Annotated in this window: 52 protein-coding genes, 2 tRNA genes and 4 pseudogenes (1 of these 58 only partly in view); 32 read left to right on the plus strand and 26 right to left on the minus strand. The window is 70.0% G+C overall.

The window, feature by feature from the left end; all coding sequences use genetic code 11:
• Positions 1-446 precede the first annotated feature (446 nt).
• The 9 genes from JIAGA_RS32965 to JIAGA_RS28635 all read left to right on the plus strand — a co-directional run bounded on the left by JIAGA_RS32965 (position 447) and on the right by JIAGA_RS28635 (position 13476).
• On the plus strand, positions 447-4211 hold the full coding sequence (locus JIAGA_RS32965) for a GH116 family glycosyl hydrolase (RefSeq protein WP_051425902.1): 3765 nt from the start codon (positions 447-449) through the stop codon (positions 4209-4211).
• The gene (locus JIAGA_RS28625) at positions 4208-5347 is read left to right on the plus strand and encodes a GTP-binding protein (RefSeq protein ID WP_035812316.1); all 1140 of its coding nucleotides are present in this window, start codon (positions 4208-4210) and stop codon (positions 5345-5347) included. The genes JIAGA_RS32965 and JIAGA_RS28625 overlap by 4 nt, the downstream gene beginning before the upstream one ends.
• A gap of 82 nt (positions 5348-5429) precedes the next feature.
• Positions 5430-6980: a sugar ABC transporter ATP-binding protein gene (locus JIAGA_RS0109265; protein ID WP_245597140.1), complete on the plus strand. Its 1551-nt coding sequence runs from the start codon at positions 5430-5432 to the stop codon at positions 6978-6980.
• Positions 6977-8011: an ABC transporter permease gene (locus JIAGA_RS0109270; protein WP_026875445.1), complete on the plus strand. Its 1035-nt coding sequence runs from the start codon at positions 6977-6979 to the stop codon at positions 8009-8011. Before JIAGA_RS0109265 ends, JIAGA_RS0109270 begins: the two co-directional genes overlap by 4 nt.
• 20 nt (positions 8012-8031) lie before the next feature.
• Positions 8032-9051, plus strand: a complete 1020-nt coding sequence (locus JIAGA_RS0109275) for a substrate-binding domain-containing protein (protein WP_026875446.1) — start codon at positions 8032-8034, stop codon at positions 9049-9051.
• An 87-nt stretch (positions 9052-9138) separates the two neighbouring features.
• A complete protein-coding gene (locus tag JIAGA_RS28630; protein ID WP_084469587.1) occupies positions 9139-12339 on the plus strand; it encodes a DUF2961 domain-containing protein in 3201 nt (1066 codons plus the stop codon).
• 104 nt (positions 12340-12443) lie between these two features.
• Positions 12444-12515: transfer RNA gene (locus JIAGA_RS0109285), tRNA-Gln, on the plus strand.
• A 90-nt stretch (positions 12516-12605) separates the two neighbouring features.
• Positions 12606-12678 (plus strand) — tRNA-Glu (locus JIAGA_RS0109290).
• A 297-nt stretch (positions 12679-12975) separates the two neighbouring features.
• Positions 12976-13476, plus strand: a complete 501-nt coding sequence (locus tag JIAGA_RS28635; protein WP_169738844.1) for a hypothetical protein — start codon at positions 12976-12978, stop codon at positions 13474-13476.
• 5 nt (positions 13477-13481) lie between these two features.
• On the opposite strand, the gene JIAGA_RS0109300 is transcribed toward JIAGA_RS28635, so the two are convergent.
• Positions 13482-13919, minus strand: a complete 438-nt coding sequence (locus JIAGA_RS0109300; protein WP_026875448.1) for an AAA family ATPase — start codon at positions 13917-13919, stop codon at positions 13482-13484.
• Between the two features lie 144 nt (positions 13920-14063).
• On the opposite strand from JIAGA_RS0109300, the gene JIAGA_RS0109305 reads away from it, so the two are divergent.
• Positions 14064-14312, plus strand: coding sequence for a hypothetical protein (locus JIAGA_RS0109305; RefSeq protein ID WP_026875449.1), 249 nt, complete (start codon positions 14064-14066; stop codon positions 14310-14312).
• A gap of 428 nt (positions 14313-14740) precedes the next feature.
• On the opposite strand, the gene JIAGA_RS0109310 is transcribed toward JIAGA_RS0109305, so the two are convergent.
• Together JIAGA_RS0109310 and JIAGA_RS35585 are read right to left on the minus strand one after the other, a co-directional pair.
• The gene (locus JIAGA_RS0109310; RefSeq protein ID WP_026875450.1) at positions 14741-16564 is read right to left on the minus strand and encodes an RHS repeat-associated core domain-containing protein; all 1824 of its coding nucleotides are present in this window, start codon (positions 16562-16564) and stop codon (positions 14741-14743) included.
• The gene (locus JIAGA_RS35585; RefSeq protein ID WP_035812317.1) at positions 16561-17163 is read right to left on the minus strand and encodes an RHS repeat protein; all 603 of its coding nucleotides are present in this window, start codon (positions 17161-17163) and stop codon (positions 16561-16563) included. The genes JIAGA_RS0109310 and JIAGA_RS35585 overlap by 4 nt, the downstream gene beginning before the upstream one ends.
• Positions 17164-17257: 94 nt before the next feature.
• Here JIAGA_RS35585 and JIAGA_RS35590 point away from each other — a divergent pair, with 94 nt between their 5' ends.
• A complete protein-coding gene (locus JIAGA_RS35590; protein WP_245597141.1) occupies positions 17258-17464 on the plus strand; it encodes a hypothetical protein in 207 nt (68 codons plus the stop codon).
• Positions 17465-17493: 29 nt separating this feature from the next.
• Here JIAGA_RS35590 and JIAGA_RS36095 read toward each other — a convergent pair.
• From JIAGA_RS36095 to JIAGA_RS34455, 3 genes and pseudogenes are all read right to left on the minus strand, one after another.
• Positions 17494-17646: pseudogene (locus JIAGA_RS36095) on the minus strand (phenazine biosynthesis protein PhzF); the annotation flags it as partial.
• Between the two features lie 69 nt (positions 17647-17715).
• Positions 17716-18012 (minus strand): DUF1330 domain-containing protein, encoded by a 297-nt coding sequence (locus JIAGA_RS0109320; RefSeq protein WP_026875451.1) that lies wholly within the window; start codon positions 18010-18012, stop codon positions 17716-17718.
• A 33-nt stretch (positions 18013-18045) separates the two neighbouring features.
• Positions 18046-18216 carry a hypothetical protein gene (locus tag JIAGA_RS34455; RefSeq protein ID WP_157552933.1) on the minus strand — a complete coding sequence of 57 codons (171 nt, stop codon included), beginning with the start codon at positions 18214-18216 and terminating at the stop codon, positions 18046-18048.
• A gap of 139 nt (positions 18217-18355) precedes the next feature.
• On the opposite strand from JIAGA_RS34455, the gene JIAGA_RS0109330 reads away from it, so the two are divergent.
• On the plus strand, positions 18356-18652 hold the full coding sequence (locus tag JIAGA_RS0109330; RefSeq protein ID WP_026875452.1) for a winged helix-turn-helix transcriptional regulator: 297 nt from the start codon (positions 18356-18358) through the stop codon (positions 18650-18652).
• 350 nt (positions 18653-19002) lie between these two features.
• On the opposite strand, the pseudogene JIAGA_RS28655 reads toward JIAGA_RS0109330, so the two are convergent.
• Positions 19003-19503: pseudogene (locus JIAGA_RS28655) on the minus strand (arsenic resistance protein); the annotation flags it as partial.
• Between the two features lies 1 nt (position 19504).
• On the opposite strand from JIAGA_RS28655, the gene JIAGA_RS28660 reads away from it, so the two are divergent.
• Positions 19505-19825, plus strand: a complete 321-nt coding sequence (locus JIAGA_RS28660; RefSeq protein ID WP_051425905.1) for a hypothetical protein — start codon at positions 19505-19507, stop codon at positions 19823-19825.
• Between the two features lie 24 nt (positions 19826-19849).
• Here the strand turns inward: JIAGA_RS28660 and JIAGA_RS0109345 are convergent, their stop codons facing one another.
• A complete protein-coding gene (locus JIAGA_RS0109345; protein WP_026875453.1) occupies positions 19850-20689 on the minus strand; it encodes an MmyB family transcriptional regulator in 840 nt (279 codons plus the stop codon).
• Positions 20690-20930: 241 nt separating this feature from the next.
• Between JIAGA_RS0109345 and JIAGA_RS0109350 the strand changes: the two genes are divergently transcribed.
• Both JIAGA_RS0109350 and JIAGA_RS0109355 read left to right on the plus strand, forming a co-directional pair.
• Positions 20931-21119, plus strand: coding sequence for a hypothetical protein (locus JIAGA_RS0109350; protein ID WP_026875454.1), 189 nt, complete (start codon positions 20931-20933; stop codon positions 21117-21119).
• A 203-nt stretch (positions 21120-21322) separates the two neighbouring features.
• Positions 21323-22915, plus strand: coding sequence for a phospholipid carrier-dependent glycosyltransferase (locus JIAGA_RS0109355; RefSeq protein WP_169738845.1), 1593 nt, complete (start codon positions 21323-21325; stop codon positions 22913-22915).
• Positions 22916-24197: 1282 nt separating this feature from the next.
• On the opposite strand, the gene JIAGA_RS28665 is transcribed toward JIAGA_RS0109355, so the two are convergent.
• From JIAGA_RS28665 to JIAGA_RS0109395, 7 genes and pseudogenes are all read right to left on the minus strand, one after another.
• Positions 24198-25844 carry a DUF2142 domain-containing protein gene (locus JIAGA_RS28665; RefSeq protein WP_051425908.1) on the minus strand — a complete coding sequence of 549 codons (1647 nt, stop codon included), beginning with the start codon at positions 25842-25844 and terminating at the stop codon, positions 24198-24200.
• 2 nt (positions 25845-25846) lie between these two features.
• Entirely contained in the window at positions 25847-26755 is a 909-nt protein-coding gene (locus JIAGA_RS28670) for a lysylphosphatidylglycerol synthase domain-containing protein (RefSeq protein WP_035812320.1), read from the minus strand.
• Positions 26752-27912 carry a glycosyltransferase gene (locus tag JIAGA_RS28675; RefSeq protein WP_051425909.1) on the minus strand — a complete coding sequence of 387 codons (1161 nt, stop codon included), beginning with the start codon at positions 27910-27912 and terminating at the stop codon, positions 26752-26754. The genes JIAGA_RS28670 and JIAGA_RS28675 overlap by 4 nt, the downstream gene beginning before the upstream one ends.
• Positions 27909-28958 (minus strand): glycosyltransferase family 2 protein, encoded by a 1050-nt coding sequence (locus JIAGA_RS28680; RefSeq protein ID WP_084469589.1) that lies wholly within the window; start codon positions 28956-28958, stop codon positions 27909-27911. The genes JIAGA_RS28675 and JIAGA_RS28680 overlap by 4 nt, the downstream gene beginning before the upstream one ends.
• A 301-nt stretch (positions 28959-29259) precedes the next feature.
• On the minus strand, positions 29260-29781 hold the full coding sequence (locus tag JIAGA_RS34460; RefSeq protein WP_169738846.1) for a tetratricopeptide repeat protein: 522 nt from the start codon (positions 29779-29781) through the stop codon (positions 29260-29262).
• Positions 29782-30151: 370 nt separating this feature from the next.
• Positions 30152-30349: pseudogene (locus JIAGA_RS36345) on the minus strand (FCD domain-containing protein); the annotation flags it as partial.
• Positions 30350-30473: 124 nt separating this feature from the next.
• Positions 30474-31736, minus strand: a complete 1263-nt coding sequence (locus JIAGA_RS0109395; RefSeq protein WP_026875459.1) for an APC family permease — start codon at positions 31734-31736, stop codon at positions 30474-30476.
• 106 nt (positions 31737-31842) lie between these two features.
• Here JIAGA_RS0109395 and JIAGA_RS0109400 point away from each other — a divergent pair, with 106 nt between their 5' ends.
• The 7 genes from JIAGA_RS0109400 to JIAGA_RS28700 all read left to right on the plus strand — a co-directional run bounded on the left by JIAGA_RS0109400 (position 31843) and on the right by JIAGA_RS28700 (position 36831).
• Positions 31843-32607, plus strand: a complete 765-nt coding sequence (locus JIAGA_RS0109400; RefSeq protein WP_026875460.1) for a class I SAM-dependent methyltransferase — start codon at positions 31843-31845, stop codon at positions 32605-32607.
• An 83-nt stretch (positions 32608-32690) separates the two neighbouring features.
• Entirely contained in the window at positions 32691-33116 is a 426-nt protein-coding gene (locus JIAGA_RS36100) for a hypothetical protein (RefSeq protein ID WP_342673658.1), read from the plus strand.
• Positions 33073-33954 (plus strand): manganese catalase, encoded by an 882-nt coding sequence (locus JIAGA_RS0109405; RefSeq protein WP_026875461.1) that lies wholly within the window; start codon positions 33073-33075, stop codon positions 33952-33954. Before JIAGA_RS36100 ends, JIAGA_RS0109405 begins: the two co-directional genes overlap by 44 nt.
• A gap of 98 nt (positions 33955-34052) precedes the next feature.
• Positions 34053-34547 carry a DUF2243 domain-containing protein gene (locus JIAGA_RS28685; RefSeq protein ID WP_084469590.1) on the plus strand — a complete coding sequence of 165 codons (495 nt, stop codon included), beginning with the start codon at positions 34053-34055 and terminating at the stop codon, positions 34545-34547.
• Between the two features lie 5 nt (positions 34548-34552).
• Positions 34553-35425 carry a cytochrome c oxidase assembly protein gene (locus JIAGA_RS28690; protein ID WP_084469591.1) on the plus strand — a complete coding sequence of 291 codons (873 nt, stop codon included), beginning with the start codon at positions 34553-34555 and terminating at the stop codon, positions 35423-35425.
• 74 nt (positions 35426-35499) lie between these two features.
• Complete coding sequence (locus JIAGA_RS33760; RefSeq protein ID WP_169738847.1) at positions 35500-36156, plus strand: DUF4142 domain-containing protein; 657 nt, start codon at positions 35500-35502, stop codon at positions 36154-36156.
• A 219-nt stretch (positions 36157-36375) separates the two neighbouring features.
• A complete protein-coding gene (locus JIAGA_RS28700) occupies positions 36376-36831 on the plus strand; it encodes a class F sortase (protein ID WP_051425910.1) in 456 nt (151 codons plus the stop codon).
• Positions 36832-36897: 66 nt separating this feature from the next.
• On the opposite strand, the gene JIAGA_RS0109430 is transcribed toward JIAGA_RS28700, so the two are convergent.
• Positions 36898-37326 (minus strand): DUF4383 domain-containing protein, encoded by a 429-nt coding sequence (locus JIAGA_RS0109430; RefSeq protein WP_026875462.1) that lies wholly within the window; start codon positions 37324-37326, stop codon positions 36898-36900.
• A gap of 553 nt (positions 37327-37879) precedes the next feature.
• Here JIAGA_RS0109430 and JIAGA_RS0109435 point away from each other — a divergent pair.
• The 5 genes from JIAGA_RS0109435 to JIAGA_RS0109455 all read left to right on the plus strand — a co-directional run bounded on the left by JIAGA_RS0109435 (position 37880) and on the right by JIAGA_RS0109455 (position 42476).
• On the plus strand, positions 37880-38104 hold the full coding sequence (locus tag JIAGA_RS0109435; protein WP_026875463.1) for a hypothetical protein: 225 nt from the start codon (positions 37880-37882) through the stop codon (positions 38102-38104).
• A gap of 6 nt (positions 38105-38110) precedes the next feature.
• A complete protein-coding gene (gene ctaC, locus JIAGA_RS0109440; protein WP_026875464.1) occupies positions 38111-38959 on the plus strand; it encodes an aa3-type cytochrome oxidase subunit II in 849 nt (282 codons plus the stop codon).
• An 80-nt stretch (positions 38960-39039) separates the two neighbouring features.
• Complete coding sequence (ctaD, locus tag JIAGA_RS0109445) at positions 39040-40674, plus strand: aa3-type cytochrome oxidase subunit I (RefSeq protein ID WP_157553636.1); 1635 nt, start codon at positions 39040-39042, stop codon at positions 40672-40674.
• A gap of 129 nt (positions 40675-40803) precedes the next feature.
• Entirely contained in the window at positions 40804-41481 is a 678-nt protein-coding gene (locus JIAGA_RS0109450) for a HEAT repeat domain-containing protein (protein WP_026875466.1), read from the plus strand.
• Entirely contained in the window at positions 41475-42476 is a 1002-nt protein-coding gene (locus tag JIAGA_RS0109455; RefSeq protein WP_026875467.1) for a HEAT repeat domain-containing protein, read from the plus strand. Before JIAGA_RS0109450 ends, JIAGA_RS0109455 begins: the two co-directional genes overlap by 7 nt.
• 52 nt (positions 42477-42528) lie before the next feature.
• On the opposite strand, the gene JIAGA_RS28705 is transcribed toward JIAGA_RS0109455, so the two are convergent.
• The gene (locus JIAGA_RS28705; protein WP_169738848.1) at positions 42529-43689 is read right to left on the minus strand and encodes an ice-binding family protein; all 1161 of its coding nucleotides are present in this window, start codon (positions 43687-43689) and stop codon (positions 42529-42531) included.
• Between the two features lie 324 nt (positions 43690-44013).
• Positions 44014-44619: a TetR/AcrR family transcriptional regulator C-terminal domain-containing protein gene (locus JIAGA_RS28710; protein WP_211239586.1), complete on the minus strand. Its 606-nt coding sequence runs from the start codon at positions 44617-44619 to the stop codon at positions 44014-44016.
• Here JIAGA_RS28710 and JIAGA_RS35595 point away from each other — a divergent pair.
• Positions 44506-44835 carry a zinc-binding dehydrogenase gene (locus JIAGA_RS35595; RefSeq protein ID WP_245597259.1) on the plus strand — a complete coding sequence of 110 codons (330 nt, stop codon included), beginning with the start codon at positions 44506-44508 and terminating at the stop codon, positions 44833-44835. The two genes, JIAGA_RS28710 and JIAGA_RS35595, sit on opposite strands and share 114 nt — an antisense overlap.
• Positions 44836-44857: 22 nt before the next feature.
• Here JIAGA_RS35595 and JIAGA_RS0109475 read toward each other — a convergent pair whose 3' ends face one another.
• From JIAGA_RS0109475 to JIAGA_RS28725, 3 genes are all read right to left on the minus strand, one after another.
• Positions 44858-45949: a fatty acid desaturase family protein gene (locus JIAGA_RS0109475; RefSeq protein WP_084469596.1), complete on the minus strand. Its 1092-nt coding sequence runs from the start codon at positions 45947-45949 to the stop codon at positions 44858-44860.
• On the minus strand, positions 45946-46500 hold the full coding sequence (locus JIAGA_RS28720) for a DUF5994 family protein (RefSeq protein ID WP_051425912.1): 555 nt from the start codon (positions 46498-46500) through the stop codon (positions 45946-45948). Before JIAGA_RS28720 ends, JIAGA_RS0109475 begins: the two co-directional genes overlap by 4 nt.
• A gap of 133 nt (positions 46501-46633) precedes the next feature.
• A complete protein-coding gene (locus JIAGA_RS28725; RefSeq protein WP_051425913.1) occupies positions 46634-47800 on the minus strand; it encodes a glycosyltransferase family 4 protein in 1167 nt (388 codons plus the stop codon).
• A 371-nt stretch (positions 47801-48171) separates the two neighbouring features.
• Between JIAGA_RS28725 and JIAGA_RS34930 the strand changes: the two genes are divergently transcribed.
• A complete protein-coding gene (locus JIAGA_RS34930; protein WP_035812328.1) occupies positions 48172-48330 on the plus strand; it encodes a hypothetical protein in 159 nt (52 codons plus the stop codon).
• Positions 48331-48368: 38 nt separating this feature from the next.
• Here JIAGA_RS34930 and JIAGA_RS0109495 read toward each other — a convergent pair whose 3' ends face one another.
• Positions 48369-48881 (minus strand): beta/alpha barrel domain-containing protein, encoded by a 513-nt coding sequence (locus tag JIAGA_RS0109495; protein WP_026875470.1) that lies wholly within the window; start codon positions 48879-48881, stop codon positions 48369-48371.
• Positions 48878-51340, minus strand: coding sequence for a molybdopterin-dependent oxidoreductase (locus tag JIAGA_RS0109500; protein WP_026875471.1), 2463 nt, complete (start codon positions 51338-51340; stop codon positions 48878-48880). Before JIAGA_RS0109500 ends, JIAGA_RS0109495 begins: the two co-directional genes overlap by 4 nt.
• A 152-nt stretch (positions 51341-51492) precedes the next feature.
• Between JIAGA_RS0109500 and JIAGA_RS36105 the strand changes: the two are divergent.
• A pseudogene (locus JIAGA_RS36105) lies at positions 51493-51881 on the plus strand (four-helix bundle copper-binding protein).
• A gap of 31 nt (positions 51882-51912) precedes the next feature.
• Here JIAGA_RS36105 and JIAGA_RS0109510 read toward each other — a convergent pair.
• Positions 51913-52728 carry an LLM class flavin-dependent oxidoreductase gene (locus JIAGA_RS0109510; protein WP_026875472.1) on the minus strand — a complete coding sequence of 272 codons (816 nt, stop codon included), beginning with the start codon at positions 52726-52728 and terminating at the stop codon, positions 51913-51915.
• A 125-nt stretch (positions 52729-52853) separates the two neighbouring features.
• Between JIAGA_RS0109510 and JIAGA_RS0109515 the strand changes: the two genes are divergently transcribed.
• Together JIAGA_RS0109515 and JIAGA_RS0109520 are read left to right on the plus strand one after the other, a co-directional pair.
• A complete protein-coding gene (locus JIAGA_RS0109515) occupies positions 52854-54065 on the plus strand; it encodes an NAD(P)/FAD-dependent oxidoreductase (protein ID WP_026875473.1) in 1212 nt (403 codons plus the stop codon).
• Positions 54062-54961: an RNA polymerase sigma-70 factor gene (locus tag JIAGA_RS0109520; protein ID WP_026875474.1), complete on the plus strand. Its 900-nt coding sequence runs from the start codon at positions 54062-54064 to the stop codon at positions 54959-54961. The genes JIAGA_RS0109515 and JIAGA_RS0109520 overlap by 4 nt, the downstream gene beginning before the upstream one ends.
• Before the next feature lie 7 nt (positions 54962-54968).
• Here the strand turns inward: JIAGA_RS0109520 and JIAGA_RS0109525 are convergent, their stop codons facing one another.
• Complete coding sequence (locus JIAGA_RS0109525; protein ID WP_211239588.1) at positions 54969-55673, minus strand: response regulator; 705 nt, start codon at positions 55671-55673, stop codon at positions 54969-54971.
• A protein-coding gene (locus JIAGA_RS28740; protein ID WP_211239589.1) for a sensor histidine kinase crosses the window boundary here: on the minus strand, positions 55670-56387 show its 3' portion. The gene runs 470 nt beyond the window's last position; 718 of the gene's 1188 nt are visible here — the last part of the coding sequence; its start codon lies off the right edge, out of view — the gene reads right to left on this strand; the stop codon is at positions 55670-55672. Before JIAGA_RS28740 ends, JIAGA_RS0109525 begins: the two co-directional genes overlap by 4 nt.

The raw sequence follows: 56387 nt of genomic DNA on the forward strand, positions 1-56387 counted from the left end.
CCGGCCCGCCGCGCCGCCGTCCCGCCGCGCTGCCGTCCCGCCGCGCTGCCGGGTCTGCCCGGCGCTGCCCTCGGGTCCCGCGCCGCCCGCAATAGTGTGGGACGACCTCGATAGCCGCAGCCGTGCCTGTGGGCCGATTGTGTCCCCGCAGCGCGGTTCCCGCCATTGACGTCGTTCCGCGCTATCGAGGTCCAGCCGGCCGGCGGCGGTTCCCAGGAGGCGGTGGCGCCGGTGCCGAGGTTGCGCCGTCCGGCCATCCAAGCCGGCCCACACCAGGCGTTCTACCGCCCCACGCGGCAAGCATCCCTGGTGGAGCGGGAGGACCCATGCCGAACGTGATCATTTCGGGGTCACTGAGCGGAAACCGGGCATTGACAGGTTCGTCACATTGCACCTAGTGTCAGCAATCGATTTCTCACCGTCCGCACACACCCCCGGAGGACGCGATGGGCATCGACCTCACTCCAACCCACGATCCGGCTGCGGAGTGTTGCGGCGGCGCGTCGTGCGATCCCGGCGGGCTGAGCCGGCGGGCGTTCATCGCGCTCTCCGCCGTCGGTGCGGCCACCGGCGGTGCGGCCCTCGGGCTCTGGCCGGCCGGTGCCGGCCGGGCGGCCGCCGCCATGCCGCACACGCGCTCCGTCCCCACCGCCGGCCTGGACCGGCGCTGGCTGGACAGCATCGGCGCCCGCGGCGCCGCCACCGAGTACACCGGCGCGGCGCTGCGGCGCATCGGGATGCCGGTCGGCGGTGCCTGCGCCGGCCAGGTCTACCTCGCCGGCGACGGCCGCCCGTGGCTGTGGGACGTGTTCAACGCCGACAGCTTCCGCTACGGCGGCGACGACTGGCAGGGCCTGCACTATGCCGACCCGATCGACCTGGACCCCTTCGTCACCACCGGTTTCGCCGTCCGCTGGACCAGCGACGACGACGGCGCGACCCGGACCCGCTCCTTGGACAGCGACGGCTTCGCCGACGTGCGGTTCCGCGGCCGGTACCCGATCGGCCACGTCGAGCTGCGCGACGACGCGGTCCCGCTGGAAGTGGACCTGGACGCGTTCTCGCCGTTCGTGCCCACGAACGTGGCCGACTCGTCGCTCCCGGCCACGGTCTTCGAGTACACGCTGCGCAACCGCTCGGAGCGTCCCATCGAGGCGCAGATCCTGGGTCTGGCCGAGAACCCGGTCTGCGTCGACAGCCGGCGCACCCAGCCGATCCTGCTGAAGACCGGACCCACCGACGCCCACCGCGACGCCGCCGGCCTCGTCCACACGGCCGCCACCTACGACGGCCCCGAGCCGGACCGCCCGGACATCGTCTTCGAGGACTGGGAGCGCGACACCTACGCGCCGTGGACGGCGAGCGGCACCGCGTTCGGGCCCGGCCCGGTCGCCGTCGGCGAGCTGCCCGGTTACATGCTGCGCGGCGGCAGCCTCGGTGTCAGCGGCGAGCACCTCGTCACCTCCCACCACTTCCGCGACGGCGGCGACGTGTTCGAGGCCGACACCCACACCGGCCGGCTGACCAGCCCGGAGTTCACCATCGAGCGGGCCGGCATCGTGGTCCGAGTCGGCGGCGGCGCCCACGCCGGCGCGACCTGCCTCAATGTCGTCGTCGACGGTGCCGTGGTCGCCACCGCGACCGGCGCGAACGAGGAACGGCTGCGCACCTACTGGCTGGATGTCGCAGCGCACCAGGGCAGCACCGCCACCATCGAGATCGTCGACACCGTCACCGGCGCGTGGGGGCACGTCAACGTCGACCGCATCGTGTTCACCGACCGTCCCGCGCCGCGGCCGGACGTCATCATCGAGGACTGGGAACGCACCACGTACGCCCCCTGGACGGCCTCCGGGACCGCGTTCGGGTCCGGCCCGGTCACCGAGGCGGAGGCACCGGCCTACTTCCGCCGCGAGGGAGCGTTGAACGTCACCGGGCAGCGCTTCGTCACCTCGCACAACTGGCGCGACGGCGGGCCGCCTGCCGACGACCACCAGGGCCGCCTCACCAGCCCGCCGTTCACCATCGACCGGCGCTACCTGGCGGCCAACATCGCCGGCGGCAACCGGGTGGACGCCGGTCTGAACGTCGTCGTCGACGGCGAGGTGGTCGCGCGCCTCACCGGCCACAACTCCGAGGTCATGCGCCAGAAGTCCATCGACGTCAGCGCCCATCAGGGCCGCACCGCCGTCATCGAGCTGGTCGACGAGGGCGTCGGCGGCTGGGCGCACGTCAACTGTGACCGCATCTGGCTCTCCGACGTGCCCATTGACGAGCGGCCGCTGGAGGAGCTTCCCGACGCGGGCACGTTCGGGCTGGCGGTCTTCGACCGGCCGGATGCCACCGTCCGGCCGTCCATCGCCGACTGGTCCACGCCCGAGGCCTGGTTCGACTCCGCCGACGGCCCGCTGGAGGTCGACGGCGGCAGCGGTGCCATCGCCGGCACCGTGAGCACCACGGTCAGCCTGCGACCCGGCGAGGCCACGACCGTCCGGTTCGGGCTGGCCTGGCACTTCCCGAAGATCGGCAGCCGCTTCGGCTACATCCAGGGCGCGGTGAACCTGCGCCGGCACTACGGCGAGGTGTACGCCGATGCCGGCGCCGTCGTCGCCGACCTGGCAGAGCGCGGTGGCGAACTCGCCGCCGCCACCCACACCTTCGCCACCACCTGGTACGACGACGCCACTCTGCCGGTGTGGTTCCTGGAACGCACCCTGATCCCGGCGTCCACCGTCGCCACCGGCACCTGCCTGCGCTTCCACGACGGCCGGTTCTACGGCTGGGAGGGCATCTACTGCTGCGACGGCACCTGCACCCACGTGTGGAACTACGCGCAGTCGATCGGGCGGCTGTTCCCGGAGCTGGAGCGCGACGCGCGGGAGCGGGTCGACTTCGGCATCGCCTTCCACGATGACACCGGTGCCATCGACTACCGCGGCGAGGCGCACCGGCGGGTGGCGCACGACGGCCAGTGCGGCAACATCCTGCGCACATACCGCGAGCACCAGATGTCCGCCGACGGCGCGTTCCTCGCCCGCATCTGGCCGCAGGTGAAGGCGGCGACGGAGTACCTGATCAGGCACGACGGCCTCGGCGACGGTGGCACTGCGGACGGCGTCATCGAGGACGAGCAGTACAACACTCTGGACGCCTCGTGGTACGGCGAGATCCCGTGGATCACCGGCCTGTACGTCGCCGCGCTGCGGGCCGCGGCGGAGATGGCCGATGACGCCGGCGACGCCGCGTTCGCCGAGCGCTGCCGAACGCTCGCCGACGCCGGCAGCGCCCACCTGGACTCCGCGCTCTGGAACGACACCTACGGCTATTACGAGCACGTGGTCGACCCGGAGCACGCCGATGCCACCAACTCCAACCGCGGCTGCCACATCGATCAGATGTTCGGGCAGACCTACGCCCACCAGCTCGGGCTGCCGCGCGTGTTCTCCGAACGGAACGCTCGCGCAGCACTGCAAAGCCTGGTCCGCTACAACTACCTGCCGGATGCGCAGGCGTACCAGGACGAATCCGGCATCGTCGGCGGCCGCGTCTACAGCACCGAGGGCGAGGCCGGCACCGTCATGTGTACCTGGCCGTTCGGCGGCGCCGACACCGCGCCGGGCAATGGCGATCCAGGTCTGGTCGCGTACTTCAACGAGGTATGGACCGGCCAGGAGTACCAGCTCGCGGCGCACCTCATGGCCGAGGGCATGGTGGACGAGGCGCTGGCCGTCACCCGCGCGGTGCATGACCGCTACACCGCGCAGAAGCGCAACCCGTACAACGAGATCGAGTGCTCTGACCACTACGCGCGGGCCATGATGAGCCACGCGGTGTACCTGGCGGCGACGGGCTACGAGTACCACGGCCCGCGCGGCCACCTGGGCTTCGCGCCCCGGCTGGGCGAACCGGCGGACGTCGCCGCCGCGTTCACCGTCGCCGAGGGCTGGGGACTGTACCGGCAGGAACGGACCGGGACGCGGCAGCGCAGCGAGGTGGAGCTGCGCTACGGCCGGCTGCGGGTGCGCTCGTTCGCGACCCGGGTGCCGGAGCGGCCCGGACGACGGCAGGTGGTCGCGGAGCTGGTGACCGACCGGCGCCGGCGCCGGCTCGACGTCGCGGACGTCGCTTTGGACGGCGAGCGGGTGTTGGTGACGCTGGCCGCCGATGTCGAGCTGAGCACGGCCGACACGCTGGTGGTGACGGTCGCATGAGAGTCCGCTTCGTCGCGCTCAGCGGGTTCCTCGGCGCCGGCAAGACGACGACGCTCGGGGCCCTGGCCCGGCTGCTGGAGACCCGCGGCCGGCGCGTCGCGGCCATCACCAACGACCAGGGCGAACAGCTGGTGGACACCCGGGTCGCGGCAACGGCCACCGGTGACGTCGCCGAGGTGACGGGCGGCTGCTTCTGCTGCCGGTTCGACGACCTGGAGGCGGTGGTGACGGCCGCGATCGAGCGCGGTGCCGACACCGTCGTCGCCGAGTCCGTCGGCACCTGCACCGACCTGCAGGCGACGGTGGTCCGGCCGCTGCGCCGGCGCTACGGCGACGGGTTCACGGTGGCGCCGCTGGTGGCCGTGGTCGACCCGATCCGGCACGCCGGGCTCGGCCGTTCGCTGACACTGCGCGACGAGCGCTCCGACTTGGCGTACCTGTACGACCGGCAACTCGCCGACGCCGACGTCGTCGCCGTCAACAAGATCGACGCGACGCCGCGCGAGGACGTCGAGCGAACCATCGCCGACCTGCGGCGACGGTATCCGCACGCGGGGGTCCTGGCGTACTCGGCGACGACGGCGGAGGGCCTGGCCGCGTTGTCCGGCCTGGTCGCGGACGACGACGGTGACGGTGCGGCCGCCGTCGCCGCCCGGGACCTCGACATCGACTACGACCGGTACGCCGCCGCGGAGGCGGAGCTGGCCTGGCTGAACCACACCGTGCGGCTGGCTCCGGCCGGTGCCGGGCCGGTGCCACCGGCCAGGTGGGGTGCGGCGGCACTGACCCATCTGCGCACGGCCGCGGCCCGGAACGGCTGGACCATCGGACATGCCAAGGTCGCCATCGAGGCCGGCGGCCGTCTCACCAAGCTGAGCCTGGTGGACGCGGCCCGGCCGCCGGTGACCGACCTCGACGCCGCGCCCGGCTCGACGACCACCGCCGGGCCGGCCACCGCCGTGGTGAACGCCCGCATCGCCTGCCGCCCGCAGGACCTGGACGAGGCCGTGCTGGCCGCGGTGGCCGCCGCCGACGGCGTCACCGGCACGGTCTCCACGCCACACGCCGGGCCGCCGGCGTCGTTCGCGCCGACGTACCCGACCCCGACCCACCGCATCCCGAGCACCCCCACGTGATCACGAGGCCGTAGCGACCTCCAGAGGAGGCGCCACGTCCTGTCGATCACCCGTACTGGTGGTCACCGAGAGGAGAAATCGATTGCTCGATTCCACCGCCCCACCGCTGCTCGCGATGCACGGCATCGTGAAGCACTTCGGCGGCGTCCATGCGCTGCGCGGCGTCGACCTCACCGTCGGGGCCGGCGAGGTGCATGCTCTGCTCGGTGAGAACGGCGCCGGCAAGTCGACCCTGATGAACATCCTGTCCGGGGTGATCCGCCCGGACGGCGGCGGCATCGAGCTCGGCGGCGAGCCGGTCGAGTTCACCTCGCCCGCCGACGCCCAGGCCGCCGGTGTCGCGATGATCCACCAGGAACTCGACCTGGTGCCGCAGTCGACCGTCACCGAGAACCTGTTCCTCGGCCGCGAGCCGCGCACCCGGCTGCGCGCTCTGGACCGGGCCGCGATGCGCCGGCAGGCGACGGCGCTGCTCGACGACATCGGCGTCGACATCGCGCCGGGCCGGCGGCTCAGCTCGCTGCGGGTCGGTGAACAGCAGATGGTCGCGATCGCCAAGGCGCTGAGCCTGGACGCGCGCGTCCTCGTCATGGACGAGCCGACGTCGGCGCTGGCGGACTCCGAGGTGGAGCGGCTGTTCGCGATCCTGCCCGGGCTGCGCCGGCGCGGCGTCGGCGTCATCTTCATCTCGCACCGGATGGACGAGATCGCAGTCATCGCCGACCGCGGGACCGTCCTGCGCGACGGGCGCAACGCCGGATCGTTCGTCGTCGCCGAGACGCGGCCGGCCGAGGTCATCAGGATGATGGTCGGGCAACCCATCGAGCAGCTGTTCCCCGACCGTGACCCGCCGGGCGACCGGGTGCGGCTGCGCGTGCGCGAGCTGACGGTCGCCGACGGGTCGGGCGCCGGCGGGCGCAGCGAGCCGCGCGGCATCGACCTCGATGTGCGAGCGGGCGAGGTCGTCGGCCTGGCCGGGCTGCTCGGCGCCGGCCGGACGGAGCTGCTGGACGCGCTGTTCGGGCTGGCCGGTCACCGGTTGAGCGGCACCGTCGAGCTGGACGGCGAGCCTGTCCGGCTGGGCGACCCGCGCGACGCCATCGCCGCCGGCATCGGCTACGTGCCGGAGGACCGGCGGGCCAGCGGCCTGGTGATGATGGAGTCGGTCGCGGCGAACATCGTGCTCGCCGCGTTGCCCGCGCTGGCCCGGGCCGGCTGGCGGCGCACCGGGCGTGAGCGGCAGGCGGTGGCGTCGTCCATCCGCGACCTGCACATCAAGACCGCGAGTGCGGACGCCGCCGTCGGGACCCTGTCCGGAGGCAACCAGCAGAAGGTGGTCTTCGCCCGGCACCTGCTGCGCGAGCCGCGGCTGCTGCTCCTGGACGACCCCACCCGTGGCGTCGACATCGGCGCCAAGTCCGAGATCTACCGGCTGCTCGCGAACCTGGCCGCCAGCGGCCTGGCCGTCGTCGTGGCGTCGTCGGAGCTGCCGGAGCTGCTCGGCATCTGCGACCGCATCGCGGTGCTGCGCGGCGGCCGCATCGTCACCGTGCTCGACGGCAGCGCCGCCACCCAGGAGACGATCCTCGCCGCGGCGAGCCTCGAGCCGAACACCACAGTGGAGGCCGGATGAGCGTCGACACCACCGAACCCGCCGCGCCGGAGGCGACCAAACGGCGGCGGTTCGTCATCCCGGAACGGTTCTTCACGTTCCAGAGCTACGTCGCACTGATCCTGGTCTTCCTGGCCGCGATCGTCTTCTCGCCGCGGCGCAACGGCGAGATCGTCTTCCTGAACTCGGAGAACCTGCTCAACATCGTCCGGGCGGTCTCCGAGATCGGCATCCTGGCGATCGGGATGACGTTCGTGATCCTCGTCGCCGGCATCGACCTGTCGGTGGGCGCCATCCTCGGCCTCGCGGCCACCGGGACGGCCAGCCTGCTCATGGTCAACGACTTCGGTGTGGCCATGACCGTCCTGATCATCCTCGCGATCGGGCTGGCCTTCGGCGCCACCCAGGGCTACTTGTCCGCGCGGCTTGGCATCCAGGCGTTCATCGTGACGCTGGCCGGGCTGCAGGTGGCCCGCGGGCTGGCGCGCATCTGGTCCGGCGGGCAGGGCATCGCGCTGGCCTACGGCGACGGCCCGGACGTCGCGCCGCAGGCGTTCTCGCTGCTCAACTCGCGGACGTTCAACGGCACGGTGCCGATCCCGGCGCTCATCTTCGTCGGCGTCGGCGTCATCGCGCTGATAGTCGTGCGCAAGACGGTGTTCGCCCGGCACGTCTACGCCGTCGGCGGCAACGAACGGGCGGCTCGGCTCTCAGGCATCCCGGTCACCCGGATCAAGGTGACGGTCTTCGCCATCTCCGGGCTGCTGGCGGCACTGGCCGGCATCATCCACGCCGGGCAGCTCAACCAGGGCAGCCCCAACGACGGCATGGGTTACGAGCTGGACGCCATCGCCGCCGTCGTCATCGGCGGCACCAGCCTGATGGGCGGCGTCGGGACGGTGTCTGGCACGCTCGCCGGCGCCCTGCTCCTGGGCATCCTCAACAACATCCTCGCCCTGAACAACATCGACTCGAACGTCCAGCTGCTGATCAAGGGCGTGATCATCGTCGCCGCGGCCGGCATCCAGGCCTTCCGATCGCAACAGAAGTAAGCCCAGAGAAGGGACCCGCCATGTCCAGAACCACCCGTGCGCTGACCGCGCTGTGCGGTACCGCGGCGCTGTTCGCCGCCGCCTCGTGCGGCACCGAGTCCGACGTCCCGGAGTCCGCCGGAGGCTCGGCTCAGCCCGACGACGGCGCGGAATGCGAGGGCGCCGACGGCGAATACCTCATCGGCATGAGCCAGGCCAACGTCGGCGAGCCGTACCGACAGCAGATGGACGACGACATCCGGGCCGCGGCGGAGGAGGTCGACCAGTTCGAGGTGGTGTTCGCCGACGCCGCCCAGGACAACGCCAAACAGGTCGCGGACGTCGAGAACTTCCTCACCCAGGGCATCGACCTGCTCATCATCAGCCCGAACGAGGCCGCGCCGCTGACCGCCGTCGTCGAGCGCGCCTACAACGAGGGCATCCCGGTCATCGTCCTGGACCGCAAGATCGAGGGCGATTCGTACACCCAGTTCATCGGCGCCGACAACGCCGAGATCGGTCGCGCCGCGGGGGAGTACGTCGCCACCGAACTGCTACCCGACGGCGGTTCCGTCGTGGAGTTGAAGGGCCTGCCCGGCTCCACTCCGGCTCAGGAGCGCGCCGACGGGTTCAGCGAGGGCATCGCGGCCAACCCGAACATCGAGATCATCGCGGAGGGCGTCGGCGACTGGCTGCGGGAGAAGGGGCAGAGCCAGTTCGAGGCGATCCTGCAGGCGCAGCAGTCCATCGACGTCGTCTACGCGCACAACGACCCGATGGCCGAGGGCGCCTACCTGGCCGCGCAGGCCGCCGGCCGCGAGACCGAGATGAGCTTCATCGGCATCGACGCACTGCCCATCCCGTCCGGCGGCATCAAGGCCGTGGAGGAGGGCCGGCTGTCGGCGACGTTCGTCTACCCGACCGGCGGTAAGGAGGCCGTCGCCACCGCCGAGCAGATCCTCGTCGAATGCGCCGACGTCGACAAGGAACAGATCCTCGAGACCGAGCTGATCACGCAGGACAACGCCGCCGAGGTCTACGCCCGCAACGCGACCCAGTAACGCCACCCTTCCTCCCATGATCATGTTCCCTGGCGGACGCTGAGCGACCGCCAGGGAACATGATCACCGGATCCCCGGAGGTCCCCGATGAACCTGGCACGACTGACCCTGACCGCCGCACTCATCGCCACCTCAGCCCTCAGCATGACCACCGCCAACGCCGCACCGCACCCCGTCGCCGGCGATACGGCGCAGACGAACCCGCACGGGCCCGTCGGGTGGGACGTCTACCGGCAGCTGGACCGGCTCCCGGAGCTACCCGCCGGCGTGGGCACCGAGCAGTTCTCCAGCTTCGACCGCACCGGCGGCAACGACGACGGTTTCGTCGGCACCTACTCGTGCCTGCGTCAGGCCGAGCACGGTTGCGTCATCGCCGAGCACACCGGGGCCGGCGAGATCGGCTCCATCTGGTTCACCCGCGACGGCGGCAACGTCTCTGCCACCGGGAACATCGTGATCGAGCTGGACGGGACGGTCGTCCTGGACGCCCCGCTGCAGGACGTCGTGGACGGCGAGCTGGGCGCCCCGTTCGTGTTCCCGCTGGTGGCGAACGCCGACCAGAGCTCCGGCGGCGTCACCATCAAGGTGCCCATGACGTACCGGGAGTCGATGCGGGTCTCCACCACGAATAACCCGCTGTTCCACCACGTCAGCTACCGGACCTTCCCGACCGCCGACGGCGTGCCCACGTTCGATCCGGCCGAGGTGCCGTCGGACGTCCTGGAGCTGCTCGCTGCCTACGGCACGCGGGACCCCAAACCGGCGCGTGACGACGCGCGCACGGCGACGCGGGACTTCGCGCTGGCGCCGGGGGAGAGCGTCCGGCTGGGCCGGTTCGCCGGCAGCGGACTGCTCACCGAGCTCGGCTTGCGGCTGCCGCAGGTGGTCGGCCCGACGGAGGGCCCGAGCGTCACCGACGACGGCCGCGCCCACGTCGGGACCAGCACGTTCACCGTCGCCGTCGACCCGGCCAACGAGGGCGTGCGGCTGACCCGGCGGCTGGACACGTTCTCCGGCGACCAGGTCGCCACCGTCTCTGTCGACGGTGTCGAGGTGGCCGAGTGGGAACCGCTGGCACCGACCGGAGGCGAGTGGGCCGACCAGACCGTGCAGCTGCCGGCATCGGTGACCGCGGGCAAGTCGTCGATCACCGTCACCAACACGTTCGTGTCCGCGAGCATCGACTACAACGAGTTCCGCTACTGGGTGGACTCCGTCGTGGACGGTGAACCGGTGCGCACCGACGAGGTGGACGTCGGCGCGTCGGCGGCGGCTCTGGAGAGCGAGGCCGCGCACGACTACGTCATCGTCGAGCAGCGCTGGCAGGGCGAGCGCACGTACACGTACCCGGCCGACCCCGGTCAGGAGCCGGTCGTCGCGGAGTCCGACGCGCTGCTGCGCGACCTGCGCCTCTCGATCTCGTTCGACGGCGAGCAGACGGTGGACGCCCCGGTCGGCGAGTTCTTCGGCTCCGGGCTGGGCGAGACGTCGGTGCGCTCGCTCATGTACGCGATGGACGACGGCGACGACGGCTGGTACCGGTCGTGGTGGCCGATGCCGTACGCGCGGTCGGCCGAGGTGTGGCTGGTGAACTCGTCCGACGTGCCGGTGACCGCGGGCTCGTCGTCGATCACCTGGGCCAGGGACTCGTCGGTGGCGCGGCAGCTGCGCGGCGCGGCGCCGTCCATCGGCTACTTCCAGGCGGAGAGCCGGCGCGGCGACACCGAGTTCGGCCGCGACTGGGTGTTCCTCGACGTCGTCGGGCACGGCAAGTTCGTCGGCGTTAACCACACCATGGAGGGCCGCATCACCGGCGGCAACATCCGCAACTACCTCGAAGGCGACGAGCGCGTCTACGTCGACGGCATGCGCACGCCGCAGCTCTACGGCACCGGCTCGGAGGACTTCTACGAGGGCGGCTGGTACTTCAACCGCAACGAGTTCTCCAACCCCACCAATGGCGCGCCGGAAATGGAGACCCGCAGCTTCGGCTGCGAGCACCAGTGCGACGCCGCCTACCGCCTGATGATCGCCGACTCGGTCGCGTTCCGCACCGGGCTGCGCTTCGGCATCGAGCCCGGCCCGACCGCGAACGAGCCGGCCGTGTACGGGTCGACGGCATTCTGGTACGGACACCAGGGTTCGGTGGGTCTGCGGGTGACGGACGTGGTGACGCCGGATTCTCCGGACGGGCGGGAGCTGACCTCGACGTTCGAGGGCGACGACGACACCGTTGCGGTCACGGGTTCCGTGGTGGACACGACCGAGCCGGTGACGTTCTCCGTCGACGTCGACCGGCGGAACGACGGCGTCAGGCTGCGGCGGCTGTCCGACCAGGCCTCTGCCGGCCAGGCGGCTTCGGTGACGGTGGACGGCGTCGAGGTCGGCCTGTGGCAGCAGCCGCTGGGCAACACGCACTCGCGGTGGCTGGAGGACGAGTTCGAGCTGCCGGCGTCGGTCACGGCGGGCAAGTCGTCGGTGTCGGTGACGCTGACGCCGGTCTCCGGGGCGCCGGCCTGGACCGCGGCGTCCTACGAGGTGCTGTCCCACGTGCGGCCGTTCTCGGACCGGACGCCGCCGGGCGCGGTGTCGTCGCTGGTGGCGACCGGCCTCGACACGAACGGCGTCGACGTCTCCTGGGCGGCCGCCGTCGATGACGTGTCCGTGGCGCGCTACCAGGTGCACGCGGCCCGGACCGCGGGTTTCACACCGTCGGACGAGACGCTGGTGGCGACGGTGTCGGCGCCGGGCTTCCGGCACGACGGGCTGGGGCTCGCCGAGACCTGGCACTACCGGGTCCGGGCGGTCGACTCGTCCGGCAACCTCGGCGCATGGTCGCAGGAGGTGTCCGGTACCACCGGCCGGACACTGAATGTCGAGGCAGAATCGCTGCTACCGGCCGTGTCGGCGTCCGCGCCGCTCGATGCCCAGGGCAACTGCTGCGGCGTCTCGTGGTCCGGGGGAGCGCAGCTGTGGTTCCGCGCCGATTCGGCGGGTGACACCGCCGTGCTGTCGTTCTCGGTGCCGACCTCGGGCAGCTACGACGTCTCGGCCGTGCTCACCCAGGCCGCTGACTACGGCACGGTGCAGCTGTCCGTCGACGGCTCACAGGTGGGGCCGGCGTTCGACGGCTTCAGCGGCGGCGTGCGTGTGGCCGATCCGGTCGCGCTGGGCTCGCTGGAACTGTCCGAAGGCGACCACGAGCTGACCCTGACCGTCACCGGTCGCAACGCCGCCGCGCGTGGGTTCCTCGTCGGCCTGGACCGGCTGTTGCTGCAGCTCAGCTGAGGCCGCGCGGGCCGCAGGGTAGCGGTCGGGCTGCCGGTTTGGATCGGACCCGGCCCGACCGCTATCCTTACCGGGCGGTCGAGCGGCAAACCCGCCCGATCCAGTGGGGTATGGTGTAATTGGCAGCACGACTGATTCTGGTTCAGTTAGTCTAGGTTCGAGTCCTGGTACCCCAGCGCCCGGCTCCAGTCGAGGAGTCGCTTCCAGCGAGTTTGGAGGCGGACCACGACTCGGGTACAGTTTCACCTCGCGACCACGGTCGCAAAGGCCCCGTTGTGTAGCGGCCTAGCACGCCGCCCTCTCAAGGCGGTAGCGCGGGTTCGAATCCCGTCGGGGCTACGCTGATGAAACGGCCCCTCACCTGCTAGAACGTAGGTGAGGGGCCGTTGTCGTCTGTCCGGCCGTCCACGGCTCCTGGCGACTTCTACGGGTGTTCTCGCCAAATGCGCGCCCAAGTTTTCGCGGCTGGTCTCGGTGGTCCAAGGCGTTCTCGATCCTGGGCCGGCCAGGCCGCATGACCGGCGCCACCCTGCACGGCTTCGTCGCGTGGCTGCGTGGCAGCGGCATCAACACGACCCTGCAGACCACGCCGCGACCGCAGGGCCTGCCGGAGGTCACCATGTCCGAGCAGGAACGATGGGCCCACGTCGAGCGGCTCCTGCACGACGACACGATCCGCCTCTACACCCGATCGGCGGGCTGTTCATGCTGCTGTTCGCCCAGCCGCTGGCCACCATCTGCCGCATGCGCACCGACCAGGTCACCATCACCGACGACGGTGACGTGCTGGTCCGCTTCAAGGACACGGCGATACAGATGCCCGGACCGCTCGACGCGCTCATCCGGGACCACCTGACGCGGCACGGGCAGGCCTCCTACGCCAGCAGGAACGGCCGATGGCTGTTCCCCGGCGGCATCACCGGCAACCCGTTGACCACCGAGAACGTCCGCAGCCAGCTCGTCGCGCGCGGCATCAAACCCCACGACTCGCGCAAGGCCGCGCTGTTCCAGCTCGCCGCTGAGGTCCCCACCCCGATCCTGGCCGACCTGCTCGGCATCCACACCACCACCGCCGTCGCCTGGGCCACCCTCGCCGCCCGCGACTGGAGCAGCTACATCACGGAACGAGCTCGCTGACAGCCTCACGTCAAGGCGTCGACGGCGTCGGCAAGCTCCCCAACGGGCCGCCGGCCGTCGAGCTCCATGCTTGCTCCCGCACGCAGCAACGGTTCGACCTCAGCGACGTATCGACGGATCTCGGCCTGCTGCTCCGGTGTCCGTCCGTATGGGTTGTTCGAGCGACGCGCGACACGCTCGATCAGGACGTCGACGGGCGCGCTGAGCAGCACCACATGATCGAACCGGTCATAGAAGTGGCCCTGATTCTCGACCGTGCCGGACACGACGACGTCACGGTGCATCGCCAGGAGCTCCTCCATCCGGACCTCATCCCAGTTGCCATCGGCTCGCACCCAGCCGCCGTAGTCGGTATCGACCGTGTGACGTCCACGCCGCTCCAACTCCTTCAGCAGGGTCGACTTTCCCGCTCCGGACATGCCGGTGACCAGGACGCGAGGCACCCCGGAAGCCTAACGCCGACAAGCGACCCAGACCGCTCCATCGCCGACCGGGGCACGACCGCTCGACCCGTCATGTGTTGTTGTGCGCCCGCTGCTCGTGCCGGGTATCGGCGGGCCACCAGCTGACGCTGACACTATGCCGGCATGTCGCTAGTGCGCATTCTGGACACCTTGGAGACCGATCGCCTCATCCTCCGGCGTAGCAGAGTGGGCGATGCCGCCATCTATCGCCAGATGTGGACCGAGCGGGATCCGCGGGTGCCGCCGCATCGGCAGATCGATCCCGAGGGCCGACCGACCGTGGAGGACATCGCCGCGCAGATACGTGCGGCGCGCGAGGAGCAGCCTGCGCGACGTCACCGGAAAGCAGAACGGCGGAGCAGTCGGGATTAGGCGTCCCGACTGCTCCGACGTTCCGCTTGCGCCTCTCTGTAGTCTTCCTCGCCTAACGATGGCTAGCTCCGCAAGGATGAAACGCTATGCTGACGTGGCGCTGGCGCTTATGCTATCCACCGCCAGCCGACCATCGCTAGCCAATAGAATAATGCTGCTGAAAGTGCTGCATTCACTACTAGAAGCACTGCGATCAGCGCATTGGGTGCCGATGAGTTCCTTAGCAAGAACCACATCGAGAGAACGGATACGATAGTGGTGTTTGCCGTGAACATATACGTTGTGGCTGGAGGGTCGTCGGATGGCCGATCCTGGGCCGCTGCGATAGCTATGAACAGCAGCGATACAACTGACCCTCCCCCGAACACGAGCAAACCCGTGCGGGCAAAATCAATATCCTTCCAGGGAGGTGGTTCCATGTTCGACATCTATTCGCAACCCTCGTGTCCGATGGCGCCCCAGAATAGGCTTATTCCGGCCCCCACCAGGAGGCTCGTTCCGACCGATGCACCTGCCAGCCCTAGTGCGATGCCCCAGGCTCCGCTATGGATTAGTCCGCCGGCCGTGGCTGCCCACCCACAGGAGAGTTGTCCGGTCGGGTCGAGGTTATTGATGGGGTCACCGATGGCGTAGGCGTAGGGGTTGCGTTCTTGGCCGGTGGGGTCCATTTGGGTGAAGCGGGCCAGGGTGAGGTCGTAGTAGCGGGATCCGAACTTGTACTGGCCGGTGTCACCGATGAACAGCCCGCTGGTGTAGCGGATGGGGTTGAGCTGGGCCTGACTGGTGGGGGTGGAACTGTTGAGCAGGTCTCCGTACGGCCCGTACTCGTAGGTGCCGTTGTGGTTGCCGGTGTTCGAGGTGAACCCGATGACCGAGCCGACGGGGTCGGTGAAGAAGTAGCTGTCGATGGTGCCGGTCCGGATACCGATCGGGGTGCCGTCGGGAAGGCGTGTGATGCGCTGCCGTGCGGGGCTGGGCGGCTCGAGTGCGGTGATCCCGATGGGGGAGTTGGTGACGTCGGTGTCGCCGTAGCTGAGCAGTTGGTCGTTCAGTTCGCCGCGGTAGGTGAAGTCCACCCCGTCGCGGATTGCGAGTTGGTTGCGGTCGGTCCAGGTCGAGCTAGCACCGGCGTGTGAGGTTTCGTTGCCGCTGCCGTCGTAGGTGATCGGGTAATACGTCAAGGGTGTACCCGGGCGTGCGCGCGTACGTCCTGTCGCTTGACCACTGGCGTTGTGTGCGAAGGTGTTCGCGGTGAAGGACAGCGGCGTTGTGCCGGTGAACTTGCGGGTGAGGTTGCCTGCGTCGTCGTAGTCGAACTCCCACGTCCGGTCCCCGGCCGCGCTGCCGCCGGCGGTGACGTCTTCGGCTTCGGTGAGCCGGCGCAGTGAGTCGTAGGTGTAGGTGGTGGTGACGTCGGTACCGTGCAGTTTGGTTCGGGACTGGATGAGGGTCCGGTCCTGGCTGCCGGTGGTGTAGTTGTAGGAGTAGTCGGCGAACACGGTGCCGGCGGTGTTGCGGCCGGTGATGCGGGTGGCGCGGCCGGGCTCGTCGCGCTCGGTGGATTGCTGTGCGCCGCCGGGGTAGATCTGCTCGACCACGGCGCCGTTGCTGTCGTACTCGAACTTGATGCAGCCCGAGTTCGCCGGCGGTGCCCCGGTGGCCGGGCAGGTACCGCCGGGTTGGGTGATCGTGAGCAGCTGGTCAGCGTCGTCGTAGGTGTATGTGGTCGTGCCGTCGGCGTTGGTGAGGGTGAGCAGGTTGCCCACGTCGTCGTACGTCAGCGTGTGCGTGGTCCCCGCCGGGCCCGGCGTCTCCTCGGTAGTGATGCGGCCGAGCGCATCGTAGGTGCGGACCAGCTCAGTCGCGAGCAGACCCTGGTAGTCGGTCTGGGTCAGCTGGTTGCCGTCGAGGTCGTATTCGTAATGCACCGCATCGGTGGTCGCCGGGCCGGCGTCCCAGGTGGTGGCGACGAGTCGGTCGCGGATGTCGTACTCCAGCGTGCGGGTGATGCCGTTGCCATCCGTCACCTCGATCAGCCTACCGATGGAGTCGTACTCGTACAGGGTCGAGCCGAGCGGGCCGGGCGGATCGACAACGGCGAGGTTGCCGTTGTCGTCGTAGCTGAAGCCGAGCTTGTTGCCAGCGTCGTCGACGATGCACGTGGGCAGGTGCGCGTGGGTGGCGTCGGCGTTCGGGCAGTTGGCGTCCAGCCCGTAGGTGGCCTGCAGCGCGGCGCCCGTGGGCAGCGTCATCGCGGTGGCGTTGTTGAGCTGGTCATAAGCGAACGTGATCGTGTTACCCGGTGTGGTGCCCGATCCCATCGCGTCGGTCGCGGTGGCGACGTCGCTGTTGGGGTCCAGGTCTGTGACCGGGTCCGGTCCAGCGGGTCGGTCACCTCGATCACGCGGTCCTGCGAGTCGAACACGAACACCGACTCGTGACCGTTCGGGTCGGTGACCGTCGTTTCGTCGCCGTTGTAGGCGAACGACCTCACCGCGGCGTCCCCGGTCCGCGAATGCTGCGTGAAGAAGCGGCGCACCTCCGTGACCCGATTCGAGGTGTCGTAGGTGAACCGGGTGCTGTACCCGTTGGGGCTGGTGATCCACTGCAGCAGCCCGGCGGGGTTGTACTCGTACGTGGTGACGTCCGCCGGCTGCGCCGCGGCCGAGGGGGCCGTCACCTGGCTCAGCCGGCCGTTGCCGTCGTAGCCGTACGTGGTGTTACGGCCGCCGGCGTCCCCGAGGTGGGTGGCGCGCTGTGTGGAGCCGTCGATGTAGACGTAGGTGAAACGGGCGGCGGCGTCCTCGAATCCGTGGCCGAGGATGACGGGTGTCGGTTGGGGGCCGACCATCGCCCAGGCAGACTCGGAGCAGCGCCGACCGGTCGTGGACCGGTACCAGCATGCGTGGTGCGCCGGGCGCGGCGATCCGTGGCGCGTCGGTCGGATGCGTATCGTCCGCGGTGAGCCGGAGCGCGGCGACGATCGCGGCGCGCTCGTCCGGTTCCGGGTGACGCAGCGCGACGACGCCCTGGTCGAACCACACCTCGATCCGGCGGGGCGGCGGATCGCGACGGTGTCGAACGTGCGCCCGCCGGTGTGTTGGCGGTCGTTCAGCTCGCCCAGCGCGGTGCGGGTCAACCGGACGGCCTGAGCGGCAACGGTGCCGTGGCCGCAGCCGGACAGTTCGGCGGTGGCGGTGAAGAACCGGACCGGCCGGCCACCGTCCGGCGTCCGCCCCGGGCCGAGGAACGCCGCGTGCGAGGTGCCGGCCGCAGCAGCGACCGCACGCCGGTCCGCGTCCGTCGCCGCCGAGTCGTCGTCGGCGACGGCCATGGGGCTACCGCCCCCGCCGTCGCGCCGCACGCACGCATCAACCACCGTGACATCCGGCCAGGACGTCGGTCAGTCGATGCCTTCGACGATGCGGAAGTCGCGCTCGAAGCCGTCGGGGAGTTCGGCCAGCGCCCCCTGGTAGGCCGCGCTCGCGCGTGCGGCGACCGCCTGTTCGAAGCTGTCGAACTCGATCAGGACGACGCGCTCGGCGATTCCGGCTTCGTGTGCGTCGACCCGGCTGCCGATGCTGGCGAGCACCCGCCCGCCCGCGGCCGCGACGGCTAGACCTGCCAGTTCGTTGTAGACATCAAGCCTCTCGGGGTCCTCGATGGTGGGGTAGACGCTGACCCAGTAGCCCTTGGGCATGGAACCTCCAGTGTTGGGATGAGTGCATCTGACTTACGGGTTGGTCCCGGACGAGCGTCGGCGGGCGAGAGCGAGGCTTGTCAGCGTCGTGATCGCCATGGCGTCGATTCCGGCCAGCGCCGCGGTGGTGTGGGCGCTGCCGGCCAGGAGCAGTGCGCCGGCCTGGCCGGTGCACGGCGGCTCCAGCGGGACTATCTGCGACATCGGCTCCCCCGTCGAGTTCGTTTCGAAATCAGAAACGCCGGCTGGATGCTATCGTTTCGAATAACGAAACGCAAGGAGGGTCATGCCGACACCGCGCCCAGGAACACCGGTTCGTGGATCGACTACCGGCCGTCCCCTCATGGCCGCGATGGACCTGTTCGGCCGCCGGTGGGCGCTGCGAATTCTCTGGGAACTGCGTGCGGGTCCGCTCGGTGCCCGCGCGCTGCTGGCACGGTGCGAAGGGCTGTCATCCAGCGTCCTCTACCAGCGGCTCCGCGAACTCGCATCGAGCGGGATCATCGCCCCCTCGGCCGATGGCTACGAGCTGACTCGGCTGGGGACAGCACTCCGGGATGCCCTTCGTCCGCTCGACGAATGGGCGATCACCTGGGCGCAGGAGCACGAACACAACGATCAGGAGCCCACGAAGACGTGAAGATCACGCCCGACCAGGTGGAGCGTTGATCTGACGGACGCCGACTCGGGACACGGGCTCACGCGGCCTGTGAAAACCCCTCGGTCGCTGTCTTGTCGCCGCGCAGAGGGGTGAAGCGACGTCCAGGCGCGGGTCGTACGCGTCGGGCTCGTCGCCGAGCTCGTGGATGGTGTATCCGCCGAAGCGCCGGATGTGCTCGGTCAGGGGCGAGAGTTGGCCCGGGAGCGTGGCGTTGAGCATCTGGTGCACCACGCCGACGGCACCGTCGGTGACCGCAGCACGTATCCTCGCGGCCGCGATCCCACGCGACATCCCCGGCTGACCTCCCGGCGCTGGGTGGCGCCGGAGGCGGGGAACAGGCGCGGGATCATCTGGACGTAGATGACCATGCCGATCACTTCGATGAGGGTCTGGAGCACTACTACCACGGCTGCGATGGCGAAGCGTCCGGGAGGGCCAGGGCCAGCGGCAGGAGAACCAAGCCGTTACGGGTGGCTCCGGTGAACGCGATGGCTCTTCCCTCGATGGGTGGGAGGCAGAACAGGCGGGTGGCGGCGAGGGCGATCAGCGGCATGACGACCAGGAACCCGGCGAAGAGGGGGGCCAGGCCGGCCACCTCGGTGAGGTCTACATCGAGCTTGGGGATCTGGGAGCTGACCACCAGCGCAAGCGTTGCGGCCATCAGGGGCACCATCGCGTTCTCGGCTGCCGCGGTGACCTTGCGCCCGGCGGGTCTGCGCGAGGCCCATGCCTGGGTGGCCCAGGCCAGGGTGAGTGGGGTGACGATGAAGGTGAGGAACGCTTCGATGAACGGGCCCGCCTCCACCAACGTCCGCCAGGTCCGATCCCACGGTGTACGTGCGGCTGGAGCGGCCTGCGGGGGAAGCTCGTCGACGATCCCGCGCCGAGGACTGTGAAGCTCGCCGGGTCCACGTCGACCGCGAGCGCCCGCATCCGCCGGAGCGTGTCGACGACGCCGTCTACGTCGGGTGGACGATCCACATCGCGCCGGACCGCGCGGTGGCCGAAGTCGAACGCGCCGCGGATGACGTCACCGACGCGAACCGCCGGCTGAACGAGGCGGTCGTGTTCGCACGGGCCGCGGGCGCCAGCATCGGCGACGCGGTGGGGATCTCGCGGCAGGCAGCCAACGAGAGGTGGGGCCGCCGGTGACGAGCCTGGCGCGGTGTGCAGGCGTCAGCGAACCGCTTGGGCGCCGATGACGGACAACAGCTGCAGCTTCTCGTGGCTCTCGCTGCCGGGAACGGCGGTGTAGACGAGCAGCGAATGCGACTGGCCCGGGTCGAGCAGGACTTGGCAGTTCAGCTCGAGTGCGCCGAGCTCGGGGTGGACGAAGTGCTTGACCTCGTGGGGCCGAATGCCGACCTCGTGGTCGTTCCATACCTCCCGGAACTCCTCGCTGCGAGCGAGTAGCAGGTCCGCGAGGTGGGCCGCGCGGGAACCAGGTCCTCGCAGCGTGACCACTCCGCGCAGGCCGGAGGCGAACATGCGGGTGAGGAACGGATGGTCGTCGGGATCGTAGAGCTGTCGCGTGGCGGGGTCGGTGAACCAGCGGTAGCCGATACTGCGGGCCGGGCCGGTGTATGCGGTCAGGTCGCCGGTGAGCGCGACGCCGAGAGCGGTCTGCCGCAGAGTCTCGCCGAGCTCGGTGACGATCTCCGCGGGAGTGTCGTGCAGGCGGTCGAAGATGCGCAGCAGGCCAGGGCTGATGTGCTCGCCGGCCGCGCCGCGGGTGGGTGGGTTGTGTCCGGCGAGCCGGAACAGGTGGTCACGCTCGTCGAGGGAGAGGTGGAGTCCTTGCGCGATGGAGGCGATCATCTGCTCCGACGGCTGGGGTCCACGCTCCCGTTCGAGCCGCGCGTAGTAGTCGGCCGACATGTGGCACAGCGCCGCCACCTCCTCCCGCCGTAGCCCGCTGGTCCTGCGGCGCCGACCGCGCGGGAGACCGACGTCTTCGGGTTGCAGCGCCTCGCGACGGCGCCGGAGGAACTGCGCCAGCCCGGACCGGTCGATCACCACACGCTCCCTCCTCGGTGCTGCTTCAGTTCTACCGGCCGCGGCGTCTGCGCATCCACGGCTTGCCGATCCCCCTTTATCGACGTACCGGGTCGTCGCGTGATCCACGGGCCGGAGGCTGTGGCCCAGGCGCGGGTCCGGCCGGAGCCCCGCCTTCCGTATCAGGGGATCGAGCAGCCCTGGATGCCGCCACGGTGTTCGACGACCGTGGAGCCAACGACACCACTATTCGGAGTGCCACATGCCACGCAGAACCATCGACATCACCGTTCCCAGCCTCGCCGGGCTCCCGTTGGACTTCTTCGGCCAGGCCGCTGACGCGACCGCCGCCGCCATCCCCAACGCCGAACGCGTGACGATCGACGTGTACGAGCACGTCGTCAATCCGAAGGTCCTCGCACCGATACTCGCGGACTTCTACCGCTCGTGAACGGCCCGATCAGCACGACGCCCATCGGACCTCCGCCGCTCGCACGACGACCCGCGGCGGCGAACCGGGACATCTGGCGGTCAGCGGCGTGGATGAGGAGGAGGTGGCCGCGTCGGGTACCTCACCTGACGCGGGTGTGAACGGTCGGCGTGATGCCCCGTCCGCGGGCGAACGAACCCGTCGTGCCGTCTAACCTCCTGGCCATGAGGCGTGCGGTGCCCGCGGTCGTGTGGCTGATCGTCGTCGTGCACCTGGCCGTCGCCCTCGCGCAAACGGCGGTCTTCCCCAACGCGCGGTCTCCTGACGAGCGCCAGCAGGTGGATCTCGTCCTGCAGGTGGCTCAGGGCGAGGCATGGCCCTGGCCGGATCCCGGAACGGCCTTCATCACCGAGGGTGTCGAGGCCGGCTATTTCGTCCCGGTGGACCGGCTACCCGGCCGGCAACACCTCGCCGACCGCGACGACGTCCCGGCCCGCGGCGAGCGCCCGTCGTATGCCGACGCCGGTGGCGGTGACCCGCTGGACGAGCCGTCGCACAACCAGCTCATCCAGCACCCGCCGCTCTACTATCTGCTGGGTGCCGGCGTCGTGACCGCGGTCCCCAACTGGGCGGACCAACCCCTCGACATCGTGTGGATGCTCCTGCGCTGGGGCAACGCGCTGCTCACTGCCGCATTACCGATCCTGCTCTTTCTCACAGCGACGCGACTCCGGCTCCCGGCGCCGCTGCCCGTCGCTGCCGCCGCGACACCGCTCGTCGTCCCCGAGCTCACGCACATCGACTCGTCGGTCAACAACGACAACCTGCTGATCGTCCTCGCCGCCGTGGCCACGTACCTTGTGGCCCGGGTCCTCACCGGTGACCTGCGGTGGCGGACCGGCGCCGCGCTGGGGGTCGTCACCAGCCTCGCACTGCTCACCAAGGGCTTCGCGCTCCTGATGCCGGCGTGGATCGTCCTGGCCTACGCCGTCGCGGCCGTGCGGGAGCAGCGGGCCGCCGACGCCGTCCGCTGCCTGCTCGTGGCGGGCGCGGCCAGTGTGCCGGGGGCGCTGTGGTGGCTGCGCAACAGGCTCGTTCACGGCACGATCCAGCCGCACGGCACGCACGCCGAACCGCCGGATCTCACCCCCGTCTACGGCTGGTCAGACGGCGGGTGGGACTGGCTGACTCGGTTCGTGGAGCGGTTCGTGACACTCTTCTTCGTCAACGACCACGACTCGGACCGCTCCATGGACGCCTCCTGGTGGATGGCCCGGGTCGCGCTCATGGTGATCCTGGTGGGCATCGGCGCCGCGCTCGTGCGCCGCAGCATTCCTCGCTCGGCCGCGCTCGTCCTGCTGTTCCCGATTCCCGCGCTCGCCGGGATCGTCGCGCGCGGCTCGTGGGAGCAGTTCGCGGCGTTCGGGGACGTCGGGGCCGCGCAGCAGGGCCGCTACCTGTTCCCCGGCGTCGTCGGGCTGATGGTCGTGGCCGTCGCCGGCGCCTCGACGCTCGTACCGGGGTGGCGGCGTTGGCTCCTCCCGGGCGTCCTCGCACTCGCCGTGGTCATCCACGCGGCGTTCTGGCATGACGTGTGGGCTCTCTACTGGCTGCCCGCGGATCTGGGCGCGGGCAGTCTCGGTGGCGTCGCCCGCGCGGTCGAGGCGATCGCGTTCTGGTACCCGTTCCCGCCGGTGGTGCTCGGCGTCGTGCTGGTCGCCGGCCTCGCCGCCGCCGGGCTGCTCGCACGGTGGGCGATCCGGGAGGCGCTGGCCTCGCCGGCGGTGCCGCAGCGCATGAAGGAGCCAGTAGCGTGACGTCCCTAGCTCGCGCGCCCCTGTCGCTCGCCGTCCTCACCGCGGTGCTCCTGTCGGCTCTGGCGGCTCTGGTCCAGGCGCCGTACGCGACCGGTGACGAGGCCCCGCACATCGACTACGCGTACCAGGTATGGCGGGGCGAACTCCCCGTCTTCGAGGACGGTCTCGAGCACCGCCCGGCGGGTGCCTGGCTCGCGCCGGTCCAATGGACGGCGCAGCATCCGCCCCTGTACTACGTGCTCGTCGCCCCCATCGTCGGGCCGCTCGCGGAGGCTGGCCACCCGGTGGCGGCCGTGTACGCGGCCCGCGCTGTCAACGTGTTGCTCTCCGGCGTCCTCGTCCTGGTCGCGCACGCCGGCGCGAGAAGGATCTGCCGGCCCGGCAGCGCGGTCCCGGCGGTGGCCGCCTTCGTCGCGGCGATGATGGCGGCGAAGTCCCACATCGGCGGTTCCGGCTACAACGATCTCCTCGCGGCGGTCTTCGTGACGGCAGTGTTCGGCGTCGCGGCAGCGACGATCAGGCGTGGCCTCGACACCCGGCTGGTCCTCGCTCTCTCGCTCCTCGCGAGCGGCGCGGCGCTCACCCGGCTTTCGGCAGGTGTCATCGCCGTGGCCGTCGCCGGTGTCGCGGGGCTCGCCGGGATCGTCCGGGCGGCGCAGGGGCGGGGGCGGTGGCCACCGCTGCTCGGTCTCGTCCTCGGCGGTCCCGCGCTCGTGCTGGCCGCGGCGGGCTGGTTCTACGCGCGGAACGTCGAGCTGACGGGCACCGTCACGGGGTCTCATTTCGACTGGTCCGTCGAACACCAGGGCAGGTCCCCGAAGCCGCTCTGGGAGGTGCTGGTCGAGCACGTCACCTGGCTGCGTCTGCCGAACCTCTTCTGGTGGGCGGGCCAGCAGCCGCCGCGGACCACGTACGTCGAGAGCACGATGATCGTCACCGGCGTCGTGCTCGTCTGGGTCCCGCTCGCGATCGCGCTGGCCCGCGCCGCCCGTGACCGTTCTGGCCCCGGCGACGTCCCGGGCGCCGACCGGCTGGCGCTGCGCCTGCTTCTCGTCCTGCCGGTAGTGGTGCTGGTGGCGATGCAGGTGGTGTTCGCGTCCAACAGTGGCGGGGTCTATCCGCGTTACCTGCTGCCGGTCTCGCTCCCGGTCTGCCTGGCGATCGCGGCCGGGCTCGCCGTCCGGCCCCGCCTGCTGGTCCCGCTGTGGACGGCGGTCACGCTCGCGGACCTCGTCGGCTGGGTCGTGGTCGAGCTCGGCACCGCGCCGGCGGAGCCCTGGTACTACACGGAGGCGCCGGTCCCATCCGTCGTGGTCGCGGTGCTGGCGGTGGCCGTCGCCGCGGGAGCGGCGCGCCGGGTCGTGGCGACGACGGCGAACCGTACGCAGGCGCCGGCCGCCACCACCGCCACCACGAAGGTCGAGGCGCCGACGGTCCCGAGCTGACCAGGCGAGAGCGGGCTCCACTCGGCCAGCCGCGCCGCCGCCTCGGCCGCGCTCTCCCGGGGGCCCCCGTACATGCCGCGGAAGGCGAACACCAGGGACGCCGCCGCGACCGCCCCGCCCGCGCCGACGAGCCACGGCACGGCTCGGGCTCGCGGGCGGGCACCGAGCGCCGTCACCACGGCCAGCGCCGTGAGCCCCGCGAACAAGTACCGTCCCTGGACCGCCGTGATCCAGCCGGTGTCGACGTAGTGGCGCCATGCGTTGCTCACGACGCTGACCCAGAGCGCAGCCGGGAGGATGAGTAGCGCTGCGGCGTCCCTGCGGGTGTCCCGCCGCACGAGCGCCACGATGCACAGCGCCGCGACGATCGTGGCGCCGGCCCAGAAGACCGCGGTAGGCACGCGCAGCTCGAGCCAGCCGAAGTCACCGAAGAACGAACGCGTCAACGCGGTGAGCACCGTGGTGACGAAGTGGCCGACCCCTGCGTTCGGTACCGGCTCCCACCGCTCCGGAAGACCCACCGGCTGGACGGCGTCGAACAGGAGCAGGTTCCGCAGCCACCACCAGCCGCCGGCCGCGAACGCGACCAGGCCCGCTACGAGCACGCGTGCCGTCCGCCGCCACCAGGTCCGGCGCAGGTCCGCGAGCAGGGGCCGCCCGGCGGGCCCGGCCAGGAGGTACGCCACGACCACCATGGGCACGGCGAACGCCGCCATCACCTTGGTGAGCAGTCCGACGCCGAGCGCGAGCCCGAGCCCGATCGCCGTACGCCACCGCAGGTCGCCCGGGAGGACCCGCGCCACGAGCCACGTGATGACGGCGCCCGACAGCGCGACCAGCGCGTCGTTGGTGACCGCCGAGAGGATGTGCGCGGACATCGGGACGAACAGCACGGCTGCGGCGGCGACGAGCGCCGCGGGCCGGGCCTGCCGCCGGTCGCCCAGGAGGGTGCGCGCGGTCGCCGCGGCCAGCAGCGGCAGCGGCACGAGCAGCAGCACACCGAACAGGCGCAGCGACAGCAGCACCTGGTCCCAGCGGGCGTCCGCGGTCCCGGTCACGTGGAGCCAGGCCGCGGCGGCCGCGTAGTAGAGCGGCGGGTGCTGGGTCATCTGGTCGACAGCGGCGAGGCCCGAGCTGCTCCCGGGCTCCGGGAGCGCGTTCTCCGCCGTGACCTGCAGGCGCTGGCCGTCCGGAACGGGGACGACGTCGGTGTACTGGATGACGCCGGCACGGTTCCAGTGCCGTCCCGGGATGTCCGACTCCAGAGCGGCCTGCCGGCGGGCGACGTCCATCGCTGGGCTCATCCGCGCTTCGCCGGGTGCGGGCCAGCCGCCGCCGTAGGCGAGCCGGAGGACGCTGTTGACGTGCTGCGGCTCGTCCGGTGCCCGGAACGCGGGCGTGAGCAGCGCCCAGCAGCCCGCGACCGCGACCACCAGCAGCGTGATCGCCACGAGTGCGGCTCGGTAGCAGGTGGCCTCGCGCACGGTTACCGGCGCCTCCCGGCCGCCGCCAGGCCGAGCGCGACGTCCGCCACCGTCATGAGCACTCGGGAGGCGAGCACGACGACGATCACGGAGCCGCCGGCCAGCTGATCGGCGAGCACGAGGGCGAGGACGGCCTCACGGACGCCGGCCCCGGCCGGGACGACCACGACGAGGAAACCCACCGTCCAGGCCAGGGCGTACGCCCCGGTCGCGAGCGCGGCCGTCGCGAGCGTCGCCTCCGCCCCGACCGCCGTGACGAGCAGCCACAGGTGCAGGCCCGCCAGGAGCCACGCCAGGACCGCCCATACCGACGCGCGGGTGACGCCGGCAGCCGTCAATGGACGCTCGAGCGGAGGACGGCCCAGCAGCCGCAGGACGAGCCCGAGCAGCCGGTTCACCACGGGCGGCAGCAGGAGCACGATGAACAGGGGGAGTGCGAGGATCGCCGCCCCGTAGGTGTCACGGACGTCGGCGGGGCCGGTGAGCAGCGCGACGACGGCGACCAGCAGTCCGGTCACGATCGAGACCAGCAAGGCCACCGCCATCACCGTCACGGACCGGCGGCGCGGGATCCTCAGGTCCGCACCGATCTCCGCGGCGGCAACGAGGTTCCACACCCCGCCGGGAACGTACTTGCCCAGCTGGGAGAGCAGGAACATCCGTGCCGCCGGCCCCAGGGGCATCGCCGAGCCGAGATCGGTGAGGACCGCGCGCCAGGACGCCATGGTGGCGAGGACGTAGGCGAGCGCCGCGACCACGGCGGCCAGCAGGGACAGCGCCGGCATCGTCGTCAACGCGGCCCGCACCTCGTCCCACCGGCTCGCGACGGCCCAGGCGGCCGCGGCGAGCGCGAGGACGAGGAACGCCCGCCGCACCCACGGGTTGCGCGTGAGCGCGAGCAGCCGCCTCACCGGGTGGGCGTCGCCGGCGCCGCGGCCAGTGCTTCGACGAGCGGTGCGACGACGGCGCCGGCAGTGAATCGATGGGCGGCCGCGCGGCTGGCAGCCCGTGCCCGCGTGCGCACGGCGGGGTCCGCGACGGTCTCGATCGCCGTGGCAAGCGCCTCGACGTTCCCGGGTGGCACGAAGATCGCCGCGTCGCCGAAGGCGCGCCGCTGCGGTTCGGTGCCGCTCGTGATCACCGCACACCCGGCCGCCGCGCCCTGGTAGACCTTGTTCGGGACGACAGCGAGCGCCTTGTCCGTGGTGCCGAAGATGCCGAGGCAGATGTCGTGACCGGCCACCAGACCCGGCAGGTCCGCGGGCTGGACCCATTCGTGCCAGGCCACGTCGACGGTGCTGCGCGTGCCGTCGGACGGACCGATACCGGCCAGGGTCGTCCTGACGGCCGGGGCGTCCTGTCCCGACCCCACCAGGGTCGCCCGGATCCTGACGCCCCGGCGACCGAGCAGGCGCAGCGCCTCTGCGATCACCGGTGCGCCCTGAAGCGGGGTGAACAGACCGAAGAAGACCACCGTGAGCGCGCCGTCATCAGTATCGAGCGTCCTCGCGGCCTCGGCTCGCGCTCCGGCGTCGAACCAGGCCTGGGTCGCACCGACGGCGACGACGACGGCGTCGTCGGCCCGCCGCGCCGGCACCTGCGCGGCGTGCTCGGCCGTGTCGGTGACGACGACGTCCGCCGCCGCGATCGCGAGCCGGTCGACTCCCGACAGCAGCAGGGTTCGCAGGCCGCCGCCCACGCCGCGGTCGCGGGCGGTACCGGCGGCGAAGACCAGGTGGTCCAGCACGACAGTGGCGGACGGGAAGAGGACCCGGGCGAGCAGCACGTCGAAGTGGCCGAGGTACCCGACGAGTACGTGGCTCGGGTACTCGTCGCGGCCGAGCCGGCGTGCGCGGCGGGCGAGCGTGAGCCACCGCCGGCCCAGGCGCACGGCGAGGACCGGAACCAGCCACGGCTTCCTGAGGATCTCCACCCGCCGTGCCGTGTCGAGGCCGAGGGGTTCGGCGATCTCCCGGACCTCGATCCCGCGCTCACGCAAACCGTCGATGAGGACCTGGATCCTCGGGTGCGCCGCGGCGTCGTAGGTCCCGAACGCCAGCACCCTCACGACGCGACGGCCGTCTCGCTGGCGGCCAGTTCCTCGGCTTCTCGCGCGAGCTCCGGAGGCGCCGTGGACGGCCTACCCGCGCCACCGGCTGGCGCCGTGTCGCGCCTCGCAGCCCCGTACTGCACGGCCTTGATCCGTTCGAGGGACTCCTCCAGGAGGATGCGGTTGGTGCGCAGCAGGTCGACGATCACGAGGAGCGCGAACGTCAGCAACGCGCCCACGAGCATCGCCGTTCCGAAGACGAGGGACTGGACATGGCCGTCACCGTCGCCGGCGAACCACAAGACGAGGAAGCGCACGAAGGGCACGAGCCCCGCCACCAGCATGGGCACGCCGATCCAGCCGAGGATCACGTTCGGCCGGTACATGAGGTAAGACCGGACGATCGCCCGCCCGGACAGGTACATGTGCTGCCAAGGGCTCGTGAACAGGCGCGACTCGCGGGTCTTGGCGTTGGTAACGATCTGCAACGAGGTGATCGCCAGGCGCTTGTTGCCCGCCTGGATGATGGTCTCCATGCAGTAGCTGAACTGCGTGACCACGTTGAGCCGCAGGAGCGCGGCGCGTGAGTAGGCGCGGAAGCCGCTGGCGGCGTCCGGCAGGTCCGTGCCCGCGGCGAAGTTCACCACCCGCGAGCCGAACCTCTGCATCGCCTTCTTGAACGGCGAGAAGTGTGCGATGGTGCCCGTCTGCCGGTCCCCGATGACCACGTCCGCCTGGCCGGCGATCACCGGCCAGACCAGGTCGGCGATGCGCTCCTGCGGGTACTGGTTGTCGCCGTCGGTGTTCACCACGATGTCCGCACCGTGTGCCAGGGCGTAGTCGACGCCGTCGCGGAACGACCTGGCGAGCCCCATGGTGCGCGGATGACGCAGAACCTCCGCGCCGTAGGAACGGGCCACCTCGGCGGTCCGGTCCGTCGAGCCGTCGTCGATCACCAGCACGCGGACCTCGTCCACACCTGGGATCTCACGTGGGATCGACTTGAGTACCAGCGGCAGAGTCTCCTCCTCGTTGAGGCACGGGATCTGCACGAACAGCTTCATAACATCCTCGCGCGGGGGCTGCAGACGGAGAAGTCGCGAGCAGGCTAACCCAGGCGGCCACGGCGCCTTTCGCGGTCGCCGAGCGGCTGCCACGCACCGGCGAAGCGCTGCGGACCTGCGGTTTCGCCCGCTGCCAGCCGCACGAGGCGGGCAGCTGAATCCGAAGGCGTCGTACGGCGCCCACGCAGTGTTTCTCGAAGGTTCACAAGGCGGCTACGTTCGCCCGACGAGCAGGGGGAGCGGAGTTCTCGACCGGCCAGCACGGACGCCCGGCACCCCGGAGCAGCTTGCCGTCGAACCGTCAGTGGCGTGTGGGCGAGGCCGTGACCTGCTCGAGGACTGCGTCGAGTTCGCGTTGAAGCGTGCGCTGCACCGTGGCGTCCGTGGGTGGTTCGCGGGGGTCCTCCGCGGTCGCCAGAGCTTCTTCGAAGTAGCCGATGCTCAGGATCGGTTCGCCGGCGTCGCGGTGGGCCCGGGCCAGTGCTGCCAGCAGTGGTCGCCGGCCGGGCGTGTAGCCGGTGTCGTCGGCGATGCGCAGGGCGGTGTGGAGCGGTTCGACGGCGTCGGCCGGACGGCCGAGGGCGGCTCGCGCCAGGCCGAGGTTCTTGTGTGCGTCGACGCCGAGGTACGGGTCGGCGCCCTCGAGTTCGCGCCAGATCGTGATGGCGTCGGCCGCCTGCTGCGCGGCGGCGGTGTACCGGCCGGATTCGAGGTGGTGCTCGGCGAGTGTGCTCGCGGTGATGCCGTAGCTGCGGCGGTTTGCCGCCGAGGTCGTGGGCGGCGAGGGCTTCGCCGAACGCACGCAGCGCCGCGGCGTCGTCACCGGTGGCCTGGTGCGCGAGGGCCAGGGTAGTGAGGCCGCGGCCCAACCGGGTGTGGTCACCGGTGGCCCGGTGGTGTGCGACGAAGGGCAGGACGTGCGCGGCGGCCGTGGCGCCGTCGCCGGCCCGCAGGGCGTGGTGACCGACGGTTTGCATCACACCGTCGACCCGGAGGCGGCCCGGCACGAGCCGTGTGGCCAGGCCGGTGAGTACCTGGTGACGGTGGAACGGCTGGCGGGTTCGGGCGAGGTGCTGCCGTACGAGCTGGCGTTCACGGCCGAGCCTGGTCTGGGCCAGCGCCGCGCCGCCGCTCCCGGATCCCGGTGGGTCGGGACCGGGCAGTCGGAGCGGCCGCAGCGCCGCGTACATCTCGTTGCCCGAGGCCGCCAGGATGATGCGGTGGAACTCGATGTCGGCCGTCAGGTAGCGCATCGGGCAGCGCGACGTGCCGAATCGGCGCATGTCCTCGGCCGCGGACCGCAGCGCCTCGCGCTGGTCCTCGGTGGCCCGGATGGTGGCCAGATGCGCCGCTATGGGTTCGATACCCTCATCGCCCTCCGGCATCGTCATCTCCCCTGGTCAGGACCTTCGAGGCGACGGAACGACGACGACCACCGCCATCGGCCCGTCGCCCATCGTCGACACCAACGGTGCACCTTGTCGAGACGGTCCGGGATCACTCCGACGGGGTGAATCAGCGCATCGCGTCGCGGCGGCGCAGCCGGAGGGCCCGGTAGGCCAGTCCGGCCGCGAACACGCCGAGGCCGATCAGCACGGCCTCGACGGGGAGAGTCGCGACCAGGGTGAGGCAGCCGGCGGCACCGAGGATCTGCAGCGCGCGGGGGAAGCGTCGCTGGTCCGCGGGTTGGCTGAGGGCGGAGAGGTTGGCGATCAGGTAGTAGATCAGCACCCCGAACGATGAGAACCCGATCGCGCCACGCAAGTCCACCACCAACACCAGGACACAGACGACGACGGCGAGCGCGATCTCGGCATGGTGGGGGACCTTGAACCGCGGATGCACGTCGGCCAGCCAGCCGGGAAGGTCGCGTTCGCGAGCCATGGCCAGGCTGGTGCGGCCGATGCCGGCGATCAACGCCAGCAGTGCGCCGAGCGCGGCCGCTGCCGCGCCGACCCGGACCAGCGGTGCCGCCCAGTCCCAGCCGTCGGCCTGGACGGCGGCCACCAGCGGGGCGGAGGCGTTCGCGAGCCCGTCGGACCCGAGCACCAGCAGCGCGCTGGCGCCGACCAGGGCGTAGACGACGACGGCGATGACCAGCGAGGTCACGATGGCGCGGGGGATGGTCCGCGCCGGGTCGCGGACTTCCTCGCCCATGGTGGCGATGCGGGCGTAGCCGGCGAAGGCGAAGAACAGCAGACCGGCCGACTGGAGGATTCCGTACCAGCCGCCGTCCGGTCCGGCCCGGCCGGTCAGGTGGGCGGTGTCGGCGGAGCCGCCGGCGAGATTCGCGATCACGACGACGGCGAGCGCGGCGAGCACGATCACGATGAGGACGCGCGCCAGCCGGGCGGTGCGGGTGATGCCGCGGTAGTTGACCGCCGCCAGCCCGGCCACGGCGACGACGGCGACCGGCTTGCGCCAGGCTTCGTCGGGCACGGCGTAGGCGGCGAACGTGATGGCCATCGCGGCGCAGGAGGCGGTCTTGCCGATTACGAACCCCCACCCGGCGACGAACCCCCACCACTCGCCCAGCCGCTCCCGCCCGTACACGTAGGTGCCGCCCGACGTCGGATACACCGCCGCCAGCTGCGCCGACGAGGTCGCGTTGCAGTAGGCCACGACGGCGGCAACGGCCAGACCGATCAGCAGACCCGTGCCGGCGGCCGCCGCGGCCGGGGCGAACGCGGCGAACACCCCGGCGCCGACCATCGACGCCAGCCCGATGACCACCGCGTCGACCGTGCCCAACCGCCGCGCCAGGCCCGGCTCAGCCACGCCGCTCTCCGCTCGCTCGCCGGCCGATGTCGAAGCCCGATACTAGCGGTTGGGCGACCTACGGCCGTCGACGGACCATGTCACGGCCAGGCGCTAGCGTCGGCCCGTGGCCTTCGACTACGACAGTGAACTGCGCTACCTGGACCCATCTTTCCGCGCGTCCCTCGGAATCCGTAGCGGGGATCACGTGCTCGACGTCGGTTGCGGCAGCGGTCGCACCACCCGCGACGCGGCCAGGATCGCGGCGGAAGGCCGGGTGGTGGGCGTGGACGTCTCGCAGGCGCGTATCGAGGAGGCTCGCGAGCTCGCCGCCGCCGATGGACTGCGCAACGTCGTGTTCGAGGTCGCCGACGCGCAGACACATCCGTTCCGCGATGCGGAGTTCGACCTGGTGATGAGCCGCTTCGGGACGATGTTCTTCACCGATCCGATGGCGGCGTTCACGAACCTCGCGCGGTCGACCACGACCGGCGGGCGCCTGGTGATGACCGTCTGGCAGGAGCGCGCCGTCAACGAGTGGGCGGGCCCGCTGATCGACGCCATCCTGGGTGACTCGGCCGAGGCTCCCGCCGACGACAGCGCGTTCTCCCTTGCCGATCGGGAGTCGACGCGGTCGTTGCTCGAATCCGCGGGATTCGGCGACGTCGGGTTCTCGGACGTGTCACGGCCGGTCTGGTACGGGGCCGACGTCGACGCGGCCTTCGACGCGGTGCTGCAGCTGCGGGGTCCGCAGGAGGTCCTCGGCCGGTTCACCGGGGCCGCGCTGCACCGTGCCATGGGCCGGCTGCGCACCCAGCTCGCCGCGCACGCGACCCCGGAAGGGGTGCTCTTCGGCTCCCGCGCCTGGATCGTCGTCGCCCGTCGTCGATGAGCACCGGTGCCGCGGGCGGCTGGGTGTTCCGCCGGCTCCGCAACGCGATTTGGCGGTGGTTCACCGACCCATCGTCACGGCCGATGTTGGAGCCCGAGTGGACCCGAATCTCCGCGGCTCTGGTGAGCGACCTCCGTGCAACGTACGCGCGCCGTTCAGAGACGCCGACGTCACCTCGCTGGTCGACGACCTGCTGGCTCGTAGCGCGAGTTCCGGGAGTTGTGGGAACGTCACGACGTCGCCGTTCGCCGGTCCGACATCAAGTCCATCGTGCACCCTTAGGTGGGCGTGGTTCAGCTGCGGTGCGAGATCCTGCTCACCCCAGCCGCCGACATCCAATTGCTCGCCTCCTTCCCGCTCGAAGGACACCGACGCGGCCGAGAAGCTCCAACTTGGAATGGGCTGGCGTCGTCGGGGTACCGGCGAGGAGCATCCGACCACACCGCAGTGAAAGGTGCACCAGCCATGTTCTTCCACCGCCAAGAACTCCAACATGCCGCCAAACCTGACCGACCCGACGCGGTCTACGCCCGTAAGCTCCAGGAAGTACTCGGTGGGCAGTACGGTGAGATCACCGTCGCCATGCAGTACGGGTTCCAGTCGTGGAACGTGCACCTTCCCGGGAAGTACCGTGATCTGCTCTATGGGATCGGCGCGGAAGAGTTCGGGCACGTCGAGATGCTCGCGACCATGATCGCTCAGTTGCTGGAGAAGGCGCCTGTCGGTGTCACCGAGGATGCCGTGCAGGACGACCCGACCGTCGCGGCGGTGGTCGGTGGTACTGATATCCAACACGCCATCGTGGCCGGGGCCGGTGCCCGTCCGGTGGATAGCATGGGCAACCCGTGGACGGCCGGTTACGTCACGGCCAGCGGCAATCTGCTGGCCGATTTCACCGCCAATGCCAACGCCGAGATGCAGGGCCGGTTGCAGGTGGCCCGGTTGTACAACATGACCGACGATGCCGGCGTGCGGGATCTGCTGTCGTTCTTGATCGCTCGCGACACCATGCACCAGAACCAGTGGATCGCGGCCGCCCGGGAACTGCAGGAAGAAGGGTTGGAGAATCTCCCCGTGCCCAGCAACTTCCCGCAGTCGCAGGAGGACGGGGAGGTCGCCTACCAGTACATCAACTTCTCCGACGGAGAGCACGCGTCCGAAGGTAGCTGGGCCAGCGGGCCGTCCCCGGATGGCAAGGGCGAGTTCCAGTACGTTGCCCAGCCCCCGGCCGGTGCCGCGATGCCCAAGCCGACCAGGCCCGATTCCCGGCTTTACGGCACGACCGACGTGCCGAACATCGTCGAGAAGACGGCCGGCAAGGCCCAGGACATGCTGCACAAGGAATGAGCGCTCCAGGATTCGTCGGCGCGAACACACACGCGTGACCCGCATCCGTCCCGTTCTCCAGCAGGACGGGACGGACGGCCCCGGCTGAGGAGGGCGAGATGGTCGGTGACAACGGGCGCGCGGATGCGCCGGAGCCCATGGCCAACCGGTCCCTGACGGTCGGCGCCATGATCGGCGTGGCCGTGATGGCCGCCGTGGACGAGGTCGTGTTCCACCAGCTGTTGGGCTGGCACCATTTCTACGATCGTTCCGCAACGGACGTGGCGCTCATGTCCGATGGCCTTCTTCACGCGGCCGAACTCGTGTTGCTCGTCGCCGGTTTCGTGCTCCTGAGTGACCTTCGCAGGCGCGGGACGCTCGCTGTCGGCGCCGCCTGGGCGGGTGTACTGCTCGGCTCGGGAGCGTTCCAGGTGTGGGACGGGCTCGTCCACCACAAGGTTCTACGGCTCCATCAAGTCCGGTACGGCGTGGACCTGTTGCCCTATGACATGACGTGGAACGCCGTCGGGGTGGTGCTGTTGGCTGCCGGTGTCGCACTCGCGAGACGGTCACGGCGCAGCAGTGGTGGACGTCGGCGGCGAGCCGCTGGCTGACAGCCATGCTGACGGCCTTCGCGCACGCGCAGCACGCTGCTGGTTCCGGACCGGCGGGCTGGATCGTTCCCGCCCTGGCGGTTGCCATGGTGAGCGGCGGATATCTCGCGGCTGTGCGGAAGTACTCACGACGCACTCTGCGCCGCTGGCCGATGGCGAGAACGGGCGCCTTCGTGGCCGGCGCGGCGATGCTGGGGCTCGCTGCATCGCCGCCAGTGCGCATGCTCGCCGACAGCGACCCGCGCGGGCACATGGTGCAGCACCTCCTGATCGGGATGTACGCCCCCCTGGCGCTCGTCCTGGCGGCTCCGATGACCGTCCTGCTGGCGGCGTTGCCGCCGAGGCGTGCCAGGGCGTTGACCACTGTGTTGCGGTGCAGTCTGGTCCGCGTCCTGTCTCATCCGGCCACAGCGGGACTCGCCACGACAGCCGGCCTCTACGTGCTCTATCTCACCCCGCTGCACGCCGCCAGCGCTGACAGCGCGATCTTGCACAGCGGTGTTCACCTGCACTTTCTGCTCGCCGGTTACCTGTTCGCCTGGTCGATCGTCGGACCCGACCCCGCACCTCGGCGCCCCGGCCGGCCGACGCGAATCGCCGTTCTCATCGTGGTGGCCGGTGCGCATGCGTATGTGGCCAAGCTCCTGTATGCCGGCGCCGCCGAGCTTCCACCGGGTGCCGGCTACGCGCCTGAGCTCGTCCGGCAGGCTGCGCAGATCATGTACTACGGCGGTGATCTCGCCGAGCTGCTCATCGCCGTGGTGCTGTTCACCGCATGGTCAGGCCGGCGGCGCGAACGCTCACGGCCGACGAACCGGCCGGCGGTATTCGCCTTCTCTCGACCGCGGCGCGTCAGCACGGTCATCAGCCCGCCCTAATCGCGGCCGGGAATGAACGCCTCGACTGTGGGCAAAAGCAACCATGTCCATCACTGACGATGAAAGGAACCGCCGTGAATGTCCGACGACTGGCCGCGGCCGGCGTCGGAGCAATTGCTCTGACGCTGCTCGCCACCACAACAGCGCAAGCACAGCAGCAGGAGCTGTCCGACCAGGACCGGAGCTTCTTGATTCAGGCCCACCAGAGCAACCTGGCCGAGATCGCCTCCGGCGAGGCGGCGGTCGCCCAGGCGACCACCGAGCTGGTGCGCTCCCAGGGACAGATGCTCATCACCGACCATACGATGCTTGACACGTCACTTCAGCGAGTCGCTGCCGCTCACGGCGTCGACCTGCCATCTGAACCCACTGCTGAACAACAGGCGCAACTAGCCGAGGTGACCGCCCAAGAAGGCATGGCGTTCGATCAGGCGTGGACACGGCTGCAGATCACCGCGCACCAGGCGGCCCTCGCGATCGGTGATCAAGAACTGCAAAGCGGCAGCGCAGCCGACGTCGTCGCGCTGGCGGAGGAATCCGCTCCCGTCATCCAGAAACACCTGACCATGATCGAGTCTGGAGAGGCGCCGGCCCCCGACGGCGTTGACGCCGGAACCGGTGGCCATGCAGCGGCGGAGCAGCGGGACGTCGGCCCGGGGACGTGGGCACTTGCCGTTGGTGGGTTGCTCCTGGTCGCGGTCAGCTCGGCCGCGTTGCGTCGCCGAGGTTGATCTCGAATGAGCTGCGGACAACGTCGGATCAAACGACACTTGGCCCGCGCTGGACTCGTCCTCGGCGGAACTCTTGTCGCCGTCTCAGCTCATCTCGCAATATCAGGCGACGGTCCGGTGACGGTGGCTGAGGTCGGGTTCGGTCCGAACACGGCTCTGGACACCGCAACGCCACCGAACCACGCATCACGACCCAGCACAGTCCCGTCCCCGCCCGCCGTGTTCGACACGTCGTCGCCGCCGGTACGTATGCACGTCCTGGGCCGGGACGTCACCGTGGAACCCGTGGGCTTGCTCGCCGACGGGAGTATGGAGTTGCCCGCGAGTCCGCACACGGCCGGCTGGTGGGCACCGGGCGCCGCGCCCGGCGACGCCGCCGGCACCGTCGTCGTCGCCGGTCACGTGGACACCGCGGCGGACGGACCCGGCATTTTCGCCCAGATTGCCGCCGGCATTTCCACCGGTTCAAACATTATCCTCAACAGCGCTGACGGCCAGAGCTGGCACTATGTCGTGACGGAGCGGCGCCATCACGACAAGGCCGCCCTGCCCGCAGACCTCTTCGCCAGAACCGGTGCACCCCGCCTGGCGCTGATCACCTGCACAGGACCCTTCGACGAGGACGCCGGCGGATACACACGGAACCTCGTCGTCATTGCCGAGCCGGGCTCCTGACATGCCTCGGACCCGGCACACACAGAAGTGCGCGGCCGGGTCGAAGCAACCGGTTCACCGCGGCGGTTATGCCGCCTTGCCTGGGCGGGGAGTCCGGCTGAGCAACAGGCCGAGCAAGATCATACCCGCGGCGAGTACGAAGTGCAGCCAGTCATCGGCGTTGTTGAGCGGAACGAAGTTGGCGTCGCTCTGTTCGTCGACGACCAATCCGTACAGCCACAAGAGTGCGTAGATAGCTCCACCCCAGATGAGGTAGTTGCGCGCACCAGCGGCGCTGCGGGCCAGGGCAAGGCCGGCCAGGCCGAACAGCAGGTGGACGATGTTGTGCAGGATGGACACCTGGAAGATGCCGAGTAGCATCGCCTCGGACTCGTGCCCCGCGAATTCCATGGTGTCGAAGTCAGAGGTGATGCCGGGTATGAAGCCCAGGACTCCGACGGCTAGGAAGACGACGCCGACGATGGTGGCAGCGGTTTGCACGGGCGTCGCGGTCATGGTGGATCTGCCTGAGTCGTGATCGTGTGCCATCGCTCTGATCTCCTCTCGGGCGGGCGTACTGCTCCCGCGGCTCGAGTCCACGTGGCTGCCCAAGATGGCAGTCGCAGGACTGGTACCCACGGATGACATGGCCATTCCGGGGTATCGAGAGCTGAACTCAGCTGACGGCTCGCACCCGGCGACTGCCCCCTCGTGGTCTGCCAGTGAGCTCCGGCGCGCATCCATGCCGGCCAGCGTTCAGTGACGTCTCCGCGCGCAGGTGGTGCTTCGGCGGCACCGACCCTTCTGGCCGTGCGGGGGGTGCACCGTCGAGATGTCGCCAATGATCTGGAAATTCTGGAGTGTGCGGGTTCGCCAGAAGGGTATGGGTTGCTCGTCCACAGCTTTCCGATTCGGCGTATGTGGGGGGAGCCATGATCGGATTCGCCGTCGTGGCCGGCGCGTGCCCTGTCAATACACCGAGCGCATGGCCTGGCCAGCACTTCCTAAGCCCTTGCTTCAGGGAAGGCAGCACATGATGTCCATCCAAAACGGCAACGAAGGAGCCACCATGGACGACAAGCAAATCGAGGAGCGGCTGCACGCGGTAGAGACAGCGCAGGCGGCGGGTGCGGCCACCTTGGCCGGCGCGCAGGCCACTCAAGCCGCCGCGCAGGCCGGCTCGAGCGCCACAATGGCCGCGATGCAGGCCGGCAACATGGCGACCATGGTTGCCGGCAGCGTCGGTTTCGTGGTCGGCATCTTCATCGGAATTGCGATACGTTCCGCACGTTAGCGACACGTGGCACATCTGGTTCCCGGACGCGATCCGGCTCTGACACGACGCGTCGCGGCTGTCGTGCTCGGCGCGGCGGTCGTGCTGAGTGGTTGCTCGGCCGAGCAGCGTGACGAGTGGTCGCGGCTGGCGCTACCGGAGCCGGCCACCGACGAGGCGCCGCTGATCGGTGACCTCTGGGTAGGTGCCTGGATCGCGGCGTTCGCGGTCGGCTTCCTGGTCTGGGGGCTGATCCTGTGGGCGGTCATCGCCTACCGCAAGCGCAACGACGAACTGCCGAAGCAGACTCGCTTCAACATCCCGATCGAGTTCCTCTACACGGTGGCGCCGTTTTTCGTGATCGCGCCATTCTTCTACTTCACGGCCGACCACCAGGACCAGATCACCGGTATCCGCGCCGAGCCCGATCTCACAGTCGACGTCGTGGGCCAGCAGTGGTCCTGGACGTTCAACTACGTCGACGAGGACGTCCACGAGATCGGCACCATCAACGAGCGCCCGACGCTGTACCTGCCGGTGGACCAGACGGTCCGGTTCAACCTTGGATCGCCGGACGTCATCCACTCGTTCTGGATCCCGTCCTTCTACATGAAGCAGGACGTCTTTCCCGGCCAACCGAATGCGTTCCAGGTGACACCCGACCGTGAGGGCACGTTCGACGGTCGGTGTGCCGAGTTCTGCGGCGTCTTCCACCAGTCGATGCTGTTCACCGTCGAGGTGGTATCCGAAGAGGAATACCAGGACCAGATGGACCAACTGCGTGACGCAGGCCAGACCGGTCTCATCGATCCGCCGATCCGCGGCGCCTACGAAGGGGAGCCGCTCGACCCGGACAGCCCCGGGGGCGACCGGTGACCACCTTCAAGGAGCGGACCGCGCCCTCGCGCGGGCGTGTCGCCCGGCCGAAGCGCAAGGGCAACGTCGTCGTCCGGTGGATGACCTCCACCGACCACAAGGTCATCGGGTACATGTATCTGATCGCCTCGTTCGGGTTCTTCCTGTTCGGCGGCGTGCTGGCACTGTTCATCCGGGCCGAGCTGTTCTCGCCGGGTCGGCAGGTCGTCAGCGACCAGATGTACAACCAGCTGTTCACCATGCACGGCACGATCATGCTGTTGCTGTTCGCAACGCCGTTGTTCATCGGCTTCGGCAACATCATCGTGCCGTTGCAGATCGGCGCGCCGGACGTGGCGTTCCCGCGGCTGAACATGTTCAGCTTCTATCTGTTCCTGTTCGGCGGGCTGATCGTCTGTGCCGGGTTCATCACGCCGGACGGCGCCGCCGACTTCGGCTGGACCGCCTACGCGCCGTTGCACGACACCGTCTACAGTCCCAACGTGGGTGGCGACCTGTGGGTCGCCGGCCTGGCGATGAGCGGTTTCGGCACCATCTTCGGCGCGGTCAACTTCATCACCACCATCGTGTGCATGCGCGCGCCGGGCATCACCATGTTCCGGATGCCGATCTTCACCTGGAACATCCTGGCTACCAGCATCCTGGTGCTGATCGCGTTCCCGCTGCTGGCCGCCGCCCTGTTCGGCATGCTGGCCGACCGCACCCTCGGAGCGCACATCTACGACCCGAGCGCCGGTGGTGCGGTCCTCTGGCAACACCTCTTCTGGTTCTTCGGCCATCCAGAGGTATACATCATCGCCTTGCCCTTCTTCGGCATCATCACCGAGGTCATCCCGGTGTTCAGCCGCAAGCCGATCTTCGGCTACAAGGGCCTGGTGTTCGCCACCCTCGCGATCGTCGGTCTGTCGGTGGCGGTGTGGGCGCACCACATGTTCGCCACCGGAGCGGTGAACCTGCCGTTCTTCTCGGCCATGACCATGCTCATCGCCATTCCGACCGGGTTGAAGTTCTTCGCCTGGATCGGCACCATGTGGCGCGGCTCACTGACGTTCGAGACCCCGATGCTGTTCGCCATCGGGTTCCTGGTGACCTTCCTGTTCGGTGGCCTGACCGGCATCATCCTGGCCTCGCCGCCGCTGGACTTCCACGTGCACGACAGCTACTTCGTCGTCGCGCACTTCCACTACGTCGTCTTCGGCACGGTCGTGTTCGCCATGTTCGCCGGCTTCTATTTCTGGTGGCCGAAGTTCACCGGGCGGATGCTGAACGAACGCATGGGCACGATCCACTTCTGGCTGCTGTTCCTCGGCTTCCACGGCACGTTCATGGTGCACCACTGGCTGGGCGTCGAGGGCTTCCCGCGGCGCTACTCCGACTACGAGCCAGATGACGGATTCACCACGCTGAACCAGTTCTCCACGGTGTTCGCGTTTCTGCTGGCGGTATCGACGCTGCCGTTCCTGTGGAACGTGTGGCAGACCCGGCTGGCTCCGAAGGTCGAGGTCGACGACCCCTGGGGCTTCACGAACTCGCTGGAGTGGGCCACGTCCTGCCCGCCGCCGCGGCACAACTTCACCTCAGTGCCACGCATCCGCAGCGAGCGTCCCGCGTTCGACCTCAAGTACCCCGAGGCCGCCGCGACCGCCGAGGGCAAACCGGCCGACGCCGGTCCACTCACCGAGGCACTGGGTCCGCCCGACATCGAGCCGAACTGAGCGTTTCGGCTCTCTCACTCTCGGAGTCTTCGCACCAGGGCGCGATGGTTCAGGTGCCGCGGTCGGTGCCTTGTGCTTGACATTGACACAGTGACAAGGATTTCACTGGGGCGGAAGGAGGTGGTCGTGATGGCCTTGCCGTATCAGAGCACGGACGACACTGGGTTGGTCGAGGCGCTGGGGCACCCCCAGTCGTCGGTGCGGCTGCGGGCGGCGATGTCGGCGGGCACGCGGCCCGACCCCCGGTATGTCGAGAAGCTCGTCGAGCGGTGCGGGGTCGAGCCGGACTTCTTCGTGCGCGACATGCTCACGTGGGCGCTGACCAGGCACTCGGCGTCGATCACTGTTCCCAGGCTGGTCGAGGAGTTGAGCTCGCAGCGTGCTCAGGCGCGGAGCCAGGCGCTGCACACGTTGTCCAAGATCGGCGATCGGGGAGTGTGGACGGCGATCACCCGGTCGTTGCTGTTCGACGCCGATCACGAGGTGGCCCGCAGCGCATGGCGGGCGGCTGTCGTGCTCGTGCCGGACAAGGACAGGTCCGCCCTGGCCGAGGCGCTTTCGACGCAGCTGGGACGCGGTGACCGGCACCTGCAGCTGAGCCTGAGCCGGGCGTTGATCGCGCTCGGGGACGTGGTCCCTCCGGTTCTGGCAGCCGCGATGACGAGCTCGGTGGTCGAGGTCCGCGCGCACGCGATCGCGACCCACCGGCTGTGGCGTGACCCGGACGCGGGCTTCGAGCTCGCGATCGAGGAAGCCAAGCGGGTGGCCGCACTGGGCCCGGACGAGGAAAGCGCTCGGTCGTGCTGATCGGTGAGGTGGCGCGGCGCTCCGGGGTCAGCGCGCGAATGCTCCGGCACTACGACGCGCTGGGCCTGGTGCGGCCGACGGGGCGAAGCGTCGGCGGCTACCGGGAGTACTCCAGCGAGGACATCCGGCGGATATTCCACGTCGAGAGCCTGCGGTCGCTGGGACTGTCCCTGCGCGAAGTCGGGCGCGCCTTGGACGATCCCGGGTTCGACCCCTCCGGCCTCATCGACGAGCTGATGCGTCAGACGCAGGAGCGCATCATGCGTGAGAAGGAACTGCTCGCGCGACTCCGTCACATCGATGCTGCCGAACCCGCCGACTGGGAGGAGGCGCTCGGGATCGTGGCGCTGCTCCAGGCGCTGGGTTCCGAGAGCGCCAGGGTCCGCCAGCGCGCGGCCCTGGCGTCGGTCGGCGAAGCCTCCGCGCCCGTCGAACTACTCGTCGAGGCGGCACTCGCGGAGACGGATCTCAATGTCGCCGGAGCGCTGCAATGGGCACTGAGGCAGGCGGGCAGTGACGGGTTGGCGCGGCTCGCCGCCGGCCTCAGATCCACCGATGCCGGCGTCCGCAAACGCGCCGTTGTGTTGATCGCGCAGGTACCGACCGACGACGCGACGGCAGTGCTCGCAGACGCTCTCACAGACCCCGACGTCGCGGTCCGCAGAACGGCGGCCCTGCCTCTCGGGGCACGTGGGGTCGTCGACGCCGTTCCGACGTTGATCGACATGGTGGTCGCGGGCGCCAACGATGTCGACGCCGCGGAGGCCCTGGGCACGCTGGCGCGTCGCCGTGAACTCGCCGACCGGATCGTCACCGAGTTCGTCGCCCACCTCGCCGAGGACGGTGCCGGAACCCCGACGCGGCGACGCATCGCACAGGCGCTGGCAGACATCCCCGGAGCCGAGGCGACGCGTGTCCTCTCGGACCTGGCGCGCAGCGACGAGCCGTCAATCGCGCTGACCGCGGCCTACGTTCTCCAACAGCGCGGCGTGTGACGTCGTTCGGAGCCCGCTGCCGCGACCGGACGTGCCCGAAGGGCCCGGCCGCTCACAGACCGGCCGTACGCCGCTTGTTGAAGAAGACCAGGCCTGATGCGAGCGCGATGAGCACGACTCCCGCGGCCGCCAGGATCAGGGTCGAGCCGCTGCCGGTGTCGGGCAGGTCACCCGTGCCGCCGGTCTCGGTGCCGGTGTCGCCGGTTTCAGTTCCCGTCTCGGTGCCGGGCGGGGAGTCGGTCGGCGTCGGGGTCTCAGTCGGCGTTGGGGTCTCGGTCGGAGTGGGGGTCTCGGTCGGAGTGGGGGTCTCGGTCCCCGTTTCCGTCCCGGTTTCGGTGCCGCTGTCGTCGCCGGTGTCCGTCCCCGTCTCGGTGCCGGTGTCGGTGCCGTTGTCGTCGCCGGTATCCGTGCCGGTTTCGGTTCCCGTCTCGGTGCCGGTGTCGTCACCGGTGTCGTCGCCGATCTCGGTTCCCGTCTCGGTGCCGGTTTCGGTGCCGGTGTCGTCTCCGGTCTCGTCGCCGTTGTCGTCGCCGGTCGGAGTGTCTGTGGGGGTGGGCTCGCAGGCGTCGTCGGTGATCTGGTTGGTGTCGAGGGTGACGGCGGCCGTTCGAGCCAGCGCTCGGCCTTGCAGGTTCGCGCCGGTGTCCATGGTGATCGATGCGGTCGCCATGATGGTGCCGATGAAGTCTGTGCCGGTGCCAAGAGTGGCGGAGCTGCCCACCTGCCAGAACACGTTGCACGGCGCCGCTCCGTTGACGAAGATGACGCTGCTGTCCGTGGCGGTGATCAGGGTGGAGTCGATCTGGAAGATGAACACCGCCCCGGGGTCGCCCTTGCCGTCGAGCGTGAGTTGCCCCGTCAGTTGGGCGGCTGAGATGCGATAGACGCCCGCGTCGAGTGAAGTGCCGCCGAGTTCGGCGGCCAGGTTCGTGAACGGCGTGCGGCCGGCAGCGTCGTTGTAGGCGGTGGTCAGGTCGTCCTTGGCCTGGAGTGCGACTGCGTCGGCCAGGTGTGTCTCACCGTGCACTTCGCCCGGCGGGAAGCCCGGAGCGGTGGTGCCGGGGTGCACGCCGAGATCCTGTTCCAGCGACGTGGGGCCGGTGTTGGTGACGGTGGAGCCGGCCAGCACGGAGAAGTCGCCCGCGGTCCCGAGGCCGACCGGAGCGTCGGCGGCATCTGCCACGCTCGTGTTGAAGAACAGCGGTGCCGTCACGAGCGCCGCAACGCCAAGGCTCGCCAACCCTGGCCACAGTGCACGTTGGACCGGATGAGATGATGTCCTGGCCATGAATTGACCCTTTCGGTTGAGATCCTCATGGGTCACGTCTGGCCGATGAACGCCCGGGGCGCGAAGCATGTTTCGCCCTACTCAAGCATAAACTCGCGCGTGCGCGATCATTCAAAGCGATAAAGTCGAAATAGAGCGTTCAGATATCGCCCCAAACACGTACAAGAAACACAAAACGTCTACCGGTCTTTTGGCTGCGCCGGCGTTTTCCCAGCTGGCGCGCCCCTCGCCTCGTCGAACAAGCTCACGTCAGATCGATTCCGGGCCGGCGGCGGTGATGCCGTCGAGCAGGCGGTGCAGCCCCCAGAGATGCTGCTCGGTGGAGTTGTAGTCCGCCATCGTGGCCGCGACCGCGGCGGCTCTCGGATATTGGTCGGCAGGCGTCAGTGAGAATGCCCGATGTCTGGACGCTTTTCGTTCTGCTTCCGGCTGTGGTGGGCCGGGTTCAGGCGCATCGGCGATCTCCAGGGCGATCGAACCGAACGCATAGACGATGAGCACATAGGACGCGCGTGCGGCCGCGACCGGATCGAGGCCGGCGTCGGCGAGGACCTCGAGGAGTCGTTCGTTCAGGGTGAGGGCATGTGGCCCGGTCAGTGGGGCGCCGATCATCAGCGGCACCGTCCCCGGGTGGTCGGAGAGTCGTCGCCTCAGTTCCAGGGCGAGGGCCTCGAGGCGTAGCCGCCAGGGACCCATGACGACTTCGCCGCCGGGCCGCAGCGCTACGACCTGATCCTCGACATTGCCGGCAACCCGTCCCTGTCGCGGCTGCGGCGCGCACTCGCCCCCACCGGCACGGCCGTCATCGTCGGCGGCGAGGGGCCTGGCACGTGGACCGGCGGTTTCGGCCGCCAACTGCGCGCCCCACTCGTGTCGCTGTTCGTGCGCCAGCGGCTGGCCATGTTGGCCTCCAAAGAGCGCGCCAGCGATCTCGAACGGCTGACGGTCCTCATCGAGGCGGGCGCGGTGACGCCGAGCATCGACCGGACGTTTCCGCTGGCCCGGGCCGCACGATCTGAACCTCCCATGATCATCAAGAGTTGGTCCGGCTATGACCGGGGCAACTCTTGATGATCATGGGAGGGGTGGTGGGTCAGGTGCGGTACTGGGCGGTGAGTGGGCAGCGGAACGGGTCCGTCGTGGCGTTCTCGACGGTGTTGAGGTAGCGGATGATCACGCGGTAGGCGCCCACGAAGCTGGTCTCGGTGTAGCGGACGCCGTGCTTGGCGCAGTGTTCGCGGACGAGGGCCTGCGCCTTGCGCAGGTTGGGCCGGGGCATGTTGGGGAACAGGTGGTGTTCGATCTGGTAGTTGAGCCCGCCCATGGCGAAGTTGGTGACCCAGCCGCCGCTGATGTTGCGCGACATCAGCACCTGGCGTTGCAGGAAGTCGATCTTCATGTCGCGCGGGACGATGGGCATGCCGAGGTGGTTGGGCGCGAAGGCGCCGCCGAGCAGGAGACCGAACACGGCCATCTGGACGCCGAAGAACGCCGCCGCCTTGCCCGGCGGCAGCACGAGCAGCAGCACCGTGATGTATCCGGCGAACCGGCCGGTGATGAACGTGACTTCCCACCAGCGGTGCTTGAGAGGTTGCCGGCTCATGAGCCGCTGGACGCTCGCGATGTGCAGGGCGAGTCCCATGAACAGCGCGAGCGGGAAGAAATAGCCCTGCCAGCGGGTGAGGCGCGCCGACAGGCCGCGCCGACTCGCGGCGATGGCGGGGGTGAAGGCGAAGGCGCTGGGCCCGATGTCGGGGTCCGAGCCCTCCTTGTTCGGGTTGGCGTGATGGCGGCTGTGCTTGATCATCCACCAGCCGTGGCTGAGTCCGACGAACAGCCCTGCCAGCACCCGGGACATCCAGTCGTTCCAGCGGTGGGATGTGAAGATCTGCCGATGGGCGCTGTCGTGGCCCAGGAAGGTGAGCTGGGCCAGCACGACCCCCAGCCCCGCGGCGAGCAGGAGCTGGAACCACGAGTCGCCGATGAAGGCGAAGAGCACCCAGATTCCGGCGAAGACCGCGACGGTGCCGATGATCTTGGACCAGTAGTAGGCGTAGCGGCGGCGCAGGAGGCCGGCGGCCTGAACCTGCTGCGAGAGCTCGGTGTACGTGCTCACGTAGCGCACGCGACGCGGCGCGGTCGTCGTCGCCGCGGCAGCCGTCCGGCTCGGTGACGTCGTACTCATGCGGGCCGCCCCGCCGTCGCGACGGGTTGGCGCATCGGCCCGCCCTCGGACTCCCAGGCGGATTCGGCCACCCGGTCGGCGCGTGCTGCGACCGGTTCCGACAGCGCCGGGGTCTGCAGGTTCGCCTCGGCATCGGCCAGGATCGCGCTGGCGCTGTCGTGATGCTGGTCCTCTTCGATCCGTGCGAAGACTCGGCCGGCGAGCTGCGGATCGCTCTGCGCGGGCACGACGAGCAGATCCAGCCGGCCCTGGGTGTCGGCGCCGGTGAGGCTGACCACGTGGGCGTCGATGGTGCGGAACCATCCGAACCGGATGATCTTGCCGGCTACGGGCAGCTTCCTGATCGCACCGTCCCAGGAGTCCCGGTGGTATGCGACCCGGGTCACGGTGAAGTCGCGTCGCGAGAGTTCGGCCGCCAGCGCCGGCAGTTCCGCGACCAGATCGCGGGAGCGGGGCCACCACGCGCCGTCGACGGCCCGGAGGTCATGGCCGGTGACAGGGCTGAACACCGCACGAACGGCGGTGTCTGGTTCGGTGTCGGGCAGTCGCATGACTGGGCCTGTCTTCGGCCTCTACGACCGACCTACATCGTGCCAGCGCGGCTGGAGCCATCAGCGGCTCCGTGTCCAACGCCGCTCCTACTATTTTACCCCGGAATGCCGGGCAAACCAGCATGACGAACGGTCAGCTGATACTGGACGCGCCCAGCTCGTGGCGCGGCTCGGGCCGGCGACCTGGGGCGATGGGACATGGTTCTTCCGCCGATGGTGCGGCGATCAACTCTTCGAGTTGCCGGGTGATGGCCGCAGGCGGGATCGGCTGCGGCGCGGCGAACACGCTCAGCAGCGTGTCCACTGACTGTCCGACGGTGAACTTCGTGCCGGCGTCCCGGCGAGCGGCGACGGAAAGTGGCCCGGCCGCCACGGCCGCCCGGATCCCCCAGGCGAGCGTCTCGGCGTCGTCGGGCCTGATCAGGGTCACGCCGCCGCAGTCGGTTTCGGGCAGGCCGCCGTCGTCGGAGGCGACGACCCGGCACCCGGCGTGCTGCGCCTCGATCGAGACGATGCCGAAGGTCTCGTGCCAGTACTGGCTGTTGGACGGCATCACGACGATGTCGTGTTCGGCCATCAGCGCCGCCATCGTGTCCGGTGTCTTACGGGTGGGGACGACCGAGATCCGGGGATGCGCGGCCAGCAGCCCTTCGATGATCTTTCCTTGCGGTTTGTCGGCGCCTGCGGTCGTCGCCACGAAGTCGAGGTCCACGTCCTGGTCGATGATGTCGATGTGCAGGGTCGAAAGCAGGGTGTAAATGCCCTTCTCCGGGCTCAACCGTCCGGCGAACAGCACCCGGGTCCTGCCACGGGTGTTGACCGGGCGGGGCTGCGCCGCGAAGCAGGGCTCGGCGAAGGGGTACACGACGCTGATGGTCTGCACGTCGACGTCCAGGAAGCGTGCCCACAGGTCGGCCGCGTAGCGGCTCGTGGCGATCAGGGCGCGGTCCCTGGTCCCGTCGGCGGCGAACGCCCACTCGCGTTCCCGGATCGGCGGCGGGTTGTGCAGGATCAGGAACGCCTGCGTCCTGGTCGGCACGATGTGGGGTTCGTTGACGAAGACGACGGTGCCGTCGAGCTCACTGACCTCGGCAAGCGTCGATAGGGACAGGAATGGGATGCCGGCGAAGTCGTCGCGGCCGTCGGCGGTGCCCAGGCCGACGGTGACCACCTGCGCCGGCACGCCGCGTCGGTTCAGCTCTCGAACCTGACCGACGGTGTAGTTCTCGGAACCGCCGGTGCCGGCCGGCAGCGGGTTACCCGGAGACCAGATGAAGGAAATCAGCTCGTACCACCCCAAGGGCTCGGTGTGTATCGGACTCGAACAGGTCGGGGCCGTCATGGCCCCGGCTGCGAGCCCGGACGCGACGACGGTCCGTGAGGACGGACCCGTGCATGGTCGGCCGAGCGTGAGGGGAGAACTACGTCAACGCTGAAAACACCCGCGGATTCGGGGCAGCGGCGCATCCCGCAACGTTCGATGGAACAACGATCACAGCTACCTGGAGAATAGCACGAGCGGCGCTGCCACCAGCCCGAACGACCTGCTCGTCAGCAGGCGTCGGGCTGCTGACGCGGTCGTGGGCCTCGAGCTGATTCCACTCAATCGAGGCATTGTGGTGTGTTTCGATCTTGCCAGGCAGCGCCGCTCGGAGGCGATAGTCTGGGTGGATGTTGACACTCGTGGTCGTGTTGCTAGCGATCTGGCTGGTCCTCTCGATCGTCGGGTTCGCGATCGAGGGCATCTTCTGGCTCGGCGTGATCGGGGTGGTCCTGTTCGTCGCCACGGCGATCATCGCCGTGATCAGGCGCAGGGCCAGCAGGACGTAGCCGGCTGCAGCTTCACCCTTCGCCGGGGGTCACCATCCTCATCCGGTCACCATGATCTGGGCCGCGGACTCCTTGAGCTTGGCGTTGGCCCAGCGCATCTGGCGCAGGGTTTCGGGGTGGCACTGCTTCGACAGGTCGAGCAGTTCCTGGTCCTTCATGGCTTGCGCGGTCTGGGCCATGATCTCCCAGTCGAGGGAGGCGCCGGCGGCCTTCCGGTGGATCTCGCGGAGGTCGCGCAGCAGGAGCAGGCCGGGTTCGTGGTACCGGCCGATGAGTTCGCTGCCTTTCTGCCGGATCTTGGCGATGACGGTGGCGTCGTCGTCCGGTTCGGGATCGAGCTCGAGGTCGTAGTCGTGTCCGACCTCCGCGAGCCGGCGGACGTGCTCCTCCGACCAGCGTGCCAGGTCGCGTCCGAGATGGTAGATGTCGTGGTCGGCCTTGTGCCGGTCCGAGACCTGCAGCAATTCGCCGGCGAGGTCGTTCTCCGCGCGGTGGAGCTCTTCGATGGCCAGCCCGACCTTGTTGCCGACCATGCTGGTCAACCTGTTCATCGCGGGCCTCTCTCGGGATCGAGCCGCTCCTCGGCGTACGCCGTCTGGCCGCCGGTGGTGGCTGGCACGTTCGCGGCGACGGGCCGGGAACCAGTGGTCGTCGGTGCGGGGGAGGGGGAGCCGTCACCGGCTTCGATGCGCTCGACGCGCGCGGCCGCCGTCTTGAAAAGGGGCTGCTTGGACGCGGGGTCCCAGTCCGTCAGGGTGAGCTCGTTGGCCGCGCGGCCGCCGTTCGCCGGCTCGTGGCCGCCGGTCGTGTCCCAATAGCCGTAGTGGAACGGCAGGAACAGGGTCCCGCGCCGGATTCCGCTGACGCGGAGGCGGGCGGTCACCGAGCCGCGTGGCGTGGTCACCCGGATGAAGTCGCCCTCGCCCCACCCCGCCGCATCCGCGTCCTGGGCGGACATCTCCACCCAGACGTCCGGGGCGGCGGCTTGTAGCTGCGGCGCCCGGCCGGTCTTGGTGCGCGTGTGGAACTGGTACAACGTGCGGCCCGTGATCAGCTGCAGCGGGTACTCGTCGCCGGGCGGCTCGTGCGGCGGCAGATACTCCGCGGCCTTGATCACCGCCTTCCCGAACGGGTTGAGCGCCTTGTACTCCGTCTCCTCCACGGGTGCGCCGGTCACCATGTCGCGACCGTAGCTCTCGCAGTAGTCCGGAGCGCTCCAGAAGGCTCCATCGGCATAGAGGCGCTCGGTTCCGTCCGGATGCTCCTCGTCGCACGGCCACTGGATGCCGCTGCCGCCACGCAGCTTGTCGTACGTGATGGCGGTGTAGTCACACGGCCGGCCGCGGCTGCACTCCTTCCATGCCTCGAACGCGCCTTCCGGGTCCGACCACTTCACCAGTGGCGCCCCGTCCTTGTCCGTCAGCTCCAGGCGGTGTGCGAGATCGATCAGGATGTCCAGGTCCGGGCGTGCCTGGCCGGGCGGATCAATCGCCTTCTCGGACAGGTGGACGGTGCGGTCGACGTTCGTGAACGTGCCCGTCTTCTCCGCCCACGTGGCCGCCGGGAGCACCACGTCGGCGAGCCGCGCGGTCTCGGTGAGGTAGAGGTCCTGCACGACGAGGAAGAGCCGCTCCTGCGACAGAATGCTCCGGATCCGGCGCAGCTCCGGCAAGGAGACCGCCGGGTTGGTGGCCGAGACGTGCAGCCACCGGATCGAGCCGTCCTCGATGTAGCGCATCATCTGCATGAGATGCGTGGGCGGGCTGTAGTGCGGAATCTGTATCGGGTCGATGTTCCAGACGCGGGCGAGGTCCTCGATGTGGGTGTCGTTGGACCAGTTCCGGAAGCCGGGGAGGTCGCCGTCGGCCCCGCACTCGCGGGTGTTCTGCGCCGTGGGCTGGCCGTTCATCTGCAGCACCCCGCACCCGGGCTTCCCCAGCATGCCGCGGACGAGGTGCACGTTGTTGACCTGTACCGCCGCGGCCGTGGCCTGGTGCGACTGGTAGAAGCCCTGCAGCACGGACGACAGCAGCCGCTGCGCGGTCCCGAGCAGGCGAGCGGCCTCGCGTAGCTGGTCAGCCGGCACGTCGCAGACCTGTGCGGCACGCTCTACCGTGCACTCCGCGACCATCGTCCGCAGCTCGGCGTAGCCCACCGTGTGCCGCGAGATGTAGTCCTCGTCCACCCAGCCGTGCGCGATGATCTCGTGCAGAAGGGCGTTCATCACCATGACGTTCGTGCCGGGCCGCGGGGCGAGGTGGACGGTCGCCTCCCTGGCGACAGGGGTCTCGCGCGGGTCGACACAGAGGATCCGCGGTGGGTTCGGGCCGGCGAGCCGGTCGAGGATCCGGCTCCACAGGACGACCTGGGTCTCGGCCATGTTGTGGCCGAACAACGCGATGGTGTCGGCGTGGTCGATGTCGGTGTACGAGCCTGGCTGCCCATCGCACCCGAAGGACTCCTTCAACGCCGCGGCCGCCGTCGCCGTGCAGAGGCGGGTGTTGCCGTCGACGTGGTTGGTGCCGATGCCGCCGTGCGCCAGCAACCCCAGCGTGTAGTACTCCTCCAGGAACAGCTGGCCGGTGGTGTAGAACGCGATCGAGCTGGGGCCGCGCTCGGCGAGCAGCTCCTTCGCGCGGCCGGCGACGGCGTCCATGGCGGTGTCCCAGTCGGTCTCCACGAGCTCGCCGTCGCGGCGGATCAACGGCGCGGTGAGGCGGTCCCGGTGGTGGTTGGCCTGCCAGCCGAAGAGATCCTTCGGGCCGAGCCGCCCGTGGTTCACCCGGTCGACGGCCCTGCCCCGCACGCCGACGATGCGCCCGTCCTTGACGGCGATGTCCATCGCGTCGCCGTTGGAGTGCAGGATCGAGGCCGACTGAACCCACCGGTCCACCTCGTCCTCCGTGACACCCGCCTCGAGGTGGACATCGACCCGCCGGGGCCACGTCTGCTCCTGACCGTACGGCGTTCGAGCTCCCCATGGTTCCGCGATCCGGTCTCTACCAGGCATGACCACCGCGATACCCAGCGACTGCCGGGCCATGCCGGCCGCAGCCGTGGGCGTCGCGTCCGCCTGGTGCATGGCCGCGGGCGGCGCGGGTACTCGGCGACGCAGGGACGACGACCAGCACAGCTGAGGAGGACACCGTGGTAGTGACCGAGATGTTGCGTACATACCCGAAGAGCCTCGGCGACGTCGATCGCGACGGTCTGTGGCGTGTATCGAAGCGTGCGTCGAGTGCGCGCAGGCATGTACGGCGTGTGCAGATGCGTGCCTGAGCGAGGACAATGTCGCTGAGCTGAGCAAGTGCATCCGGACGAACCTCGATTGCGCCGACATCTGCGAGACGACCGGCCGGGTGCTGTCGAGGCACACCGGCTACGACGCCAACATCACCCGGGCGTTGCTGCAGGCCTGCATGACGGTCTGCAGGTCGTGCGCCGATGAATGCGGGCGGCATGCCGACGCCCACGAGCACTGCCGCATCTGCGCCGAGGCGTGCCGGCGCTGCGCTGAGGCCTGCGACGCCCTGATGGGCGGCCTCGGCTGACGAGGCGGCGCCAGGGGTCCACGAGCAACCCCTAGCGCCCGTTGCGGATGACCGCCAGGACGTCCGGGACGGAGAGGTTCTCGGGGTCGAGTTCGGGCATCCACCAGGTGGCGCCGGCGGCCACGTACGGTGCCGGGTCGGTGCCGGCCGGTACCGGAACGATCAGGTCGAACGGGCTTGCCGAGTCGGGGTCGCGCTGCTCCCGGACGGCGTGGCTGACCTCGGCGACCTGGTCCGGGCCGGTGAGACTCACCGGCATGAAGCCGTCGTGGCGGACGGCACGTTCGAGCGGGCGGCGTCGTCCGGCCGTGCCTGCGACCCAGATGGGAATGGTGGGTTGGGCCGGGCGTGGAAGGAATCGAACGTCGTCGACACGGTGGTGCGTTCCGTCGTGATGAACGGTCTGCCCGGTCCACGCTGCCGTGAGGATGGCCAGGGATTCGTCGAGCATGTCCGCCCGGATCCGATCGTCGGTCACCTCGCCGAAAGCGGTGAATTCAGCACCGAACCGGTCATGGCCGATGCCCACACCGAGGACCAGCCGGCCGTTGCTGAGACGGTCCAGCGTCACGGTCTCGCGGGCGACCTTGGCTGGACGGCGCCGGGGTAGAGGCGTCACGAGGGGGCCGATGCGGACTCGGGTCGTCGCCGCGGCGATCGCCGCCATGACGATCCAGGGATCGGCCGCGCTGCGGACGGGCGGGCGCCATTGCAGGTGATCCCAGACGAAGACGCCGTCCCAGCCGGCGGCTTCGGCTTCGCGGGCGAGTTCCGTGCAGACGTGAGGATCGGCGAGGTCGTCGAACAGGGGAAGCCAGATCCCGGCCTGGGCGCGCTGTTGCGTCATGCCCGGCATTGTCGCTGTTGTGGACCATTCTTGGTAGGGCGAGCGCTGCGGAGCGCGCACCGCCTGTCACAACAACCGATCGCGCGGTGTCTTGAGGCTGAACCCCCTGATGCGGAGGAGAGACGATGCCCGAGAAGACCGATGTCGTCGTGGTCGGCGGCGGATATGCCGGTGTCCTGGCGGCCAGCCGCCTGACGCAGCGCGACGACGTGGGCGTGACCCTGATCAACCCGCGCCCGGCCTTCGTCGAGCGGATCCGCCTGCACCAGATGGTCGGCGGTTCCGACGACGCGGTCGTCGACTACGGCGAGGTCCTGGCCGGGGACGTCCGGCTGGTGGTCGACACGGCCACCCGGATCGACGCGGCCGGGCGCAGCGTGGCACTGGCCAGCGGCGGGACGGTCGATTACGACTACCTGATCTACGCGGTGGGCAGCGGCAGCCCCGACTCGAGCGTGCCCGGCGCGGCCGAGTTCGCGTATCCGATCGCGACGTTCGAGGCGGCGCAGCGGTTGCGAGCCGCCCTCGACGCGGCTGCGCCCACGGCCCCGGTGACCGTGGTCGGCGCGGGTCCGGCCGGCATCGAGACCGCCTCCGAGCTGGCGGAGCTGGGCCGCCGGGTGACCCTGGCCTGCGGTGAGGTGCTCGGCCCGTACCTGCATCCCCGGGGCCGGCGCTCCGTGGCCAAGCGGCTGGCCCGGCTCGGGGTGACCGTGCTGGACGGCCCGGGCGGAACGGTGACGGCTGTGACCCGCGATGGCGTGGAACTCAGCGACGGCCGCCGGCTCCCGAGCGAGGTGACCATCTGGACCACCGGGTTCGGCGTGCCGGACCTGGCCGTCCGCAGCGGGCTCAGCACCGACGCCTTGGGCCGGCTGCGCACGGACGAGACACTGACGAGTGTGGATGACACACGCATCGTCGCGGCCGGTGACTCGGCGGCACCGTCGGACCTGCCGTTGCGGATGAGCTGCCAGGCCGCGGTCCAGTTCGGCCCGCGCGCCGCGGACACGGTACTCAGCCGGATCGCGGGCGAGCAGCCCGCGCCGCTGACCGTGGCGCTCGCCGCCCAGTGCATCAGCCTGGGGCGGCGCGCCGGCATCTACCAGTTCGCGCGCCGGAACGACAGCGCGGTCGGCGTGCACATCGGGGGTCGCCCGGGCGCGAAGGTCAAGGAGCTCGTGTGCTCGGGCGTCCTCAAGATGCTGGTCCGCGAGGCGCGGAAACCCGGGTCGCTCACCTGGCCGGGCTGGGTCGACGACGCCAAGCGCCGGAAGGCCCTGGAGGCCAGGCGCGACGAGGCATCGGCCGTCGCCGCAGGGGTGGCTCGGCCGTGAGCGAGCGCCCCACCGATCCGGCAACGGAGACCTTCGTCGCCCACCGCAACCTGCTCTTCACCGTCGCCTACGAGATGCTCGGGTCGGCGGCCGACGCCGAGGACGTCCTCCAGGAGACCTGGCTGCGGTGGGTCAAGGTCGATCTGGCGCAGGTGCACGACGAACGCGCCTACCTGGTCCGCATCACGACCCGGCAGTCGCTCAACCGGCTGCGTGCCATGAAGCGCCGCAAGGAGACGTATGTCGGCCCGTGGCTGCCCGAGCCGATGCTCACCTCACCGGACGTGGCCGAGGACGCCGAGCTCGCGGAGAGTGTGTCGATGGCGCTCATGCTCGTCCTCGAGACGCTGTCGCCGACGGAACGCGCCGTCTTCGTGCTGCGCGAGGTCTTCGACGTCAGCTACGGCGAGATCGCGGCGGCCGTCGGCAAGAGCCCTGCGGCCGTCCGCCAGATCGCGCACCGCGCCCGCCAGCACATCGATGCGCGCCGTCCGCGCGAAGTGGTCTCGCCGGGTGACGCGCGGGCGGCGCTGGAGGCAATGCGGCGCGGCTTCGAAACCGGGGACCTGCAGTCCGTCCTCGACGTGCTCGCGCCCGATGTCGTCCTGATCAGTGACGGCGGCGGCGTCAAGCAGGCCGCGCTGCGGCCGATCGTCGGCGCCGACAAGGTGGCCCGCCTCGCCTCCGGCGGCCTGTCCAGGGTCGTCGGCAAGATCACCTGCGAACCCACCCTGGTCAACGGGAACCCGGCCCTGGTCGTGCGCCTGGACGGCGAGATCGACGGCGTCGTGGCGGTCCGCGTCGACGGCGCCGGCCACATCACCGGCATCTACTACGTCCGCAACCCGGAGAAGCTGTCCCGGGTCGAGTCCGAGACCCCGCTCGCGCTGCGGTGAGCGCCGTTCAGGAGCCGGCCGACGAGGCGGTGACCAGGCCGGTCTCGTAGGCCGTTACGACCAGCTGGGCGCGGTCACGGGCACCCAGCTTGAGGAACAGCCGCGAAACGTGGGTTTTGGCGGTCAGCGGAGACAGCACGAGGTGCTCGGCGATCTCGTGGTTGGACAGGCCACGCCCGACGAGGCCGAGGATCTCGCGTTCGCGCGGGGTCAGGTCGGCGAGGCGGCTGTCGTCGGGTGCCGGAACGACGGCGGGAGTGGCCACCGGCGCGGACTCGGCCGCGATGTACGCCTCGATCAGCCGCTTGGTGACCCGGGGTGCGAGCAGCGCCTGACCGTCGTGCACCAGCCGGACGGCCTCGACGAGCGCCTCGGGCTCGACGTCCTTGAGCAGGAATCCGGCGGCACCGGCGCGGAGGGCGCCGAACACGTACTCGTCGAGCTCGAACGTCGTCAGCACGACCACCCGGACGGCGGCGAGGCGGACATCGGCCGTGATCCGGCCGGTGGCTTCAAGGCCGTCGACGCGGGGCATCCGGACATCCATCAGCACCACGTCGGGCACCAGCTCGCCGGCCAGCCGGATCGCCTCGGCACCGTCGACGGCTTCGCCGACCACCTCGATGTCGGGTTCGGAGTCGAGCAGCGCCCGGAACCCCGCGCGCACCAGGGTCTGGTCGTCGACCACCAGCACGCGGATCGCGGCGGTCACGTGGCGCCCACCGGCAGGGATGCGGCGACCCGCCAGCCGCCGCCGGCACGCGGGCCGGCCTCGAACGAGCCACCGATCGCCGCGGCCCGTTCGCGCATGCCTCTAAGGCCGTTGCCGGACCCGGAGCCGTCGAGCGGCGTGGGGCCGTAACCCTCGTCGTTCTCGACCTCGATCACCACCGCGTCGTCGCGGTGCGTGACCCGCACCCGCGCCGTGGTCGGGCCGACGTGGCGCATCACGTTGGTCAATGCCTCCTGGACGATCCGGTAGCCGGTGGCCCCGACAGCCGCCGGCAGTGCGCCGATCGCGGGGTCGAGGTCGACGTCCAGATGGATGCCCGCCGAGCCGAGGCCCTCGCGCAGGTCCTCGATCTGCGCCATGCCCTGCGTGGGCCGGACCGGAGCCGCGGACCCGGCGTCGTCGTCGGAATCCCCTTCACGCAGCAGCCCGAGCATCGAGCGCAGGTCGTCGAGCGACTCGCCGCTGACCCTCTTGATGTCGCGAAGGGTCGACCTGGCCCGCTCGGGGTCGCGGTCGAGCAGGTGGGCGCCGACGCCGGCCTGCACGTTGATCGCGACCATCGCGTGCGCGACGACGTCGTGGACGTCGCGCGCGATCCGCAGCCTTTCCTCGCCCACCCGGCGCAGCGCCTCCTCCTCGCGGGTCCGTTCGGCCGACTCGGCCCGTTCGACCAGCGCGGCCGTATAGGCGCGC

The organism is Jiangella gansuensis DSM 44835, from assembly GCF_000515395.1.
Taxonomy (GTDB): Bacteria; Actinomycetota; Actinomycetes; order Jiangellales; family Jiangellaceae; genus Jiangella; species Jiangella gansuensis.

What these genes read in the sequence shown, in the direction of transcription:
- JIAGA_RS32965 (WP_051425902.1), top strand. Translation starts at nt 447, where the DNA reads ATGGGCATCGACCTCACTCCAACCCACGATCCGGCTGCGGAGTGTTGC.
- JIAGA_RS28625 (WP_035812316.1), top strand. Translation starts at nt 4,208, where the DNA reads ATGAGAGTCCGCTTCGTCGCGCTCAGCGGGTTCCTCGGCGCCGGCAAG.
- JIAGA_RS0109270 (WP_026875445.1), top strand. Translation starts at nt 6,977, where the DNA reads ATGAGCGTCGACACCACCGAACCCGCCGCGCCGGAGGCGACCAAACGG.
- JIAGA_RS0109275 (WP_026875446.1), top strand. Translation starts at nt 8,032, where the DNA reads ATGTCCAGAACCACCCGTGCGCTGACCGCGCTGTGCGGTACCGCGGCG.
- JIAGA_RS28630 (WP_084469587.1), top strand. Translation starts at nt 9,139, where the DNA reads ATGAACCTGGCACGACTGACCCTGACCGCCGCACTCATCGCCACCTCA.
- JIAGA_RS28635 (WP_169738844.1), top strand. Translation starts at nt 12,976, where the DNA reads ATGGGCCCACGTCGAGCGGCTCCTGCACGACGACACGATCCGCCTCTA.
- JIAGA_RS0109305 (WP_026875449.1), top strand. Translation starts at nt 14,064, where the DNA reads ATGTCGCTAGTGCGCATTCTGGACACCTTGGAGACCGATCGCCTCATC.
- JIAGA_RS0109310 (WP_026875450.1), bottom strand. Translation starts at nt 16,564, where the DNA reads ATGACGCTGCCCACGGGCGCCGCGCTGCAGGCCACCTACGGGCTGGAC.
- JIAGA_RS35585 (WP_035812317.1), bottom strand. Translation starts at nt 17,163, where the DNA reads ATGGTCGGCCCCCAACCGACACCCGTCATCCTCGGCCACGGATTCGAG.
- JIAGA_RS35590 (WP_245597141.1), top strand. Translation starts at nt 17,258, where the DNA reads ATGCGTATCGTCCGCGGTGAGCCGGAGCGCGGCGACGATCGCGGCGCG.
- JIAGA_RS0109320 (WP_026875451.1), bottom strand. Translation starts at nt 18,012, where the DNA reads ATGCCCAAGGGCTACTGGGTCAGCGTCTACCCCACCATCGAGGACCCC.
- JIAGA_RS34455 (WP_157552933.1), bottom strand. Translation starts at nt 18,216, where the DNA reads ATGTCGCAGATAGTCCCGCTGGAGCCGCCGTGCACCGGCCAGGCCGGC.
- JIAGA_RS0109330 (WP_026875452.1), top strand. Translation starts at nt 18,356, where the DNA reads ATGGCCGCGATGGACCTGTTCGGCCGCCGGTGGGCGCTGCGAATTCTC.
- JIAGA_RS0109350 (WP_026875454.1), top strand. Translation starts at nt 20,931, where the DNA reads ATGCCACGCAGAACCATCGACATCACCGTTCCCAGCCTCGCCGGGCTC.
- JIAGA_RS0109355 (WP_169738845.1), top strand. Translation starts at nt 21,323, where the DNA reads ATGAGGCGTGCGGTGCCCGCGGTCGTGTGGCTGATCGTCGTCGTGCAC.
- JIAGA_RS28680 (WP_084469589.1), bottom strand. Translation starts at nt 28,958, where the DNA reads ATGAAGCTGTTCGTGCAGATCCCGTGCCTCAACGAGGAGGAGACTCTG.
- JIAGA_RS36100 (WP_342673658.1), top strand. Translation starts at nt 32,691, where the DNA reads ATGTTGGAGCCCGAGTGGACCCGAATCTCCGCGGCTCTGGTGAGCGAC.
- JIAGA_RS0109405 (WP_026875461.1), top strand. Translation starts at nt 33,073, where the DNA reads ATGTTCTTCCACCGCCAAGAACTCCAACATGCCGCCAAACCTGACCGA.
- JIAGA_RS28685 (WP_084469590.1), top strand. Translation starts at nt 34,053, where the DNA reads ATGGTCGGTGACAACGGGCGCGCGGATGCGCCGGAGCCCATGGCCAAC.
- JIAGA_RS28690 (WP_084469591.1), top strand. Translation starts at nt 34,553, where the DNA reads ATGCTGACGGCCTTCGCGCACGCGCAGCACGCTGCTGGTTCCGGACCG.
- JIAGA_RS0109430 (WP_026875462.1), bottom strand. Translation starts at nt 37,326, where the DNA reads ATGACCGCGACGCCCGTGCAAACCGCTGCCACCATCGTCGGCGTCGTC.
- JIAGA_RS0109435 (WP_026875463.1), top strand. Translation starts at nt 37,880, where the DNA reads ATGGACGACAAGCAAATCGAGGAGCGGCTGCACGCGGTAGAGACAGCG.
- ctaD (WP_157553636.1), top strand. Translation starts at nt 39,040, where the DNA reads ATGACCTCCACCGACCACAAGGTCATCGGGTACATGTATCTGATCGCC.
- JIAGA_RS0109450 (WP_026875466.1), top strand. Translation starts at nt 40,804, where the DNA reads ATGGCCTTGCCGTATCAGAGCACGGACGACACTGGGTTGGTCGAGGCG.
- JIAGA_RS0109475 (WP_084469596.1), bottom strand. Translation starts at nt 45,949, where the DNA reads ATGAGTACGACGTCACCGAGCCGGACGGCTGCCGCGGCGACGACGACC.
- JIAGA_RS28720 (WP_051425912.1), bottom strand. Translation starts at nt 46,500, where the DNA reads ATGCGACTGCCCGACACCGAACCAGACACCGCCGTTCGTGCGGTGTTC.
- JIAGA_RS34930 (WP_035812328.1), top strand. Translation starts at nt 48,172, where the DNA reads ATGTTGACACTCGTGGTCGTGTTGCTAGCGATCTGGCTGGTCCTCTCG.
- JIAGA_RS0109495 (WP_026875470.1), bottom strand. Translation starts at nt 48,881, where the DNA reads ATGAACAGGTTGACCAGCATGGTCGGCAACAAGGTCGGGCTGGCCATC.
- JIAGA_RS0109500 (WP_026875471.1), bottom strand. Translation starts at nt 51,340, where the DNA reads ATGCCTGGTAGAGACCGGATCGCGGAACCATGGGGAGCTCGAACGCCG.
- JIAGA_RS0109510 (WP_026875472.1), bottom strand. Translation starts at nt 52,728, where the DNA reads ATGACGCAACAGCGCGCCCAGGCCGGGATCTGGCTTCCCCTGTTCGAC.
- JIAGA_RS0109515 (WP_026875473.1), top strand. Translation starts at nt 52,854, where the DNA reads ATGCCCGAGAAGACCGATGTCGTCGTGGTCGGCGGCGGATATGCCGGT.